The sequence below is a fragment of the Bordetella sp. genome (genome assembly GCF_057362025.1).
The window spans coordinates 1-47,081 of the sequence record NZ_JBMQQZ010000088.1 but is presented as its reverse complement, the minus strand read 5'-3'; the positions used below and the strand labels follow the sequence as shown (position 1 = coordinate 47,081).

The 47,081-nt window shown below is 65.8% G+C and carries 41 protein-coding genes; 28 read left to right on the top strand and 13 right to left on the bottom strand.

Annotated features, from left to right (window positions below; translation table 11 throughout):
- Nucleotides 1-108: 108 nt before the first annotated feature.
- The gene (locus ACO1P8_RS19480) at nt 109-378 is read right to left on the bottom strand and encodes a hypothetical protein (protein WP_486297535.1); all 270 of its coding nucleotides are present in this window, start codon (nt 376-378) and stop codon (nt 109-111) included.
- A 451-nt stretch (nt 379-829) separates the two neighbouring features.
- Here ACO1P8_RS19480 and ACO1P8_RS19475 point away from each other — a divergent pair, with 451 nt between their 5' ends.
- The 4 genes from ACO1P8_RS19475 (at nt 830) to ACO1P8_RS19460 (ending at nt 4,683) form a co-directional block, all read left to right on the top strand.
- Entirely contained in the window at nt 830-1,240 is a 411-nt protein-coding gene (locus tag ACO1P8_RS19475; RefSeq protein ID WP_486297534.1) for a tripartite tricarboxylate transporter TctB family protein, read from the top strand.
- Between the two features lies 1 nt (nt 1,241).
- A complete protein-coding gene (locus ACO1P8_RS19470; protein ID WP_486297533.1) occupies nt 1,242-2,762 on the top strand; it encodes a tripartite tricarboxylate transporter permease in 1,521 nt (506 codons plus the stop codon).
- 77 nt (nt 2,763-2,839) lie between these two features.
- Nucleotides 2,840-3,442, top strand: a complete 603-nt coding sequence (locus tag ACO1P8_RS19465; RefSeq protein ID WP_486297532.1) for a hypothetical protein — start codon at nt 2,840-2,842, stop codon at nt 3,440-3,442.
- A complete protein-coding gene (locus ACO1P8_RS19460) occupies nt 3,430-4,683 on the top strand; it encodes a putative Na+/H+ antiporter (protein WP_486297531.1) in 1,254 nt (417 codons plus the stop codon). The genes ACO1P8_RS19465 and ACO1P8_RS19460 overlap by 13 nt, the downstream gene beginning before the upstream one ends.
- 44 nt (nt 4,684-4,727) lie before the next feature.
- Here ACO1P8_RS19460 and ACO1P8_RS19455 read toward each other — a convergent pair whose 3' ends face one another.
- Nucleotides 4,728-6,332 (bottom strand): serine hydrolase, encoded by a 1,605-nt coding sequence (locus ACO1P8_RS19455; RefSeq protein ID WP_486297530.1) that lies wholly within the window; start codon nt 6,330-6,332, stop codon nt 4,728-4,730.
- 434 nt (nt 6,333-6,766) lie between these two features.
- On the opposite strand from ACO1P8_RS19455, the gene ACO1P8_RS19450 reads away from it, so the two are divergent.
- Entirely contained in the window at nt 6,767-7,246 is a 480-nt protein-coding gene (locus ACO1P8_RS19450) for a carboxymuconolactone decarboxylase family protein (RefSeq protein WP_486297529.1), read from the top strand.
- Nucleotides 7,247-7,414: 168 nt separating this feature from the next.
- Nucleotides 7,415-7,909, top strand: coding sequence for an Ohr family peroxiredoxin (locus ACO1P8_RS19445; protein WP_486297528.1), 495 nt, complete (start codon nt 7,415-7,417; stop codon nt 7,907-7,909).
- Nucleotides 7,910-7,913: 4 nt separating this feature from the next.
- Here the strand turns inward: ACO1P8_RS19445 and ACO1P8_RS19440 are convergent, their stop codons facing one another.
- Together ACO1P8_RS19440 and ACO1P8_RS19435 are read right to left on the bottom strand one after the other, a co-directional pair.
- The gene (locus ACO1P8_RS19440; RefSeq protein WP_486297527.1) at nt 7,914-8,918 is read right to left on the bottom strand and encodes a LysR family transcriptional regulator; all 1,005 of its coding nucleotides are present in this window, start codon (nt 8,916-8,918) and stop codon (nt 7,914-7,916) included.
- Nucleotides 8,919-9,078: 160 nt separating this feature from the next.
- Nucleotides 9,079-9,957, bottom strand: a complete 879-nt coding sequence (locus ACO1P8_RS19435; RefSeq protein ID WP_486297526.1) for an RNA polymerase sigma-70 factor — start codon at nt 9,955-9,957, stop codon at nt 9,079-9,081.
- A 295-nt stretch (nt 9,958-10,252) separates the two neighbouring features.
- Between ACO1P8_RS19435 and ACO1P8_RS19430 the strand changes: the two genes are divergently transcribed.
- Complete coding sequence (locus ACO1P8_RS19430; RefSeq protein ID WP_486297525.1) at nt 10,253-11,170, top strand: MBL fold metallo-hydrolase; 918 nt, start codon at nt 10,253-10,255, stop codon at nt 11,168-11,170.
- Between the two features lie 23 nt (nt 11,171-11,193).
- On the opposite strand, the gene gcvA is transcribed toward ACO1P8_RS19430, so the two are convergent.
- On the bottom strand, nt 11,194-12,099 hold the full coding sequence (gcvA, locus tag ACO1P8_RS19425) for a transcriptional regulator GcvA (RefSeq protein WP_486297524.1): 906 nt from the start codon (nt 12,097-12,099) through the stop codon (nt 11,194-11,196).
- A gap of 130 nt (nt 12,100-12,229) precedes the next feature.
- Between gcvA and ACO1P8_RS19420 the strand changes: the two genes are divergently transcribed.
- Nucleotides 12,230-13,072 carry an EamA family transporter gene (locus tag ACO1P8_RS19420; RefSeq protein ID WP_486297523.1) on the top strand — a complete coding sequence of 281 codons (843 nt, stop codon included), beginning with the start codon at nt 12,230-12,232 and terminating at the stop codon, nt 13,070-13,072.
- A gap of 9 nt (nt 13,073-13,081) precedes the next feature.
- On the opposite strand, the gene ppc is transcribed toward ACO1P8_RS19420, so the two are convergent.
- Both ppc and ACO1P8_RS19410 read right to left on the bottom strand, forming a co-directional pair.
- Entirely contained in the window at nt 13,082-15,925 is a 2,844-nt protein-coding gene (gene ppc, locus ACO1P8_RS19415; RefSeq protein ID WP_486297522.1) for a phosphoenolpyruvate carboxylase, read from the bottom strand.
- On the bottom strand, nt 15,922-16,302 hold the full coding sequence (locus ACO1P8_RS19410; protein ID WP_486297521.1) for a VOC family protein: 381 nt from the start codon (nt 16,300-16,302) through the stop codon (nt 15,922-15,924). The genes ppc and ACO1P8_RS19410 overlap by 4 nt, the downstream gene beginning before the upstream one ends.
- A gap of 439 nt (nt 16,303-16,741) precedes the next feature.
- Here ACO1P8_RS19410 and ACO1P8_RS19405 point away from each other — a divergent pair, with 439 nt between their 5' ends.
- Nucleotides 16,742-17,635, top strand: a complete 894-nt coding sequence (locus ACO1P8_RS19405) for a hypothetical protein (RefSeq protein WP_486297520.1) — start codon at nt 16,742-16,744, stop codon at nt 17,633-17,635.
- Between the two features lie 265 nt (nt 17,636-17,900).
- Here the strand turns inward: ACO1P8_RS19405 and ACO1P8_RS19400 are convergent, their stop codons facing one another.
- Nucleotides 17,901-18,866, bottom strand: coding sequence for a Bug family tripartite tricarboxylate transporter substrate binding protein (locus tag ACO1P8_RS19400; protein WP_486297519.1), 966 nt, complete (start codon nt 18,864-18,866; stop codon nt 17,901-17,903).
- A gap of 165 nt (nt 18,867-19,031) precedes the next feature.
- Entirely contained in the window at nt 19,032-19,943 is a 912-nt protein-coding gene (locus ACO1P8_RS19395) for a LysR family transcriptional regulator (protein ID WP_486297518.1), read from the bottom strand.
- Between the two features lie 203 nt (nt 19,944-20,146).
- Here ACO1P8_RS19395 and ACO1P8_RS19390 point away from each other — a divergent pair, with 203 nt between their 5' ends.
- The 13 genes from ACO1P8_RS19390 (at nt 20,147) to ACO1P8_RS19330 (ending at nt 35,051) form a co-directional block, all read left to right on the top strand.
- Nucleotides 20,147-21,142 (top strand): Bug family tripartite tricarboxylate transporter substrate binding protein, encoded by a 996-nt coding sequence (locus ACO1P8_RS19390; protein ID WP_486297517.1) that lies wholly within the window; start codon nt 20,147-20,149, stop codon nt 21,140-21,142.
- 7 nt (nt 21,143-21,149) lie between these two features.
- Complete coding sequence (locus tag ACO1P8_RS19385) at nt 21,150-22,703, top strand: M81 family metallopeptidase (protein WP_486297516.1); 1,554 nt, start codon at nt 21,150-21,152, stop codon at nt 22,701-22,703.
- A gap of 71 nt (nt 22,704-22,774) precedes the next feature.
- On the top strand, nt 22,775-23,860 hold the full coding sequence (locus ACO1P8_RS19380; protein WP_486297538.1) for a DSD1 family PLP-dependent enzyme: 1,086 nt from the start codon (nt 22,775-22,777) through the stop codon (nt 23,858-23,860).
- A gap of 272 nt (nt 23,861-24,132) precedes the next feature.
- Nucleotides 24,133-25,395: an oxalate/formate MFS antiporter gene (gene oxlT, locus ACO1P8_RS19375; protein ID WP_486297515.1), complete on the top strand. Its 1,263-nt coding sequence runs from the start codon at nt 24,133-24,135 to the stop codon at nt 25,393-25,395.
- A gap of 47 nt (nt 25,396-25,442) precedes the next feature.
- Nucleotides 25,443-26,246 (top strand): 4'-phosphopantetheinyl transferase family protein, encoded by an 804-nt coding sequence (locus ACO1P8_RS19370; protein ID WP_486297514.1) that lies wholly within the window; start codon nt 25,443-25,445, stop codon nt 26,244-26,246.
- 297 nt (nt 26,247-26,543) lie between these two features.
- On the top strand, nt 26,544-28,799 hold the full coding sequence (locus ACO1P8_RS19365; protein ID WP_486297513.1) for a TonB-dependent siderophore receptor: 2,256 nt from the start codon (nt 26,544-26,546) through the stop codon (nt 28,797-28,799).
- A gap of 30 nt (nt 28,800-28,829) precedes the next feature.
- A complete protein-coding gene (locus tag ACO1P8_RS19360; RefSeq protein WP_486297537.1) occupies nt 28,830-29,153 on the top strand; it encodes a putative adhesin in 324 nt (107 codons plus the stop codon).
- Nucleotides 29,154-29,423: 270 nt separating this feature from the next.
- A complete protein-coding gene (locus ACO1P8_RS19355) occupies nt 29,424-29,939 on the top strand; it encodes a sigma-70 family RNA polymerase sigma factor (protein WP_486297512.1) in 516 nt (171 codons plus the stop codon).
- Nucleotides 29,936-30,940, top strand: a complete 1,005-nt coding sequence (locus ACO1P8_RS19350) for a FecR family protein (protein ID WP_486297511.1) — start codon at nt 29,936-29,938, stop codon at nt 30,938-30,940. The genes ACO1P8_RS19355 and ACO1P8_RS19350 overlap by 4 nt, the downstream gene beginning before the upstream one ends.
- A 199-nt stretch (nt 30,941-31,139) precedes the next feature.
- Nucleotides 31,140-33,626, top strand: coding sequence for a TonB-dependent siderophore receptor (locus ACO1P8_RS19345; RefSeq protein WP_486297510.1), 2,487 nt, complete (start codon nt 31,140-31,142; stop codon nt 33,624-33,626).
- 46 nt (nt 33,627-33,672) lie between these two features.
- Nucleotides 33,673-34,194 (top strand): sigma-70 family RNA polymerase sigma factor, encoded by a 522-nt coding sequence (locus ACO1P8_RS19340; RefSeq protein ID WP_486297509.1) that lies wholly within the window; start codon nt 33,673-33,675, stop codon nt 34,192-34,194.
- Nucleotides 34,195-34,282: 88 nt separating this feature from the next.
- A complete protein-coding gene (locus ACO1P8_RS19335) occupies nt 34,283-34,588 on the top strand; it encodes a DUF2513 domain-containing protein (RefSeq protein WP_486297508.1) in 306 nt (101 codons plus the stop codon).
- On the top strand, nt 34,566-35,051 hold the full coding sequence (locus tag ACO1P8_RS19330; RefSeq protein ID WP_486297507.1) for a GNAT family N-acetyltransferase: 486 nt from the start codon (nt 34,566-34,568) through the stop codon (nt 35,049-35,051). The genes ACO1P8_RS19335 and ACO1P8_RS19330 overlap by 23 nt, the downstream gene beginning before the upstream one ends.
- A 66-nt stretch (nt 35,052-35,117) precedes the next feature.
- On the opposite strand, the gene ACO1P8_RS19325 is transcribed toward ACO1P8_RS19330, so the two are convergent.
- From ACO1P8_RS19325 to ACO1P8_RS19315, 3 genes are all read right to left on the bottom strand, one after another.
- Nucleotides 35,118-36,974: a phosphoenolpyruvate carboxykinase (GTP) gene (locus ACO1P8_RS19325; RefSeq protein WP_486297506.1), complete on the bottom strand. Its 1,857-nt coding sequence runs from the start codon at nt 36,972-36,974 to the stop codon at nt 35,118-35,120.
- 383 nt (nt 36,975-37,357) lie between these two features.
- The gene (locus ACO1P8_RS19320) at nt 37,358-39,895 is read right to left on the bottom strand and encodes an arylsulfatase (protein ID WP_486297505.1); all 2,538 of its coding nucleotides are present in this window, start codon (nt 39,893-39,895) and stop codon (nt 37,358-37,360) included.
- Between the two features lie 60 nt (nt 39,896-39,955).
- A complete protein-coding gene (locus tag ACO1P8_RS19315; protein ID WP_486297504.1) occupies nt 39,956-40,735 on the bottom strand; it encodes a hypothetical protein in 780 nt (259 codons plus the stop codon).
- Nucleotides 40,736-40,998: 263 nt separating this feature from the next.
- On the opposite strand from ACO1P8_RS19315, the gene ACO1P8_RS19310 reads away from it, so the two are divergent.
- The 6 genes from ACO1P8_RS19310 to ACO1P8_RS19285 all read left to right on the top strand — a co-directional run bounded on the left by ACO1P8_RS19310 (nt 40,999) and on the right by ACO1P8_RS19285 (nt 46,601).
- Nucleotides 40,999-41,844 carry a DeoR/GlpR family DNA-binding transcription regulator gene (locus ACO1P8_RS19310; RefSeq protein ID WP_486297503.1) on the top strand — a complete coding sequence of 282 codons (846 nt, stop codon included), beginning with the start codon at nt 40,999-41,001 and terminating at the stop codon, nt 41,842-41,844.
- The gene (locus ACO1P8_RS19305; RefSeq protein ID WP_486297502.1) at nt 41,841-43,439 is read left to right on the top strand and encodes a glycerol-3-phosphate dehydrogenase/oxidase; all 1,599 of its coding nucleotides are present in this window, start codon (nt 41,841-41,843) and stop codon (nt 43,437-43,439) included. The genes ACO1P8_RS19310 and ACO1P8_RS19305 overlap by 4 nt, the downstream gene beginning before the upstream one ends.
- A 139-nt stretch (nt 43,440-43,578) precedes the next feature.
- Nucleotides 43,579-44,577, top strand: coding sequence for an aldo/keto reductase (locus ACO1P8_RS19300; RefSeq protein ID WP_486297501.1), 999 nt, complete (start codon nt 43,579-43,581; stop codon nt 44,575-44,577).
- Nucleotides 44,546-45,127 (top strand): YbaK/EbsC family protein, encoded by a 582-nt coding sequence (locus ACO1P8_RS19295; RefSeq protein ID WP_486297500.1) that lies wholly within the window; start codon nt 44,546-44,548, stop codon nt 45,125-45,127. Before ACO1P8_RS19300 ends, ACO1P8_RS19295 begins: the two co-directional genes overlap by 32 nt.
- An 8-nt stretch (nt 45,128-45,135) precedes the next feature.
- Nucleotides 45,136-45,900, top strand: coding sequence for an NRDE family protein (locus ACO1P8_RS19290; protein ID WP_486297499.1), 765 nt, complete (start codon nt 45,136-45,138; stop codon nt 45,898-45,900).
- 278 nt (nt 45,901-46,178) lie between these two features.
- The gene (locus ACO1P8_RS19285) at nt 46,179-46,601 is read left to right on the top strand and encodes a carboxypeptidase-like regulatory domain-containing protein (protein WP_486297498.1); all 423 of its coding nucleotides are present in this window, start codon (nt 46,179-46,181) and stop codon (nt 46,599-46,601) included.
- 71 nt (nt 46,602-46,672) lie between these two features.
- Here the strand turns inward: ACO1P8_RS19285 and arfB are convergent, their stop codons facing one another.
- Nucleotides 46,673-47,074, bottom strand: coding sequence for an alternative ribosome rescue aminoacyl-tRNA hydrolase ArfB (gene arfB, locus ACO1P8_RS19280; protein ID WP_486297536.1), 402 nt, complete (start codon nt 47,072-47,074; stop codon nt 46,673-46,675).
- Between the last annotated feature and the right edge of the window lie 7 nt (nt 47,075-47,081).

The following is a 47,081-nucleotide window of genomic DNA, read 5'->3' as shown; positions in this document are numbered from 1 at the left end:
GCGCTCGATCTCATGTCCAAGTGATGGCGCGCCCGGCGAGTACATCGCTTCTCGCCCTGTCAACCGATACACCTGCCTCGCACTTCGTCCCATGCAACACCTCGTCGATCAAAGGTGTTGCAACCACCGGTTGAATCCGCCCAGTGCCCGGTTCAGCACCTCGTTCACGAGAACATTGTCCCGCGCCCGGACGGCCGGCAATACCGCGGCGGACAGGCCGTCCAGATACACCTGTCCCAGGTCGTCGATCTGGCGGTCGAACTGGCGCGAGACGCCATGCAGCGAGAGGGAAATCAAGGCGGTCGATATGGCCAGGAACAACAGCGCGACAGACAGTGGAATCCGAACGGTCAAAGGCAGGCGGCCGAAGCGCGTCATGCAGTCCCCCCGAATGCAAAGGGCTTGATTATGCCTTGCACAGCCAGGCGGCGCGGGCGCGGTAGTTTGAAAAATATTGCAAGCCGCCTAAACCCCGGCGAAAAGCATGCCAGCACGGGCTGCGCAATGCGGGCCGCCCTGTCAGGGCTGCGTGCGATCGGCGCCATGTTCACCTTTCTGAACATCGGAGGCTGAACATGTCCATCCGGCCCGACAGCACTCGCCGCGACGCACTGGAAACCCCTGGTTTACCCGCAAAAACCGCCGCTGCCCCTGAAAGCGAAGTGCAAGCCCTCGCCCCTAAAGTGCCGGCTCTTTCACCTCCGCGAGCGAGCGGAGTACGACGCAACGACCACACAAGCTGGGGGGGCAAAAAATGCGAAGCAAGTTACGGCTATACCGAAGGGATCTATGGGGAGGCGCGCTGATTTCGACGGTCGGCGCCCTTACCATGCTGCAGGCGTACACCTACCAGATCGGGCAACTCGCACGCATGGGGCCGGGCTACTTCCCGATGCTGCTGGGAGGTTTCCTGGTCGTCCTGGGCGTGCTCATTCCATTAAGCCCGGATCCCGACGAAGTCATGCAGGACGAGGGCCACGACAACCAGGCGGGACCGACGCGCGCGGATCGCCTGCGGGGGATGGCCTGCATCGCGGGCGGCATCGTGCTCTTCATCGTCGTAGGCCAATACCTGGGCTTCCTGCCGGCCACCTTCGCCCTGGTCTTTACGGCAGCCATGGGCGACACGTCCAATACGCCGCGATCGGCCGCCATCCTGGCGGCAGCGATGAGCCTGTTCGGCGCGGTGGTGTTCTCCTGGGCGCTGCAGTTGCAGTTCCCGATGTTCCAGTGGAGGTGAGATGGAACTGCTAGACAATGTGCTGCACGGGTTTTCCGTCGCATTCCAATGGCAAAACCTCGCATGGTCGCTGTTCGGCGTCTTCATGGGCAACCTGATCGGCGTGCTGCCCGGCATGGGCGTGCTGGCGGCGATTTCGATCCTTCTGCCCCTGACCTATGCGATGACTCCTACCGCCGCGCTGATGATGCTGGCTGGCATCTACTACGGCGCGCAGTACGGGGGCGGCATTACCTGCATCCTGCTCAATCTGCCCGGTACGCCGTCGCACGCGGTCACCTGCCTGGACGGCAATCCGCTGGCGCGCCAGGGAAAGTCCGGCTCGGCCCTGTTCATGCTGGTATTCGCATCCTTCATCGGCGCGTGCGTGGGGATCCTGATCATGATCCTGTTCTCGCCGCTACTGGTCGAGGTCGCCTTCAAGTTCGGACCGGCGGAGTACTTCTCGATGATGATGCTGGGGTTGTTCGCCGGCGCCACGCTGGCCAAGGGCTCCGCCATCAAGGGCATCGCGATGGTATTCCTGGGATTGCTGTGCGGGGTCATCGGCACCGACGTCAACACCGGGACCATCCGCTATGCATTCGGCGTGATCGAACTGAGCGACGGTCTGCCGCTGGTCGCCCTGGCGATGGGCCTGTTCGGCCTGGCCGACTTCTTCGCCAACGTCAACCGTATCGGCAAGGCATCGGTGGTCAAGTCCGGCAATCGCATGTCCGTACGTCCGGAGCCTGGCGATGTCCGCGGGTCGGTCGCACCTATCGCCCGTGGCAGCGCGATAGGCGCAATCCTGGGCATCCTGCCGGGCACCGGCGCCACCATCGCCTCGTTCATGTCGTACGCGGTGGAAAAGCGTGTGTCCAAAACGCCGAAGCGCTTCGGCAACGGAGCGATCGAAGGCGTCGCCGGCCCCGAAGCCGCGAACAACTCGGCGGCACAGACCAGCTTCATCCCGACAATGAGCCTGGGCATCCCGGGCGATTCGGTGATGGCGCTGATGCTGGGCGCGCTGATCATCCACGGGATCCAGCCGGGCCCGCAGATGGTCACCGAGCATGCGGACATCTTCTGGGGATTGGTTGCCAGCTTTTGGATCGGCAATGTGCTGCTGGTGGTCATGAATCTCCCCCTGATCGGGATGTGGGCCAAGCTGCTGAAGGTACCGTACAAGTATCTGTTTCCCTCCGCGCTGTTCTTCGTCTGCGTGGGCGTCTACAGCACCAACAACAGCCTGTTCGACGTGGGGATGGTGCTGGTACTGGGGATGATGGGCTATCTGTTCCTGAAGTTGCGCTTCTCGCCGGCGCCGCTGCTGCTCGGCTTCGTGCTGGGGCCGATGGTCGAAGAGAACTTCCGCCGCGCGCTCCTGCTTTCGCGCGGTGACATGGCGATCTTCGTCGACCGGCCGATCAGCGCGGCATTCATCTTGGCGATATTCGCCCTGGCGGGCTGGCTGGTCCTCTCCACGCTGCGTAATCGGCGCAAACTGCGTGAACAGATGCGGCTGCAGACGGAGTCCTGACCCTGCCCTTCACCTGGTGACCGGTGTGCCGCCCCGTCGGCGGCGCAGCGGCCGCCGCAAAAACCTGCACTCTGCGCATGACAGCGATTGACCTTCCCTTCTACGCTCGCGCGAAAGCGGCTTGTTCCGGCGCGGCCATCACCATGGTGCGCCGTTTGCCGTTTGTGGAACTGGTCGAACTCCTGGAATTCGATCGGCTCAGGCTGGACCCGCCGCCGTGCGACCGCTCGCCGGACAGATTGGCAGGCGTCATCGGTACGCAGGAATGGCTGCTGCCGGAGGCCTCCGGGTCCGTGCCCCGGACGGGGCACGCCGACATCTATATCTGCTCCACCCTGAACGCCCTGCACGAAGCCGTCCTGCCGCCGGACGATGCGCTGCTACACTTCGAAGTGATGGCCGGGGCGATCGATCGCCCCGCGTACGCGCCCATCACCGGTATCCGGATACGCATGGAGGGCAGTACCCGCATGGGTCAACGCCGTCCGCTACTGCGCGTGGATCTGCACACGCTGATACAGCAAGTCCGGGTACCCGCGGCCAGCACGCCAGATCTGTTCGAATTGGTACAGAAGGTTGTCCGATCTCGCATTTGGGTCGACGTCACCCGAATCAGCGAATACTCCGGTGCGTCCGGATCGTCTCCCGACGGGAAAGGAAACACCGAATGCCCGCCCTGAATATCATCGCAGCCGCCATTTTCGGCATCGCCTTGCTCCATACCTTCACCACGCCGCTGTTCCTGAAAGCGGCGCACTACTCCAAGCGACATCAGGGCCTGTTCCATCTGCTGGGCGAAGTCGAGGTAGTCTTCGGTTTCTGGGCCGGCATCCTGCTGGTAATCATGGCCATCGCCCGCGGCCGCGCGGATGCGATTAGCTACGCGGAAAGCCGCAACTATACGGAACCAGCTTTCGTATTCGTCGTAATGGTGATCGCGGCTTCGCTGCCGGTTTTGACGGTCGTCATGCGTGGCGTGGAGGCCATCGCGCGGCTCCTGCCGGTGCCCACCGCGACCGCGAAGGCGTGGCTGAACCTGAGCGTCGTGCCGCTGGCCGGCTCGCTGATCACCGAGCCGGCGGCCATGACTATCGCCGCTCTCATGCTCGCGCCCCAGGTCTTTCATCGCGAAATGCCGGAACGTCTTAAATATGCGGCGCTTGGTGTGCTGTTCGTCAACATCTCGATCGGCGGCACGCTGACTTCCTATGCCGCGCCGCCGGTGTTGATCGTGGCCAACACCTGGGGGTGGGACTCGGCATTCATGCTGCAGCATTTCGGCTGGAAGGCGGCGATCGCGGTGATGATCAACGGGACGCTGGCAACGCTGCTGCTGCGCCGCCACCTGCGCGCGACCGATGCCCCGGGCGGCAACGGCAGGGCGTCCCAGGTTTCCACCACGTCCATCCTCGTGCATCTGCTGTTCCTGGCCGCGGTGGTGATCATGGCGCACCACCCAATCATTTTCCTTGGCCTGTTTCTCTTTTTTCTCGGCTATACGCAGGCATATCAGCAGAGCGAGGACCGTCTCATCATTCGGGAGGCGCTGCTGGTCGGCTTCTTCCTCGCGGGCCTGGTGGTGCTGGGCGGCATGCAACAATGGTGGCTGCAACCCATCGTCAGCGCGCTCGAACCCAATGTGCTGTTCTTCGGTGCGGCAGCATTGACGGCTATTACCGATAACGCGGCGCTGACCTACCTCGGTTCGCTGATCGACGGCATTTCGGATCAGGCCAAATACATGTTGGTCGCCGGCGCTGTCACGGGCGGCGGCCTCACGGTCATCGCCAATGCTCCCAATCCGGCGGGTGTGTCGCTGCTGCGCGGCAATTTCCGCGATGGGGCGGTTAGCGTGGGTGGCCTGTTCCTTGGCGCGCTTGCGCCAACCTGCGTCGCGGGCGCCGCGCTCTTCCTGCTTTAGCGCATGGTGCGAGGTGCATGGCCAGCGGGCCCGCGCCTCGCGAGTCAATGGCGGCGAAACGTGCCCAGGCGATTCTTATCCAGCAATTCCACCGTCATCGATCCCATGCCGTGCGCGCCGGCCCCGCTGAAATCAACCGCGGACACGGATCCTTCCTCGTAGTTTTCGCCGTGCATGCCGATCACGAAACGATCGCCATCCCAATGCCGCATGCGAAAACGCATGTCTTTGGGACCCAGCAAGAGCGTGAGCCCGCCCGTGTCCGCCACGACGCGGGCGGTGCCGAAGTACTCGTTACCGTAATCGCCCGTGTAGAAACCCAGTTCGCGCGCGGGCGCCGGCTGGCTGGGCGGCTGCCTGCCGACCAAGGTCCCGGCCGGCTCGGCATAGGGCTTGAACAAGGCCTGATAGCCGGCCAGCCAATCCCGCCGGATTTCGCCAAACTGCACCAGCTCCATGAACTCGGCGATCAGCGCCTCCGCCGCGCCGACCGGCGCCGCGTTGGTCAGCACGACGATGCCGACTTTGGCGGACGGCAGTATCGCGAAGGCGGTGCCGGCGCCCAGCGCGAATGCGCCCGAATGGCTGATGCTGGTGCGGCCCGAGGGCTGCACATTCAGATTGAACCCATAGCCGTACATGTCCGCCCTGGCGCTGGGCGACGAAGCAGGCCGCGAAATCACCTGCGGCGTTATCGCCGGCAACAGTGCGTCTGCCGCGATAAAGGGCTGGCCGGCCGCATCGTCGCCATTGCCGATCAGCATGGTCAGCCACTTCGCCATATCGTTGGCGCTTGAACTGACGCCGCCTGCGGGCGATTGCGCATCGGGTTCGCGCTGGTAGCTGGGCCGGTAGACGCCACCGCTCTTGATGTGGCCGTGGGCCCGGTTGCCGGTGCCTTCGAAGTCGGCAAAGCGCGAGCTGGTGCGGTCCATATGCAACGGTTTATAGAGCGCCTGCTCCGACAGGCTCGCCCAATCCGTCGCGGCGGCCCGCGCCACCGCTTCCGCCGCCGCGGTCACGCCGAAATTGGTATAGGCGTACGTCGAACGAAAGGGATGCAGCGGCAGGTAGCGCAGCCGTTCCAGCACCTGGGCACGGTCGTAGCCCAGATCCTCCAGGTCGTCGCCGGCATGGTCGGGCAGCCCGGAGCGATGGGCGTAAAGGTCGGCCAGCGTCACATGGGCACTTACCCAGGGATCGGCCAGCCGGAACCGCGGCAGGTATTTGACGACGGGGTCGTTCCACCGGACGCTGTGCCTGCCGACCTGGCGCGCCACAACGGTGGCCCCCACGGACTTGGACAGCGAGGCCAACTGAAAGACGGTATCGGCGTCCACGTCGCCCTCCATGTCGATATTGCGCACGCCATAGCCCTGGGCGAAGACCTTGCGGCCCTCGTGCACGACCGCGACCGACATGCCGGGAATACCGGTACGCTGCATGATCTCCCGCGCCAACCCGTCGAGCTGGCTGACCGCGGCATCGATCCGCCCAGGCGGAATGGGGACACCGGCCGTCTCGTTCGGCGGCAGTTCGGGAACGGCAGGCATGGCCGCGTGGACGCAGCTCCCGCCAGCCACCAGGGCGGCACAGATCAGGCGAGCGGCCATGCGCAGGTAGCGCAGCATCATCGACGTCCTTGTCATGGATTAGCCGGCGCGGGGGCCTGTCGCCGGGTGGCCAAGGCCGGCGTGTCGCATCCCGCCGCGCAGTCCGCATCGTTCGAACGGACACCCTGTGCGGAATCGGCGATCCAACCGGCCATGTCGTCGCCCCTCCAACGGACCTTACGGAATTTTCCCGCGGCCCTCAATGGGGCTCTTTGCACGAGATGGGTATTACACACGATGGGCCGTCCTCCCGTAAGCCGGCAGCTCAGGCTGCCGGTGCGGGCGGAGTGTGGCCCACGGGCATGAGGGGATCTCGTTGCGTACGATTGTTGCCATCGAAGCAACATCGTGGTCCCCTGGCCGAGCCTTCCGCCGCCGCGCGCGCGCGCCTACGATTCAGGGGCCGTCCCAGTATGGGTCCCGAGCCGTCCGCCACGGCCAAGGCACGTCAACCCCTTTAGAGAATCACCATGAGCCAACGTCTGAACGCCTTTGTCCAATCGCCCGAACTGTTCAAGAAATTCATCGAATTCGGCATGCTGTTGAAATCCGGCGCGATCGAGCAGTCCATCCTGGGCCTGATCGAAATCCGCGCCTCGCAGATCAACGGCTGCGGCTTCTGCCTGGACATGCATGTGAAAGAGGCCAAGATCCACGGCGAACGCGAACTGCGCCTGCATCACGTGGCCATCTGGCGCGAGTCGCCAGAGTTCTCGCCGCGTGAGCGCGCCTGCCTCGCATGGACGGAGGCGCTGACCACGCTGGGCGCGCATGGCGTGCCCGACGACGTCTATGAGCACGTGCGGACCGAATTGTCGGAAAAGGAAATCTCGGACCTGAGCTTCGCGATCATGGCGATCAACGGCTGGAACCGCCTGAACGTGGGTTTCCGGACCGTTCCGGGTTCAGCCGACAAGGCGTATGGACTGGACAAGGCCAAGTTCGACTGAAGGACCGCAAGCGCATCCTCGACAGGGCGGGCGTGCCATACGTCCGCCCCGTCGCGTCCGCCGATGCCTCCCTGTGCCTGGCGTATGCCGCCCTGTCAGCGCCGGTGAGCGGCATAACGAGAGCGCCTCTTCCGAACAGGGAAAGCAGGGACAGGCACGAAGGTACTTATGAGCAAATTGCGACCTCCTCCCCAGACGCTTCTGGACAAATACCGGGGCGCGGACTTCCAGCCGCTGTATACGACCAGCGTGACGGTGCGCGGTGGAGAGGCCGCGCACGGGCGTGCCTCCGGCGTTGCCATCTCGGATGACGGCGAGCTGGCCGTGGACCTGCGGCTACCGGTCGAGATGGGCGGCTGCGGCGGGGGCACCAACCCCGAGCAACTGTTCGCCGCCGGCTTTGCGGCGTGCTTCCACGGTGCGCTGGGCATGCTGGCCGAGCGCGCGGGCCTGTCGATTCCGGATGCGTCCGTCACCGCCACGATCTCTTTCGGGCGCGACCCCGTCGATGGCTGGTTCGCCCTGACCGCGAGTATCGATATCTACCTCCCGGGCCTGGACGGGGCGGTGGCCGAAGAGCTGGTGCGCAACACGGAACGGCTGTGCCCGTACGTCAAGATGGCCCGCAGCGGCATCGATAGCGTCGTGGCCCTGACGCAATAGCGGCTTACGCCTGCTTCATCAGCAGGCTATCCACGATTTGCAGGTCCAGGGCGCGAATGCGTTCGGTCATGTAGTCGATAAAGACCCGCATGCGCGCCGGCAGGTGCTCGCGGCTGAGAAAGCACAGATAATGCCCGCGATCGTCAGGCGCATATTGAGGCAGGCAAGCGACCAGTCTACCGGCGCGCAAATGCTCGCACACCTGGTAGCCGGCCATTTGCGCGATGCCCTGGCCGTCCAGCACGGCTTGCAGCACCAGGTCGGCGTCGTTGAAGGTCGACATCGCCCGCGGAGCAAGTTTGCGCAGGTGCCCGCCTATCTTGAATTCCCATTCGTACACCCGTCCCGATGCCAGGCGGAAGTTCACGCAACCGTGGCTGGCAAGCGCGTCGACGCTGTCCGGCAGGCCGTGCCTGGCGGCATAGGCGGGTGAAGCACATAGCATCATCTGCATGGGAATGAGCTTCTTGGCGATCACCTGGCTGTCTTCCATGCGGCCATTGCGGAACGAGACGTCGACACGGTCCGTGGTGAAGTCGGTGGGACCGTCATCGAGCAGGAGGTCCACCGAAATATCGGGGTAGGCGTCGCAAAACCCCCGCAGCAGGGGCGCGACGACCTTGCGGCCGAAGCCTACCGTCGCGCAGACGCGCAACAGGCCCGATGGCGGGCCTTCGCGCAATTCGCGCAGGTCGTCCAGGGCGCGGTTGATCCGCTCCACGCCCGGCTGGCACTGCTCGTAGAACCGCCTGCCCTCTGCGGTCAGTGAAGTGTTGCGCGTGGTGCGGACGAACAGGCGGGTGCCCAGCTGGTCTTCCAGCTTTTGCACGCTGCGGCTGACAGCGGACCGGCCGATGCCCAGCCGATCGGCCGCCTTGGCGAAGTTGCCTTCCGTGGCGACGGCGATAAAGGCCATGACGCCCGCGTAGCTGGTGGCAAAGCTGTCCGCCAGCGAATCCGGGCCGCTACAGAAGGATGTAACCGAAGGAGTTGAAATGGATGTCGACATGGTGGCAGCACCGCGCGTGGGTTGGTTCTATTGCTAGACGTCCCGGGGGACGGTTTTGTGACATCGGACGAAGAAAAAGTTTTGCTCCGACGGAAGAACAGTCTGCGACAGGGCAGCCCCCGGACCCGGCGGGCGGAGGTAAAACCCTTGCCGGTGCGGCTTAGCCTTTCGCCAGCGCGCTGGCGATGCGTGCCAGCTTGTCCGGATTTCGCTGCACAAGAACGCGCGTCAGGCGTTCCCCATCCGTCTCGTAGGATTGCACGGATTCCAGCTGGCCATCGATGAAGCGCAACAGCGTCCATTGCCCGTTCACCTGGACGACCTGGATGCGCAGCGCATCGCGGTACCTGCGCTTTCCGGCGTAGAAGAGCTGCGCCAGGCGTTTGCCGCCCGCCAGGCGGGCGAAACTAGTGACCCTGCCGCCGCCGTCGCCGATGAGCTCGGCATCGTCGCTCAACAACGCGTGCAGGCCGTTGAAGTCGCTGCGCTGCATCGCGTCGGCAAAGGCCAGCAACAGGCGCCGCAGCGTCGCGCGCGGCACGGCCGCGCGCGGAGCGCCCTGGCGCAACTGCTGCCTGGCCCGCCGCACCAGTTGGCGGATCGCGGCCTGGGTCTTGCCCAGGGTCTGCGCGATGTCCTCGTAGTCGGCGTCGAATACCTCACGCATCAGGAACGCCGCGCGCGCGTCCGGCGTAAGGCGCTCCAGCATGAACAGGAAAGCGACCGACACATCGTCGGCAAACTCGTGGATCTGTTCCGGCGTGTCGGGCGCGGCCATCAGCATGGGTTCGGGCAGCCAGACGCCGACATAGTGGGCGCGTTCGGCCTTGGCGGCGCGCAAGCGATCGATGGACAGGCGGGTCGTGACGGTGACCAGCCAGGCTTCGGGATTTTCCAGGGCAGCGCGGTCGGCGTCGTGCCACCGCAGCCACGCTTCCTGCACCACGTCCTCTGCTTCGGCGACCGCGCCCAGCATGCGATAGGCGATCGCGTACAGGCGAGGACGAAGACGTTCGAAGACGAGTACGGAGTCGGTCATGAAGGTCTCGACACCCAGTGCGGCGAAGCGGGAAGCCAATCATTCTGCCGCACCAACGCGACGCCGACAAGCGCGGGGCGGCCGTGCAATGCAGCCGATCGACGCGCATTGCGTCTTCAACACCCATGCGCGATACGGCGCCGCGGATTGATGCGTACGGCACAACGGTGTGCTTCCCGCCAGGGATCTACCGCGCGCCACGCCTGCACCCTAGGATTCCGTCATCGCATGTCCCCCGGCACAAAAGGTAAAGCACCGAGCCGGTTCGTCCCGCCACCCTTCAGGAGATTTCCCCATGCTAGCAACAGACCTCGCCGTGCCTTCCGCCAGCGACCGATCCTTCGATCTGGTCCCATCGCGTTATGCGGTCCGCGTCGGCGACATCGACGCGCTGGTGGTCAGCGACGGCGTACTGCCGCTGCCGACCTCGACAATGGCCACCAACGCCGACCCGGCCGATCTGGCGAACTGGCTGGAGCAGATGTTCATGCCGCCGGACGCGTTCGACTGGCCGCTGAACGTGATGGTGGCGCGCAGCGGCGACCGGACCATCCTGATCGACGCTGGCCTGGGCGGGCAATTCCCGGGTTTTCCACGCGCCGGGCAGTTCCCGCAGCGCCTGCAATCCGCGGGCATCGCACTGGAATCCGTGACCGATGTGATCATTACCCACATGCACATGGACCACGTGGGCGGACTGCTGGTGCCGGGCGTGAAGGAACGCCTGCGTCCCGATGTGCGCATCCATGTGTCGGCGACCGAGGTCGAATTCTGGACATCGCCCGATTTCTCCCACACCGTCATGCCCAAGCCGGTGCCGGAGGTCCTGCGCACCACGGCAACGAGCTTCTATAACGAATACCGCGACCGGCTGTGCACCTTCGAAAACACCCACGAAGTCGCGCCCGGGGTCATCGTTCGCCTGACCGGCGGCCATACGCCAGGGCATAGCGTGGTCGATCTGGTATCGGGCGGCGAACGCCTGACCTTTGCCGGCGACGCCGTGTTTCCGGTCGGCTTCGAGCACCCGGAATGGCACAACGGTTTCGAACACGATCCGGTGGCCTCGGCCCGCGTCCGCATGGATCTTTTCAAGGAACTGGCGCAGAACCGCGGGCTGCTGGTCGCCGCCCACTTGCCCTTCCCGTCGGTGGGTCGCGTCGCAGTCGACGGCGATGCCTTCCGGTGGGTACCGGTGATCTGGGATTTCTGATCGCCACGCCGACCAGATCGCGTTCACACCGCTGGCGTGCCTGCGCTCATGCCCTCGCGCTCGATCCATGAACGAAACAGCAGAACGCGTTCATCGGCGGATTTTTCTTCCGGAACGTAAGTGCAATAGCTGCGCGACGGCAGGCGGGGCTCCGCGAGCGGCGCGATCAATCGGCCGGCGGCGAGATCGTCGGATACCAGCGCGGTAGGACCCATCGCGACGCCGATACCGTCGATCGCGGCCTGCAAGGTCAGATAGAAGTGGTCGAAAGTCAGGCTGGCGGCCGGCGTCAGGCCGGGCACCCCTGCCCTGGCCAGCCAGTCCGGCCACAGCCGCGGCAGGCTGGAGGTATGCAGCAGGGTGTGCTGCCGCAAGTCGCCGGGCACATGCAGCGGCAGGCGCCGCATAAGCTCTGGGCTACAGACCGGCAGCCTTTCTTCGGACAGGAAAGGACGCATCGAATAGCCGTAGAACGTGTCCGGACCGCCCCGGATGACGATGTCGTGGCTTTCGTCCAGGCTATCCAACGGCGCGTTCGACGTCCGCACCTTGACCTCTACGTCGGGATGCAGGGCGCGGAACGTCGCCAGCCGTGGCACCAGCCAGCGCAGGGTGAAGGTCGCGGGCGCGTTCACGGCAAGTGTCCGGGACACCGTTCCCGGCACGCCGTAGGCCGCGGTGGCCTGCCCCAGTTGCTCGAACAGGGGCCCGATCTTTTCCAGATACGCCTGCGCGGCGGGCGTCAGCGTGACCCGCCGATTGTGCCGCTCGAACAAGGGTGCGCCCAGCCATCCCTCCAGCAGGCGCACGTGCTGGCTTACCGCGCCGTGCGTGACGTGCAATTCCGCGGCGGCCTCCTTGAAGCTACCCAGCCGGCCGGCGGCCTCGAAAGCCCTCAAGGCGTTCAGGGGCGGCAATATCCGTCTCATATGGAAGATTTTCTAACTCGACGTGGCAATTTATCTGGTTTGTCGTGGCCGGACAAGATAGATAACCTATCAAACACTGCCTACCCCTTCTTCGCCCTCCCCGTTTTCCTTCTTCCGCGGGCCGACACTTATGTTCAGCCATACCGGCGCGATCGTCCTGCTCGCCGCCGTTCTCCACGCAAGTTGGAACGCGATGCTGCACGGCAACCGCGACCGATTGCTTTCCATGACCTGGATGAGCGTCGCCATCGCGGCGGTGTCCACGCTGATCGTGCTGGACCACCCCTGGCCGCCTGCGGCCTCCTGGCCGTATATCGCCGCGTCGGGACTCGTGCACATCTTCTACAACCTGTGCCTGGTCCGCTCGTATCGACGCACCGACCTCGCGCTGGCGTACCCCATCGCGCGAGGTTCGTCGCCGTTGATCGTCACACTGGGCGCGGCGCTGTTCGCGCACGAGCAAATCGGTCCGCTGCGCGCGCTCGGCGTCGCCATGATATCGGGCGGCATCATTGCCATCGCGCTGCAGGGCCATCGTGTGTCGCGGGCTGGCATCCTGGCCGCGCTGGCGACCGGCGCGACCATCGCCGTGTACACCGTGATCGACGGCATCGGCGTCAGGCTGGCCGAAGGCCAGGCGCTGGTCTACACCGCCTGGATGTTCCTGTTCTATTGGCTGATGCCCGCCCTGTTCGTCGCGGCGCGCGGATTCGCGCCGCTGTACAGGCCGGTCCTTGCCGAACCGATGTCGGTCGCCATATCGCTGGCCGGTGGGCTGGTATCGATCGCCGCGTATGGCATCGTTATCTGGGCGCTGCAATCGGACGCGATGGGCGCGGTCTCGGCCTTGCGCGAGACCAGCGTGGTATTCGCCGTGCTGATCGGCAGGATGTTCCTGCGCGAGACGGTCAACCCGACACGCTGGCTGGCGTGCCTGGTCGTCGCGGCCGGCGCGATCTGCCTGGGCCTATGACTCGTGCGCTCAGCCGCTATTGCGCAGACCCGCCGCAATCCCGTTGATGGAGATGTGGATACCGGTTTTCACCACCGCGTCGCCGCGTCCTTCGCGATAGCGTTGCATCAACTCCACCTGCACGTGGTGCAAGGGATCCAGATAGGGAAAGCGATGGCTGATCGAGCGCGCCAGTACCGGATTGTTTGTCAACCGCTCGCCTTCGCCGGTGATGCGCGATAAGGCCTGCGCCGTGCGGTGCCATTCGGCCTCGATGACCGGGAAGATGCGATCGCGCAGCGCGGTATCGGTCACCAGCTCGGCATAGCGGGAAGCCAGGGCAAGATCGGACTTGGCCAGCACCATATCCAGGTTCGACAACAGCGTGCGAAAGAAAGGCCATTCGCGGTACATCTCCCGCAGCAGCGTCCAGGCGGCCTCGGCGTCGGGGCCCGCCTCTTCGACGAAGGTGCGCACGGCGGAGCCGAACCCGTACCAGCCGGGCAGCGTCAGCCGGCACTGGCCCCAGCTGAAGCCCCAGGGAATGGCGCGCAGATCCTCGATCCGCTGGCCGCCGCTGCGCGATGCCGGACGCGAGCCGATGTTCAACTCCGCGATTTCGCGGATGGGCGTGGAACCGAAGAAGTACTCGCGGAAACCCGGGGTTTCGTACACCAGTGCCCGGTATGCACGCATGCTGGCATCCGACAGGGCCGCCGCGGCCCGCAGGAAGGCATCGGGCGCGGCCTGCTGGGTGCGCAGCAGCGTCGTTTCCAGTGTGGCGGCGACCAGCGTTTCCAGATTGCGGCGGCCGATGTCCGGGTTGGTGTACTTGGAGGCGATGACCTCGCCCTGCTCGGTCAGGCGCAGCTGGCCGCGCACCGTTCCGGGTGGCTGCGCCAGGATGGCCTGGTAGCTGGGACCGCCGCCCCGCCCTACCGTGCCGCCGCGGCCATGGAACATGCGCAGCTTGATCGGGGCACGCGCGGCGAACTCGTCGAACAGCGAGGCCAGGGCGACCTCCGCGCGATAAAGCTCCCAATTGCTGGTGAAAATGCCGCCGTCCTTGTTGCTGTCCGAGTAGCCCAGCATGATGTCCTGCTCGGCGCCGCTGCGATGCACCAGATCGAAGATCCCCGGCAAGGCATAGAAACCCCGCATGATGGCGGTGGCGTTGCGCAGGTCCTCGATGGTTTCGAACAGCGGCACGACGATCAGCTCCGCCCGCGCGTCCTCGCCCAGCAGCCCGCGCATCAGCCCGCATTCCTTCTGCAGCAGCAGGACTTCCAGCAGATCGCTGACCGTCTCCGTATGGCTGATGATGTAGTGCCGGATGGCGTGCCGGCCATAACGCTCGCGCATGACCCGGGCGGCTTCGAAGATGGCGAGCTCGCCGCGCGCCAGTTCGGAATACGCGGATCCGGGAACGCGTAGCGGGCGGGGATCATCCAGCAGCCGCAGCAACTGATCGACCTTTGCCGCCTCGTCCAGCGACGCGTAATCGGCATGCACGCGCGCCACGGCCAATAGTTCCGCGATGACGGCCTCGTGCTTGTCCGAACTCTGCCGCAGGTCCACCGTCGCCAGGTGAAAGCCGAACACGCTGGCCGCGCGCATCAGCGGCTGCAGCCGCTGCGCGGCCAGGGCGCCGGCATGATGGCTGTCCAGCGACGCTTCGACCACCTCGAGATCGTCCAGGAAATCTTCCGCCCGCGCATAAGGCGGCTGCGGCGCCACCGGATGCGGCGCGGCCTCGCCGCCCGTCAAGGCCTGGAGCGTCGCCGCCAGCCGGGCGTACACGCCGGATAGCGCCTTCCGATACGGCTCGTCGCGGCGATGGGCGCTATCGTCCGGCGAGCGGTCCGCCAGCGCCCGCAGGGCCGGCGCCACGTCCACCAGATAATCGGACATGGATAGCTCGCCACCCAGCTGGTGCACCTCCGCCAGGTAGTGGCGCAGGGCGATTTCCGACTGGCGCTTCAGGGCATAGGCCAGCGTGTCGGCCGACACATTGGGATTGCCATCGCGGTCGCCGCCTATCCACTGGCCCATGCGCAGGAAACTGGCCACGGCATGGCCGGGCATCTCGCGCTCCAGGCTGGCGTACAGGCGCGGGATTTCGCGCAGGAACGTCGTCTGGTAGTAGCTGAGCGCGTTCTCGATTTCGTCGGCGACGGTCAGCCGGGACATGCGCAGCAGCCGCGTGGTCCATAGCTGGATGATGCGGCCGCGCAGCTGGGCGGCATTGGCGTCCAGCTCGCGCGCCAGCACGGCGTCGGCGGCACCCGCCACGCCATGGCCACGGATGTCGTCGCGTTCGGTCAGCAGTTGCGCGATGGCGCGCTGCGCATCCAGGATGCTCTTGCGCTGCACCTCGGTGGGATGGGCCGTCAGCACCGGCGACACGTGGCTGTCGTCCAGGGTGCGCGCAATCCGATCGGCCGCGACGCCGGCCGCGCGCAGCCGCGCCATCATGGCTTCGATACTGCCCTCCTGGACGTCGCCGCCGCGCTCGCGCGCGACGCGCCGGCGGATATAGTGGCGGTCTTCGGCCAGGTTGGCCAGCAGGCTGAAATAGGTGAAGGCGCGCACCACGCAGACCAGCATGATGGCGGGCAGCGATTGCAGCAGGTGCTTGAGCGTCTGGTCGGCCTGTGCGTCGTCGTCGCGGCGGAAGGCCACGGCCAGTTGGCGCACTTGTTCCACCAGCGTGTAGGCCTCGTCGCCTTCCTGTTCGCGGATGACTTCGCCCAGCAAACGCCCCAACAGGCGGATATCGTCCGCCAGGGGCTGCTGCGAGGGCGCGGCGGGCGGAGTACCGTCGTCGCGGCCGGCGTACGCACCGGCATCGGGGGCAATGGAGGCGCCGCTCATGCCGCGAGCTCCGAGATTTCGATCAGGTTCAGGTCGGGGTCGCGTACATACACCGAACGGATGCGCGAGGTCGCTCCGGTACGCATGACCGGTCCTTGCTCGATCGCTACGTGGTGCTCGCGCAGGCGCTGGATAACCTGCTCCAGGGGGACGCTGGCGATGAAGCACAGGTCCAGCGCGCCCGGCACCGGCAGATGCGCCTTGGGTTCGAATTCCCGGCCCTTGACGTGCAGATTGATCTTCTGGTTACCGAAGGCGTAGGCTTTGCGCCCCTCGCCGAAGGTTTCCAGGCGCATGCCGAGGATATCGACGTAGAAGCGCGTGCACGCGGCTTCGTTCGCCGTGGTCAGAACCAGGTGGTCCAGATGGTCGATCAATTTGCGAGTCTCCCAGGGTTGCCTGCGGCCCCGAGGTGCCGGGACAGCCGCGGCCGCCGCGCGAACCGCCACCGGGATGGACGATGCCGGCACGCGGGCGACAGCACGACTGTAGGAGATTCCGCCAGCCTTGGGAATTCGTGTTCCGGATAGGCAGCCTTCGCGGCTGGCTAAGGCCGGATCAGCTCGCGCCGCCCGGCATGGCGCGCATGGCCGCCTTTTCGCCGATCACGCCATGCTTCAACGCCAGCCACGCAACCCGGTCACTGACCATGAGCGGAGCTTGCGGGCACAGGCCTCCGCTACCGGCACGTACGCGGAGGATTAGAAATTTCACACCATATTACGGGCCTATAAACTTCCGCCGCTCACTGCATCGCGGATACTGTGGTCGCATTTAACGACGTTGCGTGTCGCAATCGACGATGAGGACCGCTTTATGCCCGACCATGACCGCCCCGACTACCTGGATCCATCGATAGACCCGACCAACACCTATGTTCTCTACAACTCCGACTACTACGTCTTGGCGTATTCGGACTACGCGGGGAGCCATAAGCTGATGGTCCGCTATGGAAACTCACAAGAGGACGGGAAACCGGTAGGTGCAGCCCTGAACGGCTACCCTGCGATGGCCATTTACAACGGGGTGGTGCACCTGACGCATCAAGCCGCCGATGCCAGTAACGAACTTTGGCATATGACATACGACGGGACAACCTGGTCGCCGGACGCCGTCGTCCCCGATATTTACTTGAATGAGTCTCCCGGAATGGCCGTTTTCCAAGGAAACTTGTATGTGGCGCACCAAGGTACCGACAGTTCTGCTCATACGCTTTGGTATACCGTGTATAGGAACGGGGTATGGTCGCAGGATAAGTATATCTTCGGTGTTTTACTGAATGGGTCGCCTTCCTTGGCCGTTTTTGGCGATACGCTTTACCTGTTTCATCAAGGTTCCGACACAACCGGTGCCGCCCAGCAGCTCTGGTATACGACGACGTCCGACGGGAAAACCTGGACGGCAGACGTGCAAGTCCCCAACGTTTCCATGATCAATTCTCCCGGAGCGGCCGTTATGACGAATCGGCCTTCCTACGACGGACTTTACGTTACGTACCATAATGCGGCGGATTCAAAGATTTACTACGTAAAGTACGATGGAAGCAGCTGGTCAAACCCAACGGATGTCGCGGGGATCAGCGTGGACTCTCCCATTTCAGACCATTGCTCTCCCACGTTATCTCTATCCGCGAGTAATGTACTTTTTGCGAACTGGTGCACCGCGGACGCTGACAGCGCCTCGGAACTCATAGCGCCACCCCCGCCGTAGCCTATGGGGTTCCAAGCTGCTTGCCCCGCCTTGATAGTGCCTTCGACTATTTGCCTCGCCCTGCGCGCCCGCCTTTTGCGGATCGCCAGCCGGCAGCCCTCTTTGCTCCGATCCACGGCGGGCAAGGCGAAGTAGTGCACGCCGTGGCGCACGCCTGGCGCTGAACGAAGAGATCGCGGCGCCGGCATGGGTGGGCCACGGTTGAAAGCCGCGGACCGCATCGGCCGGCTCACCCGCGCCCTTCAGCACATCCTTGCAACAGGGCTTACTTGCCGCCCTTCAGGATGTCATGCCACTTGTTGGTCTGGTCGACGATGAACTTGCCGAACACTTCCGGCTTTTCGCCGCCCGGCTCCGCGCCGATGGTTTCCAGCACCTTGACCATCTGCGGGTCTTTCAAAGCCTCCAGCGTGGCCTGGTACAGCTTGGCCTGCACCTCCTTGGGCACCTTGGCCGGAACCACCAGGCCGTACCACGTCGAGAAGGTGTAGCCCGGCAGCCCGGCCTCGTCGATGGCGGGGATCCCGGGGAAATAGGCGCTGGGTTTTGCGCTGCTGACGCCCAGGGCGCGCACCGTGCCGGCCCGGATCTGCGAAAGCGCGGAGCCGCTGGTTTCGATGGACATCTGGATCTGGCCGGAAATCAGGTCCGCCATCATCGGCGCGCCACCCTTGTAGGGCACGTGCGCGATATCGATTTTGGCCATTCTCTTGAACAGCTCGCCGGCCAGGTGCTCCGTGCTGCCGATGCCTGCCGAACCGAAGTTCAGCTTGCCCGGATTCTTCTTGGCATAGTCGATCAATTCCGGAATGGTCTTGACCGGCAGTTTGTTATTGACGATAAGCAGGTTCGGCGAGGACGCGATGACGGTGATCGGCGCGAAATCCTTTTCGAAATCGTAGGGCAGCTTGTCATAGGTCGAAGGCGCGATGGTGTGCGCGATGGTCGACAGGAAAATGGTATAGCCGTCCGGATTGGAACGCGCAACGTATCCCGCGCCGATCGTGCCGCCCGCGCCGGCGCGGTTGTCCACGATGACGGGCTTGCCGAGTTTCTTGGCCAGGGCTTCCGCCAGCGGGCGGCCGACGATGTCGGTGGTGCCCCCGGGCGGGAACGGGACCACGAGGGTGATCGGCTTCTCGGGCCAGCCGGCGGCGTGGGCCGCCAGGGTGCCGGCGCAGAGCACGGTACCTGCGAGCAACTTCCCCAGCAGGGATTTGCCGAATTTCATGTTTTTCTCCTGATATCCAGGTTTGTGGGAGCTTGGCAAAAACGGTCCAGGGGCGGCTGATGCCGCGCTTTTGGAAGACCGTCGCGTCCCGCGAGCGCTTTGGGGGAGGATTGTATACCCGCGTGTACATGCGCCTTCCCTGCCGGGCGGATTGACGGCTTCCTGTCAGCCGGCCACCGTCCAGGGATGCGCCTGCACCTCCGCGCGCAGGCACGCCAGGAAATGGGAAGTCCGGGCGGAGCGCTCCTGGCGCGAGGGCAACAGCGCGATCACATCCGCATCGGGCAGGCGCCAACCCGGCAGCAGCGCGACCAGCCGGCCATCGCGCAGGTCGCCCGCGACATCCCATTCCGACCTGACCATAATGCCCATGCCCGCGACCGCCCAATCATGGACCACCGCCCCTTCCGTGCTGGCCAGGACCGGATCGATGCGCACGCTGGCCGTTTCGCCGCGCGCGTCGGTGAAACGCCAGAGCGTGACGTCCTCGTCGTTTTCCCGCAGGGCGATGCATTCGTGCGTCCGCAAGTCCTCCGGACGGGCCGGCATGCCGCGCCGCCGCAGGTAGGCGGGCGCGGCGCAGAGGATGCGCCGGTTGGCCGCGATGCGATGCATGACCAGCGCCGAATCGCGCAATTCGCCGATATGGACCAGGACGTCCCACCCGTCCTCTGCCACGCGGCCGGGGCGGTCCGACAGCGTCAGCGTGGCGGTGACTTCGGGGTAATCGCGCCGCACCCGCGCGACGGCGGGCCCCACGTAGCGGTGACCGAATCCCAGGGGCGCGAGGACGCGCAGATGTCCCGCGATGACGCTGCCGCGGCTGCCCAGCGTATCGGCCAACTGACCGAGGTCCTCGCAGATCCGGCGACCGCGCGCGGCCAGCAGCTCGCCTTCGTCGGTAAGCGCGATGCGCCGGCCGGTCCGTTCGACCAGCCGGATGCCCAGGCGCCTTTCCAGTCCCGCCAGCCGCTGGGTGACGGCGGGCGGTGTCACATCCAGCGTGCGCGCCGCTTCCGCCAACGAGCGCGCGGCCACCACGGTCAGGAAAAAACGCAGGTCTTCGCTGGACAGCAACCCCTTGCTCCATTAAGCCCCGGCTTAAGAATGGATTCATTGCCGGTTAACCCTGGACTTTAGCTCTATCCCCATACTTGCGGCATCCGTGCTTTACCTCATTGCCGCCCACGGCGGCCGCACCAGCCATGGACACGGGCCCGCCCGTGTATCCGGCGGGGACCGGCCAGCGGCGCGGCCTTGCTCCCCATCCTGGAGGTTGTATGCGACGTACCCTTGCCCATGCCTGGACCACCCTGATCGCCGCCGGCGCGCTGGGACTGCTGGCATCCACCGCCCACGCCGCCGGCTCCGACTGGCCCAACCGGCCCGTCACGGTCATCATTGCCTCGGCGGCCGGCGGCTCGGCCGACGTGCTCAGCCGGATTGTGCTCAAGCACGTGGCCGAGGATACCGGCGCGAACTTCGTCGTGGAGAACCGCCCGGGCGCGGCCGGCAACATCGGCATGGCGCAGATCAAGCGCGCGGCCCCGGACGGCTATACGCTGGGCTACGGCAATATCAATACGCTGGCGGTCAATCCGGCGCTGTTCAAAAAACTGCCCTACGACGCCGTCAAGGATTTCGCGCCGGTGGGCCAGATGTTCGCCGTCTACAACCTGCTCGTGGTACGCGGCGACTCGCCGATCCATACGGTTGCGGACCTGATCGCCCAGGCCAGGCGCGAGCCCGGCAAGATGTCGTATGGCGCGGCGGGCATCGGCAGCAGCGGCCAAATGGCGGGCGAACTGTTCAAGCAGATGGCAGGCGTGGACGTGATGTTCATCCCCTACAACGGCGACCCCGCTTCGCTGTCCGATCTGGCGGGCGGACGGCTGGACTACACATTCACCAATGCGTCCGTGGCCTATCCTTTGGTCAAGAGCGGCAAGCTGCGGGCCCTGGCGATCACCAGCAAGGATCGCGTGGCGCTGTTCCCCGACATGCCCACCTTGAACGAACTGGGCCTGAAGGGCTATGAGAATGTATCCTGGGGCGGCCTGGTCTTCCCGGCCGGCACGCCGCAGCCCATCATCGATCGCCTGTCGCAATCGTTGCGGAAAGTGCTGGCCAGCGATTCCCTGGCCAAGGACCTGGCCAACACCAGCGCCTCGCCCGGCACGCCCGGCACACCGGAGGAGTTCGCGCGCTTCATCGCGGCCGAGCAGCGCAAATGGGGCGACCTGATTACCGACGCCCATATCGAGAAACAGGATTGATCACGCCATGTCCCTACGCATTGCCCTGCTGGGCTTCGCCATCGAATCCAACCGCTACGCGCCGGTCTCCACCCGCGAAGACTTCGTATCGCGCGCCTACCTGGCCGGCGCGGAGCTGATGCGCGATGCACGCGACGCGACGCCTCGCATGACACCGGAAATCCCCGCCTTCGTGCGCCGCATGGATGCCACCGTGGAATGGACGCCGGTGCCCATCCTGTTCGCCAACGCGGAATCCGGCGGGCCGGTGGAACACGGTTTTTTCGCCGATACGCTGGCGCAGTTCGAGAGCCGCCTGCGCGCGGCCCTGCCCCTGGACGGCGTCTACATCTGCGAGCACGGCGCGGCGATCACCACCGAGGAGGACGACCCCGACGGCCTGGTCTTCGAAACCGTGCGGCGCATCGTCGGTCCGAAGGTACCTATCGTCGCCACGGTGGATCTGCACGCCAATGTCTCGGACCGCATGGTCGACCAGGTCGACACCTTGATTTCCTATCGCCGCAATCCGCACGTCGACATGGCCGAACGCGGCGCGGAAGCCGCTGACGTCTTGCGCGAGCTGCTGGCCGGCCTGCGCGTGGAAGTCGCCCATGTCCGCATGCCGGTCTGCGCGCCGCCCACGCAGCTGCTGACCGCGGCGGGCACCGGCCCCTACGCGGACATGATCCACAAGGCGGAAGCGCTGGACGATCCGCGCATCCTGAACGTGTCGGCGATGGGCGGATTCGCCTATGGCGATACGCCGAAGAATGGCTTGACGGTCCTGGTGACCACGCGCGGCGACGCCGAACTGGCCCGACGAACGGCGCTGGACCTGGTCACGCCGGCATGGCGCGACCGCGCCGCCTTCTTTCCCCGATTGATGCCGCTGGACGACGCGGTCGCCCTGGCCGTGGCGACGGGCAACGATGCCGCGCGGCCGCCGGTCCTGCTGGCGGACGTGGCCGACAATCCGGGCGGCGGCGCGCGGGGCAACACGCCTTACCTGTTGCGGGCGCTACTGAAGGCCGGCGCGCGCGGGGTGATTGCCGGTGTCGTCACCGATCCCGAACTGGCCGCCGACGCGCATGCGGCCGGCGTGGGCACGGCCCTGAGGGCACGCTTCAACCGCAGCGAAACCACGCGCTATTCCGAGCCCTTCGAGGCCGATGCCACCGTGGTGGCGCTGCGCGACGGCAAGGGCGTGGGGCGGCGCGGCCAACTGGCGGGGTGCAGCTTCGACCTGGGCCCTTCGGCCTTGATAGCCGTCGACGGCATCCGGATCGTCGTCATCACCCACCGCCACCAGTGCCACGAACCCACTTTCTTCGAAATGTTCGGGCTGGACATCGGCGCGGCACGCACCGTCGTGGTCAAATCGCGCGGTCATTTCCGTGCCGCTTTCGACGAGTTCTTTCCGCCGGAGCGCATTCATAGCGTCGACGCGCCGGGGCTGACCTCGCCCATCCTGTCGCGCTTCGACTTCCGGCGCCTGCCGCGCCCCGTCGTGCCGCTGGACCCCGATACCGAATGGACGCCGACCGTACGGCTGTCCCTTAAACCCATGGAGACTTCGTGACCACGTCGATCATCGATCACGACCGCCTGCAAGGCCAGGAAACGCCCAGCCTGGTGCTGGACGAACGCCGCATGACGGCCAATATCGAACGCATGCGCGAGCGCGCCCGCGCCCTTGGCGTGCAACTGCGCCCGCACCTGAAAACCCCGAAATCCATCGACGTCGCGCGCCGGGCCATGGATACGCCGCAAGGGCCCGCCACGGTCTCGACGTTGCAGGAAGCGGAGCAGTTCGCGCAGGCCGGCGTGAAAGACATCCTGTATGCCGTGGGCATCGCCCCCAACAAACTGGACCGCGTGGTAGCGCTGCGGCAGCAGGGCGTGGACCTGACCATCGTGGTGGACAGCGTCGACGGCGCACGGGCGGTGGCGGATAAATCCCGCGCCAGCGGGATGCGCATTCCCTGCCTGATCGAGATCGATTCGGACGGGCATCGGGCCGGCGTGGCACCGGGCCAGACGGACCGCCTGCTGGCCATCGGACGCGCGCTGCACGACCACGGCGCGGAACTGCGCGGCGTGATGACCCATGCCGGCGAATCCTATAACTGCGAAAGCACCCAGGCCATCGAAGCCATGGCCGAACGCGAACGGGCCGCGGCGGTCTCCTGCGCACAAGCCTTGCGCGCCGCCGGGCTGCCCTGCCCCGTCGTCAGCGTGGGCTCGACGCCGACCGCCTTGTTCAGCCGCGACCTGACGGGCGTCACCGAGCTGCGCGCGGGCGTCTTCGTATTTTTCGACCTGGTCATGGCGGGCCTGGGCGTTTGCCGCCAGGACGACATCGCGCTCAGCGTGCTGACCACGGTGATCGGGCACCAGGAAGACAAAGGCTGGATCCTGGTCGACGCCGGATGGATGGCGATGTCGCGCGACCGGGGCACGGCCAAGCAGAAAGTCGACCAGTATTACGGCGTGGTATGCGACATCGATGGCAAGCCGTATGCGGACCTGGTCATGCGCGAGACCAACCAGGAACAGGGCATCCTGGCCCTGCGTCCCGGCAGCACGGCGACGCTGCCCGACCTGCCGCTGGGCACGATGGTGCGGATATTGCCCAACCACGCCTGCGCCACGGGTGCCCAGCACGAGGCCTATCACGTAATCCAGGACGATTCCGGCCGCGTCGCGGCGCATTGGCCGCGCTTCCGAGGCTGGTAGGCGGGCGGGTGCGCCGATTGCCTCCGGCGCCTGAACGCCAGGACGCCCCCCGGGCCCATCCGGCGCGCGGGGCCGCCTCCCACCTCGGCTGCCGCCGGGCATCCCCCCTGCGGCCCATCGGGCACCAGTTGGGCGCAGGGCGCACCACGAAACGTACCGTACAGGTGCGCGCGGGCGGCCCGGGCCGCTTCGCCGCAGAGACACAGGGCGCCGCGCGATTGGCATAGGCTTTGCATAAGGTGTCTTCCAGACCAACCGGCCTGGAGCCCCTCATGAGCGTTTCCGCAGAAGCTGCACTCAGCCGCCCCAAGGATGTCCTGGGCAACCGCTGGACCCAATTGGGACTTGGGTTGATTTGCATGATGGCCATATCGAGCCCCCAATATGTCTGGGCGCTCTTCACCAAACCCCTGTCCGCCAAGCTGGGCGTACCGCTTTCCGAACTGCAGATCACCTTTTCGCTGCTGATCGTGCTGCAGACCTTTTTCTCGCCGTTCCAGGGCAGCCTGATCGACCGCTTCGGTCCGCGGCGTCTCATCGCCCTGGGCACGCTGATGTCCGGATGCAGCTGGATCCTGGCCGCATCGGCCGGCAGCATCGGCATGCTTTACCTGACCTACGGCATCGTGGGTGGCCTGGGCACGGGCATCGTCTACGTCGGCGTGGTCGGCCTGATGGTGCGCTGGTTTTCCGACCGGCGTGGCTTCGCCGCCGGCATGGTTGCCGCCGGCTACGGCATGGGCGCCATCCTGACGACCTTTCCCATTGCCAGTGCCCTGGCGGAGTCCGGCCTGGAAAACACCCTGTGGCGCTTCGGCGCGCTGTTCGCGGTGATCGGCGTGATCGCCGCGCAGGGATTGCGATCGCCCGTGGACGCTGCCGCGATGCAGGCGCAGCCGCAAACCGCCAGCGTGGCCAGCGGGCTGGCGCCGCGCGAGATGCTGAAGCAGCCGCTGTTCTGGCTGATGTTCGTCATGATGACGATGATGTCGACCTCCGGCCTGATGGTGACGTCGCAAATGGGCAGCTTCGCGCGCGATTTCGGTGTCGCCGATCTTCTGGTCTTTGGCCTGGCCGCGCTGCCGCTGGCGCTGACCGTGGACCGCCTTACCAATGGCCTGACACGGCCTTTCTTCGGCTGGGTGTCCGATCGCTTCGGACGTGAGAACACCATGTTCATCGCCTTCGCCCTGGAAGGCTGCGCGATGGCGATATGGCTGGCGACGCGCGAACATCCGCTGCTTTTCGTCTTGCTGTCCGGCGTGGTTTTCTTCGGCTGGGGGGAAATCTTCTCCCTGTTCCCCTCCACGCTGACGGACACATTCGGCACGCGCCATGCCACGGCCAACTATGGCTGGCTGTATATCTCCCAGGGAATCGGATCCATCCTGGGCGGCCCGCTGGCCGCGCTGATGCACGAGAAAACCGCCAGCTGGCATCCGGTTTTCTATTTCGCCATCGCGCTGGACATCACCGCCGCCCTGCTGGCGATCGCCGTGCTCAAGCCGCTGCGCGCGAAATACCTGGCGCGCTGAGCGGGACCGGCGCGCCGCGCGCCGATACAATCGGCGCTACGACACCGATGCGGCACGCACGAGGAATGGAAAACGGAGAACGCCGGACGCGGGCCTGGGAAGACCGGGCCGTGCCCTTGTCGCTGCCGGGCACGCCGGGCGACCTTCGAATATGGTGCCTGGACCTGGACCTGGCGGCGCCTGTGCCGGAGCCGGCCCTGGCGCTACTGGACGCCGCGGAGCGCGCGCGGATGGACCGCTACCGGCACCGCGCGGACCAGGTGCGTTTCGGTATGACCCGGGCGATGCTCAAACGCCTGCTGGCCAGCCATACGGGCGCTGAAACCGCGCGGGACGCCGCCGCCATCGCCCTGGCCTATACGGCCGCGGGGCGCCCGGTCTGGCCGGGATCGCGACTGCATTTCAACGTGGCGCACTCCGGCGCGCTCGCGCTGATCGCGATCTCGCGTCTGCGCCCGGTAGGCATCGATGTCGAACTGCGCAAGGACCTGGACATCGACGCCCTGGCCGCCATCGTTCTTGCCCCGCGCGAACGACAATTGCTGGAGCACGCGCCCGCCGCTGCCAGACGGGACGGGTTCTACCGCTACTGGGTGTGCAAGGAAGCCGCGCTGAAAGCCACGGGCCGCGGCATCGCCGACGCGCTGCAGCGCATCGAAGTCCGCACCGATCCCGCGGCAAGGGATGCGCACGCCATACACTGCGAGGACTCCGCCATGGCGGACCGCGATCTCCTGCGGTCGCTGAACCTGCGCATCCTGCCTTTGCCCGGCGCCTATGCGGGAGCGGTCGCCTGGGCATCCGGGGCGGACACGCCCCGCGCCCGCGGCACCGGCGGCAACTCCAGGTAGAAGACGCGCTTCAAGACCGGATCCTGGTCGGCCGTCCATTCATCGAAGACGGGGAAAAGCCGGTCTTCGATGAGTCCCCCTGTGCCCGCAGCAACGATATGTCCAACGCGGCGACGGCCCGCGCCGTGACCGATGCGTCGGTCCATGGCCGCCTCGGGACTAAACAGCAACTTTTCTCATCCGTCTCTCAAGAATGCGAAGCGCGGCCCGGCGCATATCGCCGCCGGTCTCCCGGCACTCGCACCCGCGACCTGATGCCGGCCTCTCAGGCCCCAGGGAATTCTTCACGCTACGACCATGATGAGAAACCAGAACAATATGCTGCCTACCGGAGTCCTGCCTGACCCTTTGTCCCGGCCCCTGCTTGGTGCCTTTCTGATGTTCGGCCTGACGCTCGCTGCCGACACCCAGGCGCAGCAGGCACAGCGCACACAACAGATGCAAAACGCGCGGCAAACATCGCCTGCACAGCAGGCGCAGCAGACCCAGTTCGCACAATCAGCGCCGTCCAATACGCCAGCCACGACGACGCTGCCCACGGTCAACGTGACGGGCACCCAGCAGAATCCCGTGACCGGTCCGACCAGCGGCTACGTCGCTACCGACGCGCTGACGGGCGCCAAGACCGACACGCCGCTGCGTGAAATCCCGCAGTCCATATCCGTGGTCACCCAGCAGGAGATGCGCGACCGCAATGACCTGAGCGTCCCGCAGGCGGTGCAGTACGTTCCCGGCGTCCAGGTCAACAATTTCGGCGGCAACGATGTACGCAATGACTGGATCGTGCTGCGCGGCTTCGATGCCAAGCTCTCCGGCGACTATCGCGACGGCCTGAGCCAGATGCCCTACGACCAGATCCGCATGCGCATGGATCCCTACGCGCTGGAACGCATCGACGTGATCCGCGGACCGTCGTCCGTGCTGTACGGCCAGGTCGCGCCCGGCGGTATCGTCAACCGTGTCACCAAGCGGCCCACCGCCGAACCCTTCGGCGACATCGGCGTCCAGTTCGGCAGCTGGGACCGGCGGCAGGCGCAGTTCGACCTGGGCGGCCCGGTCGACAAGGACGGCAAGTACCTGTACCGCCTGACCGGCATCTGGCGCGATGCCGGCACCCAGGACAAGTATGGTTCCGGTCACCGCTACCCCGACGACCTGGCCTACATCGCGCCGGCCTTCACCTGGCAGCCGGATGCCGATACGTCGTTCACGCTGCTGCTGAACTACCAGCACGATCGCACCGGCGGCGAGTCGCGCCCGGTCTATCCCACGCATACGCTGGTGGGCGACTACGATTTCAACAAATACGATCGCGAGCAGTACTCGATCGGCTATCAGTTTTCGCACCGTTTCAATTCTTCCTTCACGGTGCGCCAGAACGCCCGCTACCAGAAAGGCTGGCTGGATCAACGCGACCTGTACGCCCTGCGCGTGCTGCCCGACGGCCATACCATCAGCCGCTATGCGCTGGTGTCCAAGGAAAGCGCCGACAGCTTCGTGATCGACAACCAGGCGGAATTCAAATTCCAGACCGGGCCGGCCGCGCATACGCTGCTGGCCGGTGTCGACTACCAGTTCCTCGACGGCCAGCAGGATTACCGCCAGGGCACCGCGCCCAACCTGGATCTGGATAACCCGCAATACGGCCTGAACATTCCCTATCCCTCCGCGGCCGGGACCATCATCGATCAGAAGCAGGTCAACCGCCAGCTGGGTGCCTATCTGCAGGACCAGATCAAACTCGACAAATGGCTGCTGACGCTGGGCGGACGGCAGGACTGGGCGCGCAGCGACAGCCGCGACCGGCTGGCCGGCGACACCACCAAGCAGAACGACGACGACTTCACCACGCGCGCGGGCCTGGCCTATCTGTTCGACAATGGCGTCACGCCCTACGTGAGCTACAGCACATCCTTTCTGCCGCAAGCCGGCGTGGCCAAGGACGGCACGCCGTTCAAGCCCACCAAGGGCGAGCAGTACGAAGTCGGGATCAAGTACCAGCCGCCGGGCGGCAACAGCTATGTGGCCGTGTCGGTCTATGACCTGACGCAGAAGAACGTGCTGACCACCGACCCGACCGATGTCAATTTCAGCGTACAGACCGGCAAGATCCGCGCGCGCGGCATCGAGCTCGAAGGCAAGGCCAACCTGACGCGGAATCTGGACGTGCTGGCGTCCTATACCTTCAACGACATCCGGGTCAAGAGCAGCAACAACCCGGTCGAGGAAGGCAATATCCCCATCGTGACGCCGGAACACATGGCATCCGCCTGGCTGAACTACACGCTGCCGTCCGGCCTGCTGCGCGGCCTGGGCATGGGCGCGGGCGTGCGCTATATCGGCACGACCTACGCCGACGTCGCGAATACCATCACCAACGATTCCGCCGTTCTGTTCGATGCCGGACTGCACTACGAGATCCGCGGTTGGCGGCTGGGATTGAACGTGATCAACCTGTTCAACAAGGAGACCGTGGTATGCCGCAACAACACACTGAACTGCCGCTACGGGCAGGAACGTACCGTCGTCGGCACCTTGTCGTACAGCTGGTAGCGTGAGCATGCTGCAGCCCGATCTGGCGGCATTCCCGGGCATGGTGGCGGCGGGCAGTTCTGTCCGGATTTTGCGCTGACCAAGTATCAAGACACATTCGAAAACTACGACGATGTCTGGCGCTGCATGCGGGAGCGCCAGCCTTACACTGACGTCGTGACGATACGCAAGACGGCGCGCGGCAATGGCTGGCAGGACAGGGTGTTGTTCTCCGAGCGGTTGGCGGACCTGCGCGCCAAGAACCACAGGTATACCAGGATCCACTGCATTTTCTGCCGCAGCTTTAGCGAGGACACGGCCGACGAGTTTCCCATGCTGAAGCCGTATATAAAGCCGATTTATGCGGCGCGTTAGCCCGCATGTCCCCCGGCGCGGTGCCCTCTTCCCTCGCCGATAGCGCATCGGCCGCACGCTCCAACAGAACGCCGTTTGCCGAGGACCGCCTGCGGCGTTCTTCCTGCTTGCGCAGATCGGCGATGCGCCTGGTCGTTATCCTTACCATTGAAACGCGACGGATCGCGGTGCGCCGCGGCACTGCCGCCCTCCGGCGGGATTATGAAAACGAATTGATAAACGTTATCATTAACAGTATCAATCTTCTGATCCCCTTGCGGAGGCGGTCCCATGTCTGGCGACGAGCTGAGCGTGCATCAACGAACCGAAGCGCTGTACTCCCAGCATCAGCCCTGGCTCGCGGGTTGGCTCAGGCACAGGATGGGGGGCGAGGACGCCGCCGTCGACCTGGCGCAGGACACCTTCGTGCGCATCCTCACCGCCCGCGACCTGCCGGCCTTGGCCGAACCCCGTGCGTTCCTGGCCACCATCGCGCGTCGGCTGCTGGCCAATCACTACCGGCGCAACGCCATCGAGCGGGCCTATCTGGACGCGCTGGCGCTGGTCCCCGAGGAATACGCGCCGGATCCCGAACAGCGCAAGCTTGTCCTCGAACAGCTATATGCCGTCGATGCCGCGCTGGACGCCCTGCCCGCCAAGGTGCGGGAGGCCTTCCTGCTCGCGCAGCTGGAAGGCATGAAGTACGAAGAAATCGCCAAGCGCCTGGGCGTCACGACCCGCACGGTGGGCAACTATATGGTGCGCGCCGTGCAAGCCTGCTTCTTCCTGCAAGAGGGTCCGCGATGAGCCGCGGCGCGGAACATCCCACCATTCTGTATGCCGGCGGGATACCGCTGGATCCGCGCATCGCGGAAGAGGCAGCCCGCTGGTACGTGCTGTTCTCGTCGGGGCGGGCCACGGAAAATGACCGCCAGGCCTGGGCCGCATGGTGCGCCGCCGATGCCGATCACCAGCGCGCCTGGACCCAACTGGCCTACGTGGACGACCGCATGAATGCGATCCGCGGGAGGCCCGCCTACGAGGCCCTGACCCGGGAGCGGCGCAAGGATATCCGCCGGCGGCTGCTACGCGGCGCCGCCGGGCTGTTGATCCTGGGCATTCCCACCTTGTGGCTGGTGGACCGCATGCGCCTGCTGCGGATCACGCCGGACTACACGGTGCGCATCGGCGCACGCCGCGAGATCCTCCTGCAGGACGACAGCCGCGTCGTGCTCAACACGGGCAGCGGCATCGACGTCAATTTCAGCGAGGCCGGGCGCATCATCACACTGCGGCGGGGCGAAGCCTTCTTCACCACAGGACACCAGCCGGCCTACAGCCGGATTCCCTTCCTGGTGCATACCGTCGCGGGCACCATCCGGACGCTGGGCACGCGCTTCAATGTCCGGCTGGATGACGACCGCGCCACCGTGGCCGTCTACGAAGGCCAGGTCAGCGTGAACGCCGGCAACGGCGCGCAGCCCGCCTATCTGCAGGCCGGCCGCATGGCCACCCTCTCTCGTGCCGGGCTGGGCCCGGTACGCAGCGTCGCGCCGGGCACCGATGCCTGGCTACAGGGCCGGATCGCGGCGGACAACGTCAGCCTGACGGACTTTCTCGCCGAACTCAGCCGCTATCGCCACGGCTACATCACCTGTGATGCCGCCGCCGGGCGCATGCGCCTGTCGGGTCTTTTTCCCACGGACGATACCGATCGCGTGCTGGATGCGATCAGCGGCCTGCTGCCCATCGCCATCACGCGACGGACGCCCTACTGGATAGAAGTCTCCGCGCGCCGTCCCGCATAAGGACACGCCCCGGCCGTTCCTCGGCAAAAGGATCGCCCTCACGCGGCGCCGGCAAGCCGGCTCGCTGCCTGCCGGGGGCTTGTTGCCGTGGGCGGCCAGACGGCAAAAAAAACCTGCTGGCACTTTCCGGTTTTCGGGTAGCCGCGTGTCCTCTATGCACGGACGGCCCGGAATTGGGTCGACAACGGAACCTGACGTCATGACGAGGAGAGGCGATGCACAGTCTCGCTACTGGAAATCCTGGCCGTATTCGGCCCTGGACCGGCTCGTGACCGCTGCCCTGATCGCCGGGCTGGCCTGGGCCGGCCCTTCCGGACGCGCGCACGCCCAGGGCCTGCCTCCGCCGGATGGCGCCCGCCCCGTGGACGGCGCATCCGCTCGCCATCGTCCGGCCACGCCGGAAGCCACCGGACTTCGCCCGGCCGCCCCGGCCAGCCGGCGCTTCGACGTCGCGCCGGATCGCCTGGCGCGCGTCCTGCAGGACATCGCCAGCCAGGGCGGCGTGCTGCTCTACTTCGATCCGGCACTCGTCGGCGATGCGCGCAGCGACGGCCTGCAAGGCCGCTACACGCTGGACCAGGCGTTCGCCGCGGTCTTGCTGGACCGCGGGCTGGAAGCGCGCCAGGAGCCACCCGGCAGCTACCACATCGTCCGCATCCCGACGAACACCGCCGCGGTGCTGCCCACCGTCATCGTGCAAGCCAGCACGTCGAACGACGCCGATCCCTTCGTCGCCAGGCAGACCACCACGGGCACGAAAACCGAGACCAGCCTGCTGGCCAACCCGCAATCCGTCTCGGTTATCACGCAACGTGAAATGCAGGCACGCAATAGCGGTTCGGTGGTACAGGCGCTGCAGTACACGCCGGGGGTCCAGATCAACAACTACGGCGGCAATGAAATCCGCAACGATTGGATCGTGCTGCGCGGCTTCGATGCCAAACTCAGCGGCGATTACCGCGATGGCTTGAGCCAAATGCCGTACGACCAGATCCGGCCGCGCCTGCCGGTCTACGCCCTGGAAAGCATCGAGGTGCTGCGTGGGCCGTCGTCCTCGCTCTACGGCCAGGTCTCCGCCGGCGGCCTGGTCAACCGCACGACCAAGCGTCCGCCCGACCAGCCCTTGCACGAGGCCGCCGTGGAAGTCGGCTCCTACGATTACCGCCAGGCCTACCTGGACCTGGGCGGTCCCATCGATGCGCAAGGGTCGTCCCTGTATCGCCTGACCGCCACCGGCCGCGAAGCCGGCACCCAGGATGAATACACCAGCGGCCACCGCTACCGCGACAACCTGGCTTACGTGGCCCCCGCCTACACATGGCGGTCGGCCGATACCTCCCTCACCCTGCTGCTGAACTACCAGCACGATCGCAACGACGGCGAATCGCGCAGCTACTATCCCCGGCGCACGCTGGTGGGCGACTACGCCTACGACGACTACGACCGCAACCTGGCCAGCATCGGCTATCAATTCGAGCACCGCTTGAACCGCGCATGGACGGCACGCCAGAACCTGCGCTACCAGCATGGCGGCATGACGCTGCGCAACCTGTACCCGCTGGCGCTGCAGTCCGACGGCAAGACCTTGTCGCGCTATCTGGTCGACGCCCGCGAATCCATGCATGGCCTGGCGGTGGACAGCCAGCTGGAAGGCCGCTTCGACGACGCGGCGCAAGGCAGCCATACCTTGCTGCTGGGCATCGATTATCGGCGGGTAGTCGGCTGGCAGACCTACAAGCAGGGCCCGGCCCCCGACCTGGACCTGGACGATCCCGTCTACGGGCTGCATTTGCCGCTGCCCGGTACGCTGGCGACCTTTCTGGACATGAAGCAGACCAGCACGCAATGGGGCCTTTATGCCCAGGACCAGATCCGCTACGGCGACTGGACGGTGACCTTGTCCGGCCGCCACGATCGCGTGGACAACGACACGATCGATCATTTCCAGGGAACCCGTACCGCCCAGAACGATAGCGCCTACACCGGCCGCGCGGGACTGGCCTACGAGATCGTCCCCGGCGTATCGCCCTACGTCAGCTACGCCACTTCCTTTTTGCCGCAGCTAGGCGCGGATTATGCCGGGACGCCCTTCACGCCGGCCAGGGCCGCGCAGGTCGAAGCGGGCGTCAAGGTTCAGCCGCCCGATATGGATGCGCTGTACACCCTGGCGGTTTTCGACCTGCGTCAGCGCGATGGGCTGACCGCGGACCCGCTGCATGACGGATTCGAAGTGCAGACCGGCGAAGTCCGCTCGCGCGGCCTGGAATTGCAGGGCAAGGCAACGCTGGCGCGCCGTTGGGACCTGCTGGCCGCCTACACCTACAACGATGTCACCACCGTGCGCAGCAACGACGGCGGCCGGGGGAAAACGCCGATCGTCACACCGCGCCACATGGCGTCGCTGTGGGTGCAGCACCGCTTTACCGACGGCTACGCCAAGGGCTGGCGAGCCGCGCTGGGCGTGCGCTACGTCGGCTCCACCTGGATCGACGTGCAGAACACGATGAAGAACTCGGCCGCCACGATGCTGGATGCGTCGCTGGGCTATGAAACCGGCCCATGGCGCTTCTCTATCGATGCAACGAACCTGACGAACAAAGAGACGGTGGTCTGTCGCAACGACCGGCTCAACTGCCGATACGGCATAGACAGAACGGTCATGGCCACCGCGGCCTACCGTTACTGACCCGTATCGCGAGCCGGCAAACCGAGCGTATCCGCAAGGAGTATCCATGCAGAAAGAGACACCGGCCGCCGAATCACTGGCGGCGCTGTACATGGTCCATCAGCCCAGGCTGCTGCGCGCCGCGCTGCGCATCCTGGGCTCGACGGAATTGGCCGATGACGTGGTCCAGGACACCTACCTGAAGCTGCTCGAAGGCCCTCCCCTATCGACCATACGCGAGCCCGTCGCCTACCTGTTCCAGACCGTCCGCCATCTTGCCATCGATTACCACCGCCGCCGCGCGCTGGAACACCGCCTGTTCACCGAAGAAGAGGACGGCGCGCACGTCACCGCCACCGACGGCGCCGACAACATCGTGATCAGCCGGCAGGCGCTGTCCATGGCCAGCGCCGCGCTCGCGGGCCTGTCGGCGCGCACACGCCGCGCCTTCGAGCTATACCGCATCGAAGGACATACGCAGCGCGATATCGCCCGCGACCTGGGCGTATCGGCCACACTGGTCAATTTCATGATCCGGGACGCGCATCTGGCACTGACATCCTGCAGGGAGTGCCTGCTGCCCGGCTGACGCGTGCCGCGTGTGACATTCCGACGACCGCGCATCTGTTAACGTTGAGGGTGCGCCGTTATGGCGCTCCAACCTACGAGGTGTCGCCATGCAACGCAATTTCGATCTGGTCGTAACCATCCTGGGCGCGTTCCGCGATGCGGAAGCGTCAGCGCTGAGCGGCCGCGACGTGACGGCCGCCGTACAGGAGCTCGATATCGATGACGCCACGCCGGAGGAAGTCAGCCATCATCTGGAGCTGCTTGCCGATGCCGGTCTGATCAAGAAGCTGACGGAAAGCACCACCGGCCAGGACGCCATCTGGCGTATCACCTGGAAGGGCTACGACGCGCTGGAACAGGACGAGGAAGACGAAGAGGACGAAGAGGACGATGACCTCGACCTGGACGACTGACCTCGCGGCCATCGCGCTGGAATCGCCACGCCAGCACGATGTGCTGGCGCTGTTGGCCCAGGCCGATGCCTACCTGCACGGGCTCTACCCGCCGGAAAGCAATCACATCCTGGACCCGGGTGCACTGGAGCAGCCGGGCATCGATTTCTTCGTTGCCCGCCGCGATGGCGCCGTGCTGGGATGCTGCGCCCTGGTGCCTGCCCTGGACGGCAGCGCGGAAATCAAGCGCATGTTCGTCGCGCCGGAAGCGCGCGGCGCCAAACTGGGCCGCCGCCTGCTGGAACGCCTGGAAAGCCGGGCCCACGAGCGCGGTATCGCAGTCCTGCGATTGGAAACCGGCATCTACCAGCCGGAAGCCCTGGGCCTGTACCGGTCCGGCGGCTACCGCGACATCGCCCCTTTCGGCGACTACCTGCCGGACCCGCTCAGCGTCTTCATGGAAAAAACGCTGGGCCCGGACTGACAATGCACGCGGGGCCTCGCACCTTCCGGTTGCGAGGCCCCGCGTGCTGTCGATACGGCAGCCCGATCAGGCAGCCAGCCGGTTCTCGATACGCTGCTTGGTGTCCGGCAGCGACTGGGGCAGGCGATGGGCCAACTGCTTGAACAGCTCATCGTGCAGCGCCAGCTCGTCGCGCCATGCATCCGCGTCGATCGACGACACCAGCTCGTACTTGCCGGCGCCGAACTCCAGGCCGCTCCAGTCCAGGTCCTCGTAGCGCGGCGACACGCCGAAGGCATGTTCCTGGCCATCGGCCTTGCCTTCGATACGCTGCAGCATCCACTTCAGCACGCGCATGTTTTCGCCGAAACCCGGCCAGACGAACTTGCCGTCCGGTCCCTTGCGGAACCAGTTGACGCAGTAGAAGCGCGGCAGCGTCGCGCCGGTCTTGCGCAGCTGTTCGCCCAGGTCCAGCCAGTGCTGGAAGTAATCGCTCATGTTGTAGCCGCAGAAAGGCAGCATGGCGAAGGGATCACGCCGTACGACGCCCTGCTGGCCGGCCGCGGCCGCGGTGGTCTCCGACCCCATGGTGGCGGCCATATAGACGCCCTCTTCCCAATTGCGGGCCTCGGTCACCAGCGGCACGGTCGTGGACCGGCGGCCGCCGAAGATAAAGGCATCGATGACCACGCCCTGCGGATTCTCCCATTCGGAATCGATGGAAGGACACTGCGAAGCCGGCGCCGTGAAGCGCGCGTTCGGATGCGCCGCCTTGCGGCCGGTTTCCTTGGCGATCTGCGGGGTCCAGTCATTGCCCTGCCAGTCGATCAGGTGCGCGGGCGCCTGTTCGGTCATGCCTTCCCACCAGACGTCACCGTCGTCGGTCAACGCGACGTTGGTGAAGATGCAGTTGGCCTTCAGCGTCGCCATGGCGTTGGGGTTGGTCTTCTCGCCCGTGCCGGGCGCCACGCCGAAGTAGCCGGCTTCCGGATTGATGGCGTGCAGCTTGCCGTCCTTGCTGGGCTTGATCCACGCGATATCGTCGCCGATGGTGGTGACCTTCCAGCCGTCCAGCCCTTGCGGGGGAATCAGCATGGCGAAGTTGGTCTTGCCGCAGGCCGACGGGAACGCCGCCGCGACGTGATGCTTCTTGCCTTCCGGCGAAGTCACACCCAGGATCAGCATGTGCTCGGCCAGCCAGCCTTCGTCATGTCCCATGGTGGACGCGATGCGCAAAGCGAAGCACTTCTTGCCCAGCAGCGCGTTGCCGCCGTAGCCCGAGCCGTAGCTCCAGATTTCGCGCGTCGCGGGGTAATGGACAATGTATTTGGTCGGATTGCACGGCCAGGGCACATCGGCCTGGCCCTGGGCCAGGGGCGCGCCCACGGTATGCACGCAGGGCACGAACTCGCCGTCGTCGCCCAGGATGTCGTACACCTTGCTGCCCATGCGCGTCATGATGCGCATGCTGACCACCACGTACGGGCTGTCGGTCAGCTCGACGCCGATGTGCGAAATCGGCGATCCGAGCGGTCCCATGGAAAACGGCACCACATACAGGGTGCGGCCGCGCATCGCGCCGTCGAACAGCTTGTTCAGCGTCGCGCGCATTTCGGCGGGCGCCGCCCAGTTATTGTTGGGACCGGCATCGGCCTTGTCCTCGGTGCAGATGAAGGTGCGATCCTCCACGCGGGCAACGTCGCCGGGATCGGACCACGCCAAATAGGAGTTCGGCCGCTTCTCCGGATTCAGGCGGCGCAGCGTGCCGGCCTGGACCATCTGATCGCACAGCCGGTCGTATTCCTCCTGCGAACCATCACACCAGACCACGCGATCGGGCTTGGCCAGCGCCACGAATTCGCCGACCCAATCGACGAGTTTACGGTGCCGCACATAAGCCGGCACATCCAGTGCGGCTACGAGTCCATCGAGCGGTCGGTTCATACCCTATCTCCTGATTTATTGATGAATCGTCAATCTTGCGCGGTGCCCTTGCACCGATAGGCGCCGTCATCGGCGCGTCATGAAAAACGCGCATGCCGACGCTCGTTTATCCGTCGATCATACCCGCCCGGGGCATGGCCTAGTCAACCCGACCACATGGCCGAAGGAGGAAGCCAGGAAGGATACGAGGCCTGCCAGCCGGCGTTCGTCTCCGGAAGTGTCAAATTGAGGCGAGGAGTCACACAGTGGCCGGACGGTGGCGCGGCCGGGCAAGCTCTCGGGCGATGCGCACCGGCGCCCCCCCGGTACCTGGACCAGGGGTGACGCCGCGCAACGCCAATATCGGCCTGTACGGTTCCGGGCCAGCGGCCTGGCGGACCGCCCTAGCGGCTGGCGGCTGCCCGCTGCTGCGCCTCTCGCAGACGCTGCTCGTCCGCAGGCGTCAGCCTGGCCGGGTCGAGGGTAACGGTCACCTTGCCTATGGTCCCGGTAAAACGGAATGGCACCTGATAGTCCTGATCGACTACCGGCGTGCCCGTATCGGATCCGACGTCGAAGGTTTCGTCCCAAGGCAGGGTCATGGGAACGGTTTTCTGCATCGTGTGGGTGGCGACGGTCTTCCCGTCCACCGAAAACACCCCCGTGCCGGATCGCCCGACACCGCTCAGGTCGTTGAATGCCAGGGTCCCGAATCCCAGTCCGTCGTAGTGGAAGTCGTATTCCAGCCTGTGCTTGCCCGGCGCGAGGACGTCCGGCGCCTCCCAGCGCACGGTCTCCAGGCCGAGCAGGTTCCATACGAAAACCGGCCTGCCCCGCAGCAGGTACATCCCGTAGCCGCCGAAGCGCCCGCCGTCCGTGACGATGACGCCCTCCGCGCCGCCCGCCGGCACGTCGACCTCGGCCACGATGGTGTATGAAGTATTCAGTACGCTGGGCGCCGTGCCCCGGGGCAGGCCCGTCAGCGGCGCCGAGACGGTAAAGGAACGCCGTCCCCCTGTGACGGACGGACGCGGCTCCACCATCCGGGTGACCACCGACGCATCGAGCGGCAATACCTGGTAGCGGGCGAATTCGGCGAACATCAGGTCTTTCATCTCGCTGACCTTGTCGGGATGCGCGGCAGCGACGTCGTGGGCCTGCGACCAGTCCTTGTTGGTGTCGAACAGCTCGAAACGATAGGCACTGGCCGGGTTCTGGATGGCCGTACCGACCAGATTCCAGGGTGGCCGCGTCGGGACCGCACTGAGCATCCAGCCGTCGTCGTACAGCCCCTGCACCCCCATCATCTCGAAGTATTGCGTGCGGTGAGGCGACCGCGCGGTGGCGTTGGCCTTGTCGAAGGCGTACATCATGCTGGCGCCCTCGATAGGCTTCTGCGCGATCCCGTCCACCATCACCGGCGCAGGAATGCCGGTGGCCTGCAGCAGCGTGGGCACCACATCGATGACGTGATGGAACTGGCTGCGGATGCCGCCCTTGTCCTTGATGACGCGGGGCCAGGAAATCGCCACGCCCTGGCGCGTGCCGCCGAAGTAGGACGGCACCTGCTTGGTCCAGCGGAACGGCGTATCGAAGGCCCAGGCCCAAGGTACCGCCATGTGGTTGTACGTGTACTGCGATCCCCAGGCGTCGTAGTACTTCATCTGCTCGGCCACCGGCAGCTCGACGCCATTGAACTGCAGCACTTCGTTGGGCGTGCCGTTGGGCGATCCTTCCGCCGACGCCCCGTTGTCGCCGCTGATGTAGATGATCAGCGTATTGTCCAGCCGGCCCGATTTGTCGACCGCATCGATCACCCGGCCGATTTCGTGATCGGTATAGGCCAGATAGGCCGCGTAGACCTCCGCCTGCCGGATATACAGTTTCTTCTCCTCGTCCGAGAGGCCGTCCCAGCGTTTGAGCAGATCGTCCGGCCAGTCGGTCAGCACCGTATCCGCGGGAATAACGCCGAGTTTTTTCTGGTTCTCGAAGATCTGCTCGCGCAGCGCGTTCCATCCTTTGTCGAACAGATGCATATCCCGGATCCTGGCGATCCATTCCGGCGTCGGATGATGCGGGGAATGCGTGCCGCCGGGAACGTAGTAAAGGAAGAACGGCATCGCGGGATTGATGGCATCGAGCTGGGACAGCCATTGGATCGCGTCGTCGGCCATCGCGGTGGTCAGGTTCCATCCCGGATGTCCCACATAGGGATAGATCGCGGTGGTATTGCGGAACAGGTTGGGTTCCCACTGGCTGGCATCGCCGCCGACGAATCCGTAGAAATAGTCGAATCCCATGCCGATCGGCCACTGGTCGAACGGGCCGATCGCGCTGGCCGTCCAACTGGGCGTATTGTGGTCCTTGCCGAACCAGGACGTGCGATAGCCGTTGTCGCGCAGGATGCGGCCGATGGTGGCGCTGTCCCTGCCGATCACGCTGTCGTAGCCTGGGTATCCCGACGCGGCCTCCGAAATCACGCCGAAACCCACGGAATGATGATTGCGGCCCGTAATCAGCGCCGCGCGCGTGGGCGAACACAGCGCGGTGGAATGGAAATTGGTGAACCGCAGGCCATTGTTCGCGATGCGGTCCAACGCCGGCGTGGGGATGCCCCCGCCGAACGTGGACGGCGCGCCGAAGCCCACGTCGTCGGTCATGATCAGCAGCACATTGGGCGCGCCCGGCGGCGGCACGACGCGCGCCGGCCATGCGGGTGTCGACTGCGCGGCATTGAGCTCGATGCGTCCGCCGAACTTCGGCGGTGGCGGCGGCAGGTAGCGGCCATCGATGGTGGTCGTCGCGTCCGGCGTACCCGGCTGGACGCCGGCGGCTTCCCGGTTGGATTCGACCGGAGACCCGATCTGCTGGGCACCCGGCTGTCCGGCCATGCCCGCCGCCAGCACGACAGCCGCGGCATACAGGAATTGGCGAGTTTTCATGTCAGCCCCCCGGACGATGCCGGACGCGGCCATAAGAATCGGAACCGTATCCCCAAGGGATCAGAACCGGATTCCCAAGCCCAGGAACAACCCCGCGGTCTTCGCGTTGTACAGAAACCTGTCGGACTCGTACTTCATGCTGATGATCCGGTAGCCGAACTTGCCCACCAGGGACTTGGAAAACTCGTAGTTGGTGCCGGCAAGGACCTGCCAGGAATAATCGCCGCCGCCGGTACCGGCGTCCGCGTACCCCACCAGGGACCATTTGTCGGTCAGGGCATAGGACGCGCGCACGCCGACGAATCCATCGGTCCAATCGACGTTGCCGCTGCGCGAGGGCCCTGCAGGCAAAAGCCGGCTTTTCGAGAAATCGAGGTCGCCGTCCAGATAGGTGTAGCGCACGCCGGCCAGGATATCGACCGGCGTCTTCCGGCTATCGAACACCCGGTAGGCGCCGGCCGCCTGCAATATGGTCTGCTGCAAGGTCGCATCCACGGTGCCCAGCGCGCCTCGCGCCAGTGGCTCGCTGCGCTGGCTGACTTTCACGTAGAACGCGTCGAACAGGATGCCCCAGCGTCCCTTGCGCGCCTCGAACGTGCCCATCGCGCCGAAATCCAGGTGATCCCAGATCTGCGAGAAGTCCGTATCGAAGCGCACGGTCGGGGTGCGGGCGCCGACACGGCCCCAACCGCTCATCCCCGCCGCCCAGAAATAAGGCGTCGCTTCGAACTTCCAGGTATCGGCCGACGGTGCCGCATCGTCGGCGAAGACGGCGCCGGCGCCGGCACACAGGCAGGCGCCGGCAAGCCGGGCCGCGCGTACGGAAGAGTTGCCCTTCATCGCTCCGCCTCCCATGGTTGCAATGTTCTTTTGCAAGGCCTGGTGCCGGGGCATGCCGATGGGTTCTCCATGCGGCGCCCGTGGCGTAAACCGGGGGACAGCTTGTCGGATGCCGGAGCGTCGTTATTGCGCTGCGGGTACGCGTGGATCCGGCGGGTGAGGCAGGCGGAAGTGTAGAAGGCCCCCCGCGGTCCAGGTAACGCGCGTTTACCCAGCTTTAGGCTTTACGGCTGAGCGGCGGTGCGCTTCGGAGCGATGACGCCATGCGCGCATTCGTTCTTTTAGTTTCGTTTAAGTTCGTTTATGATGCGTTTATGGATATGAACCCACGCCAGATCGCGCTTGTCGAAGCGGTTCGCCAGGACGGCACGGCTTCGATAGAAGCCCTGGCGCAACGCTTCGGGGTAACGCTGCAGACGGTGCGCCGCGACGTCGCCCTGCTGGCGGGCGCCGGCCTGCTCGCCCGCTTCCACGGCGGCGTGCGCGTAGCCGCCTCTTCCACAACGGAAAACATCGCCTACCAGCAGCGCAAGGCGGTCAACGCCGAGGGCAAGCGGCGCATCGCCCAGGCCGTGGCCGCACAGGTCCCCGAAGGCTGCTCGCTGATCCTTAACATCGGCACCACCACCGAAGCGATCGCCCGTGCGCTGCTGAACCACCGCGGCTTGCGCGTCATTACCAACAACCTGCAGGTCGCCGACATCCTCGCGGCCAATCCCGACTGCGAGGTCATTGTGGCCGGCGGTCTGATGCGCGCCAGCGATCGCGCCATCGTGGGCGACGCCGCCATCGATTTCATTCGCCGCTTCAAGGTCGATATCGGCTTGATCGGCATATCCGGCATCGAAGCCGACGGCACCCTGCGCGACTACGACCTGCGCGAGGTCAGCGTGGCGCGCACCATCATCGAGCAGTCGCGCGAGGTCTGGCTGGCGGCCGACCGCAGCAAGTTCGAACGCCAGGCCATGGTGGAAGTCGCCCACGTGTCCCGCATCGACCGCCTGTTCACCGACCAGCCCATCCCCGAAACCATCGCGCGCGTGCTACGGGAATCCGGCGTGCGCTGCGAGATCGCTGCCCATACGCCTTCCGACCAGGCCCTGCCATGACAACTCCCGCCACCGTTACGCCGCCCTCCCGCGAACGCCTGCTGACCCAACTCGATTCCGCCCAGCCCTGGGACGTGATCGTCATCGGCGGCGGCGCGACGGGACTGGGAACAGCGGTCGACGCCGCGGCCCGCGGCTATCGCACACTGTTGATCGAAGCCGCCGATTTCGCCAAAGGCACGTCCAGCCGCGCCACCAAGCTGGTGCACGGCGGCGTGCGCTACCTGGCGCAAGGCAATATCAGCCTGGTCCGCGAGGCCCTGCACGAACGGGGACTGCTGGGACGCAATGCGCCGCACGTGGTCTGGCCGCTGGGTTTCGTCGTGCCGTCCTACAACCTGCTCGACCAACCGTTTTACGGCATCGGACTGAAGATGTACGACATGCTGGCGGGTCGCCTGAACCTGCAGCCCAGCCGGCTGCTGTCGCGCTCGCAGGTGCTGGCCGACGCCCCCACACTGGCCACCGCCATCGACGGCCACCGGCTGCGCGGAGGCGTGCTCTATTACGACGGCCAGTTCGACGATGCGCGCCTGGCCACGACGCTGATGCGCACGCTGTTCGACCTCGGTGGCGTGGCGGTGAACTACATGAGCGTCACGGGGCTGAACCAGAGCAACGGACGCATCGACGGCGTCACGGCGCGCGACGGCCTGAGCGGCACGACCTTCGTCCTGAACGCCAAATGCGTCATCAATGCGACCGGCGTGTGGGTCGATGCAATCCGTCGCATGGAAGACCGTTCCGCGATGGGTATCGTCGCACCCAGCCAGGGCGTGCACCTGACGCTGCCGCGCGCTTTCCTGCCCGGCGACAAAGCTATCCTGATCCCCAAGACCGACGACGGGCGGGTCCTGTTCGTGGTGCCCTGGAACGGACACACCATCGTCGGCACCACCGACACGCCGCGCGCCGACCTGCCCCTGGAACCGGATGCCGGCCGCGAGGATATCGACTTCATTCTTGCCACGGCGGCCCGCTACCTTAGCCGCAAGCCCACGCGCGCCGATGTCACCAGCGTATGGAGCGGCCTGCGCCCGCTGGTCAAGGCAAGCGGCGTGGGCGCCACCAAAACGCTATCGCGCGAACACACCATTCTGATGTCCAACGCGGGGTTGATTACCGTCACCGGCGGCAAATGGACCACCTATCGCCGCATGGCGCAGGACGTCATGGACCTCGCGGCGCGCGAACACATCCTGCCCCACGCACCCTGCCGCACCGAAAGCCTGCCCTTGCACGGCGCCCCCGGCGCGCCGTCCGGCCTGGCGCGACCCGGCACGCCGGACGCCTACTACGGCAGCGACCTTCCCCAACTGCGCGCGCTGCCGGGCGCGGACCGCGTGCTCGTGGCGGCCAGCGGCCTGAGCGAAGCCCACGTGCGCTTCGCGGCCCGCTTCGAATTGGCGCGCAGCCCCGAGGATGTGCTGGCGCGCCGCAACCGCGCCCTCTTCCTGGACAGCGCGGCCGCGCTGCGGGCAGCGCCGGAAGTCGCGCGCATCCTGGCCGAGGAATTGAACCACGACGCCGCCTGGCAGCGCCGCGCCGTGGCGGACTTCGAGCAGACCGCGCAGCAGTACCGCCTGGCCGCCTAGCATCGACGCAGGAGGCGACATCGCGGTACTTCGGGCGTAGAATCTTCGCGGTTCATCAGATCCACCGGCGCCGCGAGGCGCCGCTTGCTTGCACGATTCTGAACGCGCCGGCGCGGCGCGCCTTCACGGAGAACTCGCGATGACCATTCCCAAGATCCAGTTCGGCCGCACCGGCCTGAAGGTATCCCGGCTGGCGCTGGGCACCATGACCTTCGGCCTGCAGACCGACGAAACCGTTGCCGGCCGCATCCTCGACAAAGCCAGCGACGCCGGCATCAACTTCCTCGATACGGCCGACGTCTACCCCTTGGGCGGCACGCCCGACACGGCCGGCCGCACCGAGGAAATCGTCGGCCGCTGGCTGACGGGCAAGCGCTCCAGCTTCATCCTTGCCACGAAGGCCGTGGGCGTGATGGGCCCGCAGGACTGGGACCGCGGCGCCTCGCGCAAGCACCTGCTCGACGCCATCGATGCATCGCTCAAGCGGCTGCAAACCGATTACGTCGACCTGTACCAGCTGCATTCGGATGACGACACCACGCCGCTGGACGAAACCCTGGAAGCCCTGGACGTCATCGTCAAGTCGGGACGCGCCCGCTATATCGGCGTTTCGAACTTCCTGGCCTGGCGCCTGGCGACCGCCCTGGGACGCTCGGACGTGCGCCACTTGACGCGCGTCGCGTCGGTGCAGCCTCGCTATAGCCTGCTGTTCCGCGAGATCGAACGCGAGTTGCTGCCGCTGTGCGCGGCCGAGGGCCTCGCCGTCATCCCTTACAACCCGCTGGCCGGCGGCCTGCTGACCGGCAAGCACAAGTCCAACGCCAAGCCGCCGGAAGGCACGCGCTTCACGCTGGGCACCGCGGGCAGCCGCTACCAGGATCGCTACTGGAACGAACGCTCCTTCGAAACCGTAGCGGCCCTGCGCGACATCGCGCAGGAAGCCGGCGTATCGCTGACGACGCTGGCCATGGCATGGGTGCTGGCCAATCCGGTCATTACCGCGCCACTGCTGGGCGCGAGCAAGCCGGAACAACTGGACGACACGCTGGCCGCGGTCGACTACAAGCTCACGCCTGAACTGAAATCCCGGCTGGACACGCTGACGCATGAATACCGATTCGGCGATTCCGTCCGCTGACGCCTGCCAGCGCGACGACGCGGGGCCGGCCGGAGCATCCGTGCACGAGCGGTTGACGGCGCTGCTGGACGGATCCGGCATCGCCTACCGCCTGTTGCGCCATGCCGCCGAGGGCCGATCCGAAGCGGTGGCGGCGATTCGCGGCACGGCGGTCGGCCAGGGCGCCAAGGCACTGGTCTGCCGCGTCAAGCTATCTTCCACGCAACGCGCCCACGTGCTGGCGGTGTTCCCGGCGGACCGGCAGGCCGATCTGGAGGCCATCGCGCGCGCCGCCGGCGGCAAGAAGGCGTCGCTGGCATCGCGCGATCTGGCGCGCGAACTGACCGGCTGCGAAATCGGCGCGATCCCGCCTTTCGTGTTCGACGATGCCCTGACGCTGCTGGTCGACGAAACGCTCGGTACCCGGCATGCGGAAATCGTCTTCAATGCGGGGCGCCTCGATGCGTCGATCCTGATGAGCGCGCGCGATTACCTCGCGCTGGTGCGCCCGCGGACCGCCGCGTTCACGCGCGATGCGGGCGACGCGCCGTCCTCCGCGCCTGCGGCTTAAGGCGCACCATGTGCCTGGCCGTCCTCGCGATCGACATGCTGCCTGGCGTACCGGTGGTCATCGCCGCCAACCGGGACGAATACCATGCCCGCCCCACCGCCGCGGCTGCCCCCTGGAAGGACGATCCGCGCATCATCGCGGGACGCGACCTGCAATCCGGCGGCTCGTGGATGGGAATGACGCGCGGCGGGCGCTACGCGCTGGTCACCAACTACCGCGATCCCATGAGCATCCGCCCGCACGCGCCCTCTCGGGGCATGCTGGTACAGGACTTCCTGCGCGGCGATGCGGCACCTGCGGACTACGCCGCCCAGGTCGCCGACCAAGGCGCGGACTACAACGGTTTCAATCTTGTCGTGGGCGACCGGGAGCACACCGCGTACTACAGCAACCGCGGCGGGCCGCCACGGTTGCTGGCGCCCGGGATCTACGCGCTGTCGAACCACTTGCTGGACACCCCCTGGCCGAAGCTGGCCCGCACCAAGGCCGCCTTCACCGACATCCTGCGCGCCGCTCCCGCCCCGGACGTGGAGGCGCTGTTCGACGCGCTGGGCGACCGTTCCATCGCCCTGGACGCGGAGCTTCCCGATACCGGCATCGGCCTGGAGCGCGAACGCTTCCTGAGCAGCGCCTTCATCGTCGGCCTGACCTATGGCACACGCTCGTCCACCGTCATGATCCTGGGCCAGCGCCATTGTTCGCTGTATGAACGGCGTTTCGCACCGGACGGCTCCCCCGCGGGCCGCTCCAGCTGGGACGTGGCATCGTCCTGACCGCGGACTGACCGCACCCGCAGCGCAGGCGATGGCCGCCCCGGCGCGACAAGCCAAGGCGCGGCGGGGAGCCCGCCTGCCGGCTTTTGATCTCCGTCATCGATGACTTCCCGTGGATAAGGTATGTTGCCGTACACAACCGTATTTGCAGACATGCAGAACTTCAACGCCAGGCCTGCGCTCAAAGCATATGCATGCGGGTATCAGGCCGGCCGCAAGCCCGCTGCGCGCCCGTTCCCTCGCTAAGGGATACTTTGTCCTATGTTCATAGGAGCAGAATGATGAAAACAATCCGTTTTCGCCGCACGCTCGCCGCGATGCTGGTGTTCGGCGCCGGGCTCTCCGTCGCATATGCCGACATGCCGCCCTTGCAGCGCCAGGGCAATATCCAGTTCGTGACCGGTGGGGTCGGCCTGGATGAATCGAATTCGATGAAGGCCTCGGAGAAAGACTACTCCCTGTCCATGGTCTTCGCGCAACGCGAGGGCGGACAGAGCGTCTACACCGCCGATGTCCCGGTCACCATTACCGACGGCAAGGGCGCGACGGTCCTGCAGACGACCACCAATGGCCCCTACCTGCTCGTCCAGCTGCCGCCCGGTGCGTACACGATCTCCTCTACCTACAACGGCAAGAAGATCGTGCGCCAGGCGACCATCGCGAAGGGATCGCACAACCGCGTCGTTTTCGAATGGCAATAAGGGCGGCCGCGCGCAGCGGTCCGAGCGTCATCCGGACAGCGGCCGACCGCCCGTAAACGGGCGCGCGGTCCTCACCCGGCGTCGCCGCCTATTTTCCCTCGCATCTGCTTGATCTGGCCGTGACGGACCTTGCGCTGCACGCGGCGCTGCTGCGAGGCGCGGGTGGGCCGGGTCGGTTTGCGTGGCGTCACGGGACGCGCGGCGGAAGCGATCATCGCGGCCAGGCGCTCGATCGCCTCGGCGCGGTTCTTATCCTGGCTGCGATGCGTCTGCGCCTTGATGATCGCCACACCATCCTTGGTAATGCGCCGGTCGCCGCTGCCCAGCAAGGCATGCTTGACCTCGTCGGGCAGCGACGACGCGCGGATATCGAATCGCAGATGCACCGCGCTGGACACCTTGTTGACGTTCTGGCCGCCCGCGCCTTGCGCGCGGATCATGCTGAACTCGACTTCGCGCTCATCCAGCATCAGGTTGTGG

Excerpts from the sequence above, each read along its gene's own strand:
- ACO1P8_RS19430 (WP_486297525.1), top strand. The coding sequence starts at position 10,253 with ATGCTAGCAACAGACCTCGCCGTGCCTTCCGCCAGCGACCGATCCTTC.
- ACO1P8_RS19435 (WP_486297526.1), bottom strand. The coding sequence starts at position 9,957 with ATGACCGACTCCGTACTCGTCTTCGAACGTCTTCGTCCTCGCCTGTAC.
- ACO1P8_RS19345 (WP_486297510.1), top strand. The coding sequence starts at position 31,140 with ATGACGAGGAGAGGCGATGCACAGTCTCGCTACTGGAAATCCTGGCCG.
- ACO1P8_RS19330 (WP_486297507.1), top strand. The coding sequence starts at position 34,566 with ATGACCTCGACCTGGACGACTGACCTCGCGGCCATCGCGCTGGAATCG.
- ACO1P8_RS19300 (WP_486297501.1), top strand. The coding sequence starts at position 43,579 with ATGACCATTCCCAAGATCCAGTTCGGCCGCACCGGCCTGAAGGTATCC.
- ACO1P8_RS19290 (WP_486297499.1), top strand. The coding sequence starts at position 45,136 with ATGTGCCTGGCCGTCCTCGCGATCGACATGCTGCCTGGCGTACCGGTG.
- ACO1P8_RS19455 (WP_486297530.1), bottom strand. The coding sequence starts at position 6,332 with ATGACAAGGACGTCGATGATGCTGCGCTACCTGCGCATGGCCGCTCGC.
- ACO1P8_RS19320 (WP_486297505.1), bottom strand. The coding sequence starts at position 39,895 with ATGAAAACTCGCCAATTCCTGTATGCCGCGGCTGTCGTGCTGGCGGCG.
- ACO1P8_RS19355 (WP_486297512.1), top strand. The coding sequence starts at position 29,424 with ATGTCTGGCGACGAGCTGAGCGTGCATCAACGAACCGAAGCGCTGTAC.
- ACO1P8_RS19350 (WP_486297511.1), top strand. The coding sequence starts at position 29,936 with ATGAGCCGCGGCGCGGAACATCCCACCATTCTGTATGCCGGCGGGATA.
- ACO1P8_RS19405 (WP_486297520.1), top strand. The coding sequence starts at position 16,742 with ATGCCCGACCATGACCGCCCCGACTACCTGGATCCATCGATAGACCCG.
- ACO1P8_RS19295 (WP_486297500.1), top strand. The coding sequence starts at position 44,546 with ATGAATACCGATTCGGCGATTCCGTCCGCTGACGCCTGCCAGCGCGAC.
- ACO1P8_RS19335 (WP_486297508.1), top strand. The coding sequence starts at position 34,283 with ATGCAACGCAATTTCGATCTGGTCGTAACCATCCTGGGCGCGTTCCGC.
- ACO1P8_RS19315 (WP_486297504.1), bottom strand. The coding sequence starts at position 40,735 with ATGAAGGGCAACTCTTCCGTACGCGCGGCCCGGCTTGCCGGCGCCTGC.
- ppc (WP_486297522.1), bottom strand. The coding sequence starts at position 15,925 with ATGAGCGGCGCCTCCATTGCCCCCGATGCCGGTGCGTACGCCGGCCGC.
- ACO1P8_RS19460 (WP_486297531.1), top strand. The coding sequence starts at position 3,430 with ATGCCCGCCCTGAATATCATCGCAGCCGCCATTTTCGGCATCGCCTTG.
- ACO1P8_RS19385 (WP_486297516.1), top strand. The coding sequence starts at position 21,150 with ATGTCCCTACGCATTGCCCTGCTGGGCTTCGCCATCGAATCCAACCGC.
- ACO1P8_RS19420 (WP_486297523.1), top strand. The coding sequence starts at position 12,230 with ATGTTCAGCCATACCGGCGCGATCGTCCTGCTCGCCGCCGTTCTCCAC.
- ACO1P8_RS19365 (WP_486297513.1), top strand. The coding sequence starts at position 26,544 with ATGATGAGAAACCAGAACAATATGCTGCCTACCGGAGTCCTGCCTGAC.
- ACO1P8_RS19480 (WP_486297535.1), bottom strand. The coding sequence starts at position 378 with ATGACGCGCTTCGGCCGCCTGCCTTTGACCGTTCGGATTCCACTGTCT.
- ACO1P8_RS19370 (WP_486297514.1), top strand. The coding sequence starts at position 25,443 with ATGCGGCACGCACGAGGAATGGAAAACGGAGAACGCCGGACGCGGGCC.
- ACO1P8_RS19310 (WP_486297503.1), top strand. The coding sequence starts at position 40,999 with ATGCGCGCATTCGTTCTTTTAGTTTCGTTTAAGTTCGTTTATGATGCG.
- oxlT (WP_486297515.1), top strand. The coding sequence starts at position 24,133 with ATGAGCGTTTCCGCAGAAGCTGCACTCAGCCGCCCCAAGGATGTCCTG.
- ACO1P8_RS19440 (WP_486297527.1), bottom strand. The coding sequence starts at position 8,918 with ATGTCGACATCCATTTCAACTCCTTCGGTTACATCCTTCTGTAGCGGC.
- ACO1P8_RS19390 (WP_486297517.1), top strand. The coding sequence starts at position 20,147 with ATGCGACGTACCCTTGCCCATGCCTGGACCACCCTGATCGCCGCCGGC.
- ACO1P8_RS19445 (WP_486297528.1), top strand. The coding sequence starts at position 7,415 with ATGAGCAAATTGCGACCTCCTCCCCAGACGCTTCTGGACAAATACCGG.
- ACO1P8_RS19400 (WP_486297519.1), bottom strand. The coding sequence starts at position 18,866 with ATGAAATTCGGCAAATCCCTGCTGGGGAAGTTGCTCGCAGGTACCGTG.
- ACO1P8_RS19465 (WP_486297532.1), top strand. The coding sequence starts at position 2,840 with ATGACAGCGATTGACCTTCCCTTCTACGCTCGCGCGAAAGCGGCTTGT.
- gcvA (WP_486297524.1), bottom strand. The coding sequence starts at position 12,099 with ATGAGACGGATATTGCCGCCCCTGAACGCCTTGAGGGCTTTCGAGGCC.
- ACO1P8_RS19325 (WP_486297506.1), bottom strand. The coding sequence starts at position 36,974 with ATGAACCGACCGCTCGATGGACTCGTAGCCGCACTGGATGTGCCGGCT.
- ACO1P8_RS19305 (WP_486297502.1), top strand. The coding sequence starts at position 41,841 with ATGACAACTCCCGCCACCGTTACGCCGCCCTCCCGCGAACGCCTGCTG.
- ACO1P8_RS19470 (WP_486297533.1), top strand. The coding sequence starts at position 1,242 with ATGGAACTGCTAGACAATGTGCTGCACGGGTTTTCCGTCGCATTCCAA.
- ACO1P8_RS19285 (WP_486297498.1), top strand. The coding sequence starts at position 46,179 with ATGATGAAAACAATCCGTTTTCGCCGCACGCTCGCCGCGATGCTGGTG.
- ACO1P8_RS19380 (WP_486297538.1), top strand. The coding sequence starts at position 22,775 with ATGACGGCCAATATCGAACGCATGCGCGAGCGCGCCCGCGCCCTTGGC.
- ACO1P8_RS19450 (WP_486297529.1), top strand. The coding sequence starts at position 6,767 with ATGAGCCAACGTCTGAACGCCTTTGTCCAATCGCCCGAACTGTTCAAG.
- ACO1P8_RS19475 (WP_486297534.1), top strand. The coding sequence starts at position 830 with ATGCTGCAGGCGTACACCTACCAGATCGGGCAACTCGCACGCATGGGG.
- ACO1P8_RS19340 (WP_486297509.1), top strand. The coding sequence starts at position 33,673 with ATGCAGAAAGAGACACCGGCCGCCGAATCACTGGCGGCGCTGTACATG.